This is a genomic window from Microbispora bryophytorum, assembly GCF_006874465.1.
In the GTDB taxonomy this organism is placed as follows: Bacteria; Actinomycetota; Actinomycetes; order Streptosporangiales; family Streptosporangiaceae; genus Microbispora; species Microbispora bryophytorum.
In genome coordinates this window covers 80092-135357 of the sequence record NZ_VIRL01000002.1, presented here as the reverse complement: position 1 = coordinate 135357, position 55266 = coordinate 80092, and the positions used below count along the sequence as shown (strand labels likewise).

Annotated in this window: 61 protein-coding genes (1 of these 61 only partly in view); 35 read left to right on the top strand and 26 right to left on the bottom strand. The window is 70.8% G+C overall.

Annotated elements, in window-relative coordinates; all coding sequences use genetic code 11:
* Together FLX07_RS04870 and FLX07_RS04865 are read right to left on the bottom strand one after the other, a co-directional pair.
* Window positions 1-206, bottom strand: the start of a protein-coding gene (locus FLX07_RS04870; protein ID WP_142568236.1) for an ABC transporter permease. The gene continues 523 nt to the left of window position 1, outside the view; only the first 206 of its 729 coding nucleotides appear in the window; its start codon is at window positions 204-206; its stop codon lies beyond the left edge, outside the window.
* Window positions 203-946, bottom strand: a complete 744-nt coding sequence (locus tag FLX07_RS04865) for an ABC transporter ATP-binding protein (protein WP_142568235.1) — start codon at window positions 944-946, stop codon at window positions 203-205. The genes FLX07_RS04870 and FLX07_RS04865 overlap by 4 nt, the downstream gene beginning before the upstream one ends.
* A gap of 64 nt (window positions 947-1010) precedes the next feature.
* Here FLX07_RS04865 and FLX07_RS04860 point away from each other — a divergent pair, with 64 nt between their 5' ends.
* Window positions 1011-1703 carry a TetR/AcrR family transcriptional regulator gene (locus FLX07_RS04860; protein WP_142568234.1) on the top strand — a complete coding sequence of 231 codons (693 nt, stop codon included), beginning with the start codon at window positions 1011-1013 and terminating at the stop codon, window positions 1701-1703.
* Here the strand turns inward: FLX07_RS04860 and FLX07_RS04855 are convergent.
* On the bottom strand, window positions 1657-2343 hold the full coding sequence (locus FLX07_RS04855; protein WP_223852728.1) for a TetR/AcrR family transcriptional regulator: 687 nt from the start codon (window positions 2341-2343) through the stop codon (window positions 1657-1659). The genes FLX07_RS04860 and FLX07_RS04855 overlap by 47 nt on opposite strands.
* A gap of 127 nt (window positions 2344-2470) precedes the next feature.
* Between FLX07_RS04855 and FLX07_RS04850 the strand changes: the two genes are divergently transcribed.
* From FLX07_RS04850 to rocD, 13 genes are all read left to right on the top strand, one after another.
* Window positions 2471-3493: a DMT family transporter gene (locus FLX07_RS04850; protein WP_142568233.1), complete on the top strand. Its 1023-nt coding sequence runs from the start codon at window positions 2471-2473 to the stop codon at window positions 3491-3493.
* Window positions 3494-3537: 44 nt separating this feature from the next.
* Window positions 3538-4362 (top strand): MBL fold metallo-hydrolase, encoded by an 825-nt coding sequence (locus tag FLX07_RS04845; protein WP_142568232.1) that lies wholly within the window; start codon window positions 3538-3540, stop codon window positions 4360-4362.
* A gap of 32 nt (window positions 4363-4394) precedes the next feature.
* Complete coding sequence (locus FLX07_RS04840; protein ID WP_142568231.1) at window positions 4395-5081, top strand: DsbA family oxidoreductase; 687 nt, start codon at window positions 4395-4397, stop codon at window positions 5079-5081.
* A 544-nt stretch (window positions 5082-5625) separates the two neighbouring features.
* On the top strand, window positions 5626-6840 hold the full coding sequence (locus tag FLX07_RS04835) for an aminotransferase class I/II-fold pyridoxal phosphate-dependent enzyme (RefSeq protein WP_208762083.1): 1215 nt from the start codon (window positions 5626-5628) through the stop codon (window positions 6838-6840).
* Window positions 6830-7336: a DUF6190 family protein gene (locus FLX07_RS04830; RefSeq protein WP_142568230.1), complete on the top strand. Its 507-nt coding sequence runs from the start codon at window positions 6830-6832 to the stop codon at window positions 7334-7336. The genes FLX07_RS04835 and FLX07_RS04830 overlap by 11 nt, the downstream gene beginning before the upstream one ends.
* Window positions 7337-7344: 8 nt before the next feature.
* On the top strand, window positions 7345-8154 hold the full coding sequence (locus FLX07_RS04825; RefSeq protein ID WP_268239469.1) for a dihydrodipicolinate synthase family protein: 810 nt from the start codon (window positions 7345-7347) through the stop codon (window positions 8152-8154).
* Window positions 8155-8159: 5 nt separating this feature from the next.
* On the top strand, window positions 8160-8999 hold the full coding sequence (locus FLX07_RS04820; protein ID WP_142568879.1) for an iron-containing redox enzyme family protein: 840 nt from the start codon (window positions 8160-8162) through the stop codon (window positions 8997-8999).
* The gene (locus FLX07_RS04815; RefSeq protein ID WP_142568228.1) at window positions 8996-9328 is read left to right on the top strand and encodes a Rieske (2Fe-2S) protein; all 333 of its coding nucleotides are present in this window, start codon (window positions 8996-8998) and stop codon (window positions 9326-9328) included. The genes FLX07_RS04820 and FLX07_RS04815 overlap by 4 nt, the downstream gene beginning before the upstream one ends.
* A complete protein-coding gene (locus FLX07_RS04810; RefSeq protein WP_208762081.1) occupies window positions 9325-10776 on the top strand; it encodes a purine-cytosine permease family protein in 1452 nt (483 codons plus the stop codon). The genes FLX07_RS04815 and FLX07_RS04810 overlap by 4 nt, the downstream gene beginning before the upstream one ends.
* Window positions 10773-11486, top strand: coding sequence for a DsbA family oxidoreductase (locus tag FLX07_RS04805; protein WP_142568227.1), 714 nt, complete (start codon window positions 10773-10775; stop codon window positions 11484-11486). The genes FLX07_RS04810 and FLX07_RS04805 overlap by 4 nt, the downstream gene beginning before the upstream one ends.
* Window positions 11487-11660: 174 nt before the next feature.
* Window positions 11661-12110, top strand: coding sequence for an Lrp/AsnC family transcriptional regulator (locus tag FLX07_RS04800; protein WP_142568226.1), 450 nt, complete (start codon window positions 11661-11663; stop codon window positions 12108-12110).
* 107 nt (window positions 12111-12217) lie between these two features.
* Window positions 12218-13072, top strand: a complete 855-nt coding sequence (gene ddaH / locus FLX07_RS04795; RefSeq protein WP_142568225.1) for a dimethylargininase — start codon at window positions 12218-12220, stop codon at window positions 13070-13072.
* Window positions 13069-14274, top strand: a complete 1206-nt coding sequence (gene rocD, locus FLX07_RS04790) for an ornithine--oxo-acid transaminase (protein ID WP_142568224.1) — start codon at window positions 13069-13071, stop codon at window positions 14272-14274. The genes ddaH and rocD overlap by 4 nt, the downstream gene beginning before the upstream one ends.
* Here rocD and FLX07_RS04785 read toward each other — a convergent pair.
* The gene (locus FLX07_RS04785; protein ID WP_142568223.1) at window positions 14243-15826 is read right to left on the bottom strand and encodes an alkaline phosphatase D family protein; all 1584 of its coding nucleotides are present in this window, start codon (window positions 15824-15826) and stop codon (window positions 14243-14245) included. The two genes, rocD and FLX07_RS04785, sit on opposite strands and share 32 nt — an antisense overlap.
* Window positions 15827-16081: 255 nt before the next feature.
* On the opposite strand from FLX07_RS04785, the gene FLX07_RS04780 reads away from it, so the two are divergent.
* Window positions 16082-17404, top strand: coding sequence for a Glu/Leu/Phe/Val family dehydrogenase (locus FLX07_RS04780; RefSeq protein WP_142568222.1), 1323 nt, complete (start codon window positions 16082-16084; stop codon window positions 17402-17404).
* 66 nt (window positions 17405-17470) lie between these two features.
* Here FLX07_RS04780 and FLX07_RS04775 read toward each other — a convergent pair whose 3' ends face one another.
* The 3 genes from FLX07_RS04775 to FLX07_RS04765 are packed head-to-tail and all read right to left on the bottom strand — an operon-like array spanning window position 17471 to window position 19716.
* Window positions 17471-18394: a Gfo/Idh/MocA family protein gene (locus FLX07_RS04775; RefSeq protein ID WP_142568221.1), complete on the bottom strand. Its 924-nt coding sequence runs from the start codon at window positions 18392-18394 to the stop codon at window positions 17471-17473.
* Between the two features lie 34 nt (window positions 18395-18428).
* Complete coding sequence (locus FLX07_RS04770) at window positions 18429-19358, bottom strand: NAD-dependent epimerase/dehydratase family protein (protein ID WP_142568220.1); 930 nt, start codon at window positions 19356-19358, stop codon at window positions 18429-18431.
* A gap of 10 nt (window positions 19359-19368) precedes the next feature.
* On the bottom strand, window positions 19369-19716 hold the full coding sequence (locus tag FLX07_RS04765) for a YrdB family protein (RefSeq protein WP_142568219.1): 348 nt from the start codon (window positions 19714-19716) through the stop codon (window positions 19369-19371).
* Window positions 19717-19828: 112 nt separating this feature from the next.
* Here FLX07_RS04765 and FLX07_RS04760 point away from each other — a divergent pair, with 112 nt between their 5' ends.
* The gene (locus tag FLX07_RS04760) at window positions 19829-20527 is read left to right on the top strand and encodes a TetR/AcrR family transcriptional regulator (RefSeq protein WP_142568218.1); all 699 of its coding nucleotides are present in this window, start codon (window positions 19829-19831) and stop codon (window positions 20525-20527) included.
* Window positions 20528-20941: 414 nt separating this feature from the next.
* The gene (locus FLX07_RS04755) at window positions 20942-22429 is read left to right on the top strand and encodes a SulP family inorganic anion transporter (RefSeq protein ID WP_189104950.1); all 1488 of its coding nucleotides are present in this window, start codon (window positions 20942-20944) and stop codon (window positions 22427-22429) included.
* 235 nt (window positions 22430-22664) lie between these two features.
* Here the strand turns inward: FLX07_RS04755 and leuA are convergent, their stop codons facing one another.
* Complete coding sequence (leuA, locus tag FLX07_RS04750) at window positions 22665-24389, bottom strand: 2-isopropylmalate synthase (protein ID WP_142568216.1); 1725 nt, start codon at window positions 24387-24389, stop codon at window positions 22665-22667.
* Between the two features lie 286 nt (window positions 24390-24675).
* Between leuA and FLX07_RS04745 the strand changes: the two genes are divergently transcribed.
* The 3 genes from FLX07_RS04745 to FLX07_RS04735 all read left to right on the top strand — a co-directional run bounded on the left by FLX07_RS04745 (window position 24676) and on the right by FLX07_RS04735 (window position 27349).
* Complete coding sequence (locus FLX07_RS04745) at window positions 24676-24921, top strand: DUF2630 family protein (RefSeq protein WP_142568215.1); 246 nt, start codon at window positions 24676-24678, stop codon at window positions 24919-24921.
* A gap of 76 nt (window positions 24922-24997) precedes the next feature.
* Window positions 24998-26098, top strand: coding sequence for a GNAT family N-acetyltransferase (locus FLX07_RS04740; RefSeq protein ID WP_142568214.1), 1101 nt, complete (start codon window positions 24998-25000; stop codon window positions 26096-26098).
* 204 nt (window positions 26099-26302) lie between these two features.
* Window positions 26303-27349, top strand: a complete 1047-nt coding sequence (locus tag FLX07_RS04735; protein WP_142568213.1) for an alpha/beta fold hydrolase — start codon at window positions 26303-26305, stop codon at window positions 27347-27349.
* Window positions 27350-27587: 238 nt separating this feature from the next.
* Here FLX07_RS04735 and urtE read toward each other — a convergent pair whose 3' ends face one another.
* Genes urtE through urtA form a run of 5 tightly spaced genes read right to left on the bottom strand, consistent with a single transcriptional unit; the run spans window position 27588 to window position 32192 of the window.
* Window positions 27588-28280 carry an urea ABC transporter ATP-binding subunit UrtE gene (gene urtE, locus FLX07_RS04730; RefSeq protein WP_142568212.1) on the bottom strand — a complete coding sequence of 231 codons (693 nt, stop codon included), beginning with the start codon at window positions 28278-28280 and terminating at the stop codon, window positions 27588-27590.
* On the bottom strand, window positions 28267-29058 hold the full coding sequence (urtD, locus tag FLX07_RS04725) for an urea ABC transporter ATP-binding protein UrtD (protein WP_167748125.1): 792 nt from the start codon (window positions 29056-29058) through the stop codon (window positions 28267-28269). The genes urtE and urtD overlap by 14 nt, the downstream gene beginning before the upstream one ends.
* Complete coding sequence (urtC, locus tag FLX07_RS04720; protein ID WP_142568211.1) at window positions 29055-30107, bottom strand: urea ABC transporter permease subunit UrtC; 1053 nt, start codon at window positions 30105-30107, stop codon at window positions 29055-29057. The genes urtD and urtC overlap by 4 nt, the downstream gene beginning before the upstream one ends.
* Window positions 30104-30958, bottom strand: a complete 855-nt coding sequence (gene urtB / locus FLX07_RS04715; protein ID WP_142568210.1) for an urea ABC transporter permease subunit UrtB — start codon at window positions 30956-30958, stop codon at window positions 30104-30106. The genes urtC and urtB overlap by 4 nt, the downstream gene beginning before the upstream one ends.
* 7 nt (window positions 30959-30965) lie before the next feature.
* The gene (gene urtA, locus FLX07_RS04710) at window positions 30966-32192 is read right to left on the bottom strand and encodes an urea ABC transporter substrate-binding protein (protein ID WP_142568209.1); all 1227 of its coding nucleotides are present in this window, start codon (window positions 32190-32192) and stop codon (window positions 30966-30968) included.
* Window positions 32193-32374: 182 nt separating this feature from the next.
* Between urtA and FLX07_RS04705 the strand changes: the two genes are divergently transcribed.
* The 7 genes from FLX07_RS04705 (at window position 32375) to FLX07_RS04675 (ending at window position 38030) form a co-directional block, all read left to right on the top strand.
* A complete protein-coding gene (locus tag FLX07_RS04705; RefSeq protein WP_142568208.1) occupies window positions 32375-32677 on the top strand; it encodes an urease subunit gamma in 303 nt (100 codons plus the stop codon).
* Between the two features lie 103 nt (window positions 32678-32780).
* Entirely contained in the window at window positions 32781-33125 is a 345-nt protein-coding gene (locus tag FLX07_RS04700) for an urease subunit beta (RefSeq protein ID WP_142568207.1), read from the top strand.
* Window positions 33118-34836 (top strand): urease subunit alpha, encoded by a 1719-nt coding sequence (locus tag FLX07_RS04695; RefSeq protein ID WP_142568206.1) that lies wholly within the window; start codon window positions 33118-33120, stop codon window positions 34834-34836. Before FLX07_RS04700 ends, FLX07_RS04695 begins: the two co-directional genes overlap by 8 nt.
* Before the next feature lies 1 nt (window position 34837).
* Entirely contained in the window at window positions 34838-35887 is a 1050-nt protein-coding gene (locus FLX07_RS04690; protein ID WP_229689612.1) for an urease accessory protein UreF, read from the top strand.
* A 42-nt stretch (window positions 35888-35929) separates the two neighbouring features.
* Window positions 35930-36667, top strand: a complete 738-nt coding sequence (gene ureG / locus FLX07_RS04685) for an urease accessory protein UreG (protein ID WP_142568205.1) — start codon at window positions 35930-35932, stop codon at window positions 36665-36667.
* Window positions 36668-36672: 5 nt separating this feature from the next.
* On the top strand, window positions 36673-37467 hold the full coding sequence (locus FLX07_RS04680) for an urease accessory protein UreD (protein WP_142568204.1): 795 nt from the start codon (window positions 36673-36675) through the stop codon (window positions 37465-37467).
* 80 nt (window positions 37468-37547) lie between these two features.
* Window positions 37548-38030, top strand: a complete 483-nt coding sequence (locus tag FLX07_RS04675; protein ID WP_142568203.1) for a hypothetical protein — start codon at window positions 37548-37550, stop codon at window positions 38028-38030.
* Between the two features lie 6 nt (window positions 38031-38036).
* Here the strand turns inward: FLX07_RS04675 and era are convergent, their stop codons facing one another.
* From era to FLX07_RS04640, 7 genes are all read right to left on the bottom strand, one after another.
* Window positions 38037-38948: a GTPase Era gene (era, locus tag FLX07_RS04670; RefSeq protein ID WP_142568202.1), complete on the bottom strand. Its 912-nt coding sequence runs from the start codon at window positions 38946-38948 to the stop codon at window positions 38037-38039.
* A 1-nt stretch (window position 38949) separates the two neighbouring features.
* Window positions 38950-39285, bottom strand: a complete 336-nt coding sequence (locus tag FLX07_RS04665; protein ID WP_142568201.1) for a cytidine/deoxycytidylate deaminase family protein — start codon at window positions 39283-39285, stop codon at window positions 38950-38952.
* On the bottom strand, window positions 39282-39941 hold the full coding sequence (locus tag FLX07_RS04660) for a hypothetical protein (RefSeq protein ID WP_142568200.1): 660 nt from the start codon (window positions 39939-39941) through the stop codon (window positions 39282-39284). The genes FLX07_RS04665 and FLX07_RS04660 overlap by 4 nt, the downstream gene beginning before the upstream one ends.
* Window positions 39942-40218: 277 nt before the next feature.
* Window positions 40219-41514: a hemolysin family protein gene (locus FLX07_RS04655; RefSeq protein WP_142568199.1), complete on the bottom strand. Its 1296-nt coding sequence runs from the start codon at window positions 41512-41514 to the stop codon at window positions 40219-40221.
* Entirely contained in the window at window positions 41511-41984 is a 474-nt protein-coding gene (gene ybeY / locus FLX07_RS04650) for an rRNA maturation RNase YbeY (RefSeq protein ID WP_142568198.1), read from the bottom strand. Before ybeY ends, FLX07_RS04655 begins: the two co-directional genes overlap by 4 nt.
* A 28-nt stretch (window positions 41985-42012) precedes the next feature.
* Window positions 42013-43035 carry a PhoH family protein gene (locus FLX07_RS04645; RefSeq protein ID WP_142568197.1) on the bottom strand — a complete coding sequence of 341 codons (1023 nt, stop codon included), beginning with the start codon at window positions 43033-43035 and terminating at the stop codon, window positions 42013-42015.
* A gap of 159 nt (window positions 43036-43194) precedes the next feature.
* Window positions 43195-43539: a histidine triad nucleotide-binding protein gene (locus FLX07_RS04640; RefSeq protein WP_229689611.1), complete on the bottom strand. Its 345-nt coding sequence runs from the start codon at window positions 43537-43539 to the stop codon at window positions 43195-43197.
* A gap of 244 nt (window positions 43540-43783) precedes the next feature.
* On the opposite strand from FLX07_RS04640, the gene FLX07_RS04635 reads away from it, so the two are divergent.
* Window positions 43784-44263, top strand: coding sequence for a SigE family RNA polymerase sigma factor (locus FLX07_RS04635; RefSeq protein ID WP_111697223.1), 480 nt, complete (start codon window positions 43784-43786; stop codon window positions 44261-44263).
* Complete coding sequence (locus tag FLX07_RS04630) at window positions 44260-44928, top strand: hypothetical protein (protein WP_142568195.1); 669 nt, start codon at window positions 44260-44262, stop codon at window positions 44926-44928. The genes FLX07_RS04635 and FLX07_RS04630 overlap by 4 nt, the downstream gene beginning before the upstream one ends.
* A gap of 70 nt (window positions 44929-44998) precedes the next feature.
* On the opposite strand, the gene FLX07_RS04625 is transcribed toward FLX07_RS04630, so the two are convergent.
* Genes FLX07_RS04625 through hrcA form a run of 3 tightly spaced genes read right to left on the bottom strand, consistent with a single transcriptional unit; the run spans window position 44999 to window position 47893 of the window.
* A complete protein-coding gene (locus FLX07_RS04625; protein ID WP_142568194.1) occupies window positions 44999-45733 on the bottom strand; it encodes a 16S rRNA (uracil(1498)-N(3))-methyltransferase in 735 nt (244 codons plus the stop codon).
* A gap of 9 nt (window positions 45734-45742) precedes the next feature.
* The gene (gene dnaJ, locus FLX07_RS04620; protein ID WP_142568193.1) at window positions 45743-46879 is read right to left on the bottom strand and encodes a molecular chaperone DnaJ; all 1137 of its coding nucleotides are present in this window, start codon (window positions 46877-46879) and stop codon (window positions 45743-45745) included.
* Window positions 46880-47893, bottom strand: a complete 1014-nt coding sequence (hrcA, locus tag FLX07_RS04615; protein ID WP_142568192.1) for a heat-inducible transcriptional repressor HrcA — start codon at window positions 47891-47893, stop codon at window positions 46880-46882.
* Between the two features lie 155 nt (window positions 47894-48048).
* On the opposite strand from hrcA, the gene FLX07_RS04610 reads away from it, so the two are divergent.
* Window positions 48049-48666, top strand: a complete 618-nt coding sequence (locus FLX07_RS04610; RefSeq protein WP_142568191.1) for a hypothetical protein — start codon at window positions 48049-48051, stop codon at window positions 48664-48666.
* 18 nt (window positions 48667-48684) lie between these two features.
* Window positions 48685-49488: a DUF3097 domain-containing protein gene (locus FLX07_RS04605; protein ID WP_142568190.1), complete on the top strand. Its 804-nt coding sequence runs from the start codon at window positions 48685-48687 to the stop codon at window positions 49486-49488.
* A gap of 163 nt (window positions 49489-49651) precedes the next feature.
* Here the strand turns inward: FLX07_RS04605 and hemW are convergent, their stop codons facing one another.
* Window positions 49652-50872 carry a radical SAM family heme chaperone HemW gene (gene hemW / locus FLX07_RS04600; RefSeq protein ID WP_142568189.1) on the bottom strand — a complete coding sequence of 407 codons (1221 nt, stop codon included), beginning with the start codon at window positions 50870-50872 and terminating at the stop codon, window positions 49652-49654.
* Window positions 50873-51693: 821 nt separating this feature from the next.
* Between hemW and FLX07_RS36300 the strand changes: the two genes are divergently transcribed.
* Both FLX07_RS36300 and FLX07_RS04595 read left to right on the top strand, forming a co-directional pair.
* The gene (locus tag FLX07_RS36300; RefSeq protein ID WP_161628146.1) at window positions 51694-51849 is read left to right on the top strand and encodes a hypothetical protein; all 156 of its coding nucleotides are present in this window, start codon (window positions 51694-51696) and stop codon (window positions 51847-51849) included.
* Window positions 51846-53243: a replication initiator gene (locus FLX07_RS04595; protein WP_189104935.1), complete on the top strand. Its 1398-nt coding sequence runs from the start codon at window positions 51846-51848 to the stop codon at window positions 53241-53243. Before FLX07_RS36300 ends, FLX07_RS04595 begins: the two co-directional genes overlap by 4 nt.
* Window positions 53244-53441: 198 nt before the next feature.
* Here the strand turns inward: FLX07_RS04595 and FLX07_RS04590 are convergent, their stop codons facing one another.
* Entirely contained in the window at window positions 53442-53711 is a 270-nt protein-coding gene (locus FLX07_RS04590) for a GntR family transcriptional regulator (protein ID WP_076437814.1), read from the bottom strand.
* Window positions 53712-53842: 131 nt separating this feature from the next.
* Between FLX07_RS04590 and FLX07_RS04585 the strand changes: the two genes are divergently transcribed.
* Window positions 53843-54184 (top strand): hypothetical protein, encoded by a 342-nt coding sequence (locus tag FLX07_RS04585; protein ID WP_142568188.1) that lies wholly within the window; start codon window positions 53843-53845, stop codon window positions 54182-54184.
* A 124-nt stretch (window positions 54185-54308) separates the two neighbouring features.
* Entirely contained in the window at window positions 54309-54497 is a 189-nt protein-coding gene (locus tag FLX07_RS04580; RefSeq protein WP_142568187.1) for a hypothetical protein, read from the top strand.
* Between the two features lie 276 nt (window positions 54498-54773).
* On the opposite strand, the gene FLX07_RS36295 is transcribed toward FLX07_RS04580, so the two are convergent.
* The coding region (locus tag FLX07_RS36295; protein ID WP_208762080.1) for a HEAT repeat domain-containing protein at window positions 54774-55266 on the bottom strand (493 nt) is incomplete at its 5' end.

Sequence of the window (55266 nt, the reverse complement as noted above, 5' to 3'; positions counted from 1 at the left end):
AAGCCCGACATTCCCGCGCTCGTCAGCCCGAGCTGCACCAGCAGGCCGGGCACGAGGACGGCCCACGAGCCCACGCCGCTCCGGTCGAACAGCGGGCCGAACAACACGAGGTAGAGGAACGGCTGCAGGGCGCTGAAGACCAGGCTGAACCTGTTGCCGAACGCGACGCGCAGATAGTGCCCCGTCAGGGCGGCGAGGGCGGTCACGCGGTGGCCGCCTCGCGCAACTCGCGGCCGGTGACCGCGAGGAAGACGTCGTCGAGCGTGCGCGCGCCGTGCTCGGACTTCAGCTCGTCCGGGGTGCCCTCGGCGACGATCCGGCCGTGATCGATGATCAGGACGCGGTCGCAGAGTGCGTCGGCCTCCTCCAGGTAGTGGGTCGTGAGGAAGACCGTCAGGCCGTCCCGCTCGCGCAGCCGCCGCACGTGCTCCCACAGGTTGGCGCGGCTCTGCGGGTCGAGCCCGGTCGTGGGCTCGTCGAGGAAGAGCAGCTCGGGCCGGTGGAGCAGGCCTATCGCGATGTCCAGCCGGCGCTTCTGGCCGCCCGACATCGTGGCCGTCGTACGCTCCTCGACCTCGGGCAGGTCCAGCTCGGCGAGCAGGGTGGTCACCCGTTCGCGGGCCTGCTCCCTGTTCAGGCCGTACAGACGGGCCTGAAGCACGAGCTCCTCCCCCACCGGAGAGAACGGCGCGAACGCCCCGCCCTGGGCGACGTAGCCGATGCGGCGGCGTACGGCCGTGGGGTCGGCGAACAGGTCGGCGCCGGCGACCGTGGCGGTGCCGGACGTGGGGCGCAGCAGCGTGGTCAGCATGCGCAGCGTGGTGGTCTTGCCCGCGCCGTTCGGTCCGAGGAAGCCGACGATCTCCCCCGCGGAGACGTCGAGATCGATCCCCCGGACGGCCTCGACCGGGCCGAAGGTCTTGGTGAGCCCTCTGGCGTGAATCATGCCGGGTAGAGTAACACCAAATTTGGTGTCACTTAAAGTTTGTGCTCGCCCTTACAATCGAGGCGTGGCAGAGGGCCTGCGGGAGCGGAAGAAGCGGGAGACCCGGCAGCGGATCGCCGACGTGGCGATGGGGCTGTTCCTGCAACGCGGGTTCGACAACGTCACCGTGGCCGAGGTGGCCAGAGCCGCCGACGTGTCGGTCAACACGGTGTTCAACTACTTCCGCACCAAGGAGGACCTGTTCCTCGACCGCGGCGAGGAGAGCGAGGACATGCTGGCCCGGGCCGTGCGCGAGCGCCGCGCGGGCGAGACGGCGGTCGAGGCGGTGCGGCGCGACTTCTTCGAGGCCCTCGACGCCGGCGACTGGCGTTACGGGATGAGCGAGGGCCTGGACCTGTTCACGCAGCGGGTGCGGGAAAGCTTGGCGCTCCAGTCACGGGTGCGCATGCTCGATGTCAACCGGGAGGACCGGCTGGCCCGGACGCTCGCCGAGGAGACCGACGCCGATCCCGACGACCTGACCCCCCGTCTGGTGGCGGCGCAGATCTGCGCCGCCGTCCGCACGCTGACCCGCCACTTCGCCATGCGGCAGACGGCAGGCGAGGACGCGGCGCTGATCAGGGCGGACGTCAGGGAGCACGCCGAGCGCGCCTTCGACCTCCTGGAGCGCGGGGTCGGCGGCTATTGCCCGCGGCCCGAGCCGGGAACGCTCAGCCTCCCGCGAGTCGCCGAGCGCTCCACACCAGCGCCTCGGTGATGCGGGCCTGCGACAGGCCCAAGGTGTGCCGCTGGAACTGGTAGACCTCGGGCGCGAGCGGCGCCAGCGCGGCGTCCGCCATCCCCTCCGGGTCCGGCACCCGCGCCTCGGTCATCAGCATCCGCACGTGCGCGCGCCAGAAGCGGTAGGCGCCGGTGCCGAACCGCGCGCTCCCGATCTCGGCTCCTAGCACGAGGTGCAGGTGACGCTCCAGTAGGTCGATCATGGCGACATAGAACGCGGCCAGCCGGTCGGCCGGGCAGGCCCCCGGGCCGAGCGGCGGCGGGCCGTTCAGGATGTGTCCCTGCACCTGCCGCTCGTGCTCGTCGAGGAGAGCCGTCGCGATCGACGCGGGGTCCGGATAGCGCCGGTAGAGCGTGGCCCGTCCCACCCCCGCCGCCTTGGCGATCTCGTCCATCGTGACGTGCCGCGCGTCCCTCGTCGCGAAGAGCTGTTCGGCCGCCTTCAGCACGCGCATGCGGTTGCGCGCGGCGTCGGCCCGTTCCCGTACCGGCGCCGGGGGACCCGGTTCGAGGTCGAGCACGGGCAGTTCCCGGCCGGCGCCGGCCGGGATGGTCCCCTCCGACGGAACGCGGCCGTTCCTCCGATTCCCGCCGGGATCCATCAACCCGTTGGCCATGAGGCCATGGTAGCCCCCTGCCAGAACTATGTGGACATCGCGTCCACTTTGTCTTACGCTCATCCGGACACCATGTCCGGTTCTGATCCGGCTTCTCGAAATCCGGTTCTCTAGAAGAGGGATCGCGATGCATGCCCTGTTCCTCGCCTCGGCGCTGCTGGTCGGCTGCTTACTAGCAGTGCAAGCCTCGGTGAATCTCCAGCTCAACAAGGCCGTGGGGACGCCGTACGGCGCCTCGACCCTGCAGTTGGGCGTGGCGACGGCCCTGCTGGCCCTCCTCGCGGTCGCCGTCGGCGCGATCGGCGCGGTCCGCTTCATTCCCGGCGTACCCTTCTGGCACCTGCTCGGGGGTCTGGCCAGCCCGCTCTACATCACCAGCGGGATCCTGCTCTTCCCCCGCCTCGGCGCGCTGGCCGCGGCGGGCCTGTTCGTGACCGGCCAGATGTTCGCGTCGCTGGGGCTCGACCTGTTCGGCCTGTTCGGCATCACGCGCAAGCCGCTCAGCGTCGGCATCGCGCTCGGCGCGCTCGCGGTCCTCGCCGGCATCACGGTCATCATCCGGGGACAGCGCCCGGCCCAGTCGCCGCCCGCGGCTGGACCGGCGCCCGGCGGCGCGGCCGGCACGGCCGCCCGTGGGGGGACGGCCACCGTCACCGCCGCGGCGCCTACGGCCGTACGCAGCAGCGGGAGCCTCGGCCAGAGCGGCTGGATCCTGCTGGGCATCGTGGCCGGTGCGGTCCTGCCGGTGCAGGGAGCGGTCAACGCCGAGCTGCGCAAGGACATCCACGAGCCGGTGACCACCGCGATGATCAGCTTCATCGTGGCCACGATCACCATCGCCGTGGTGCTGCTCGTCCTGCTGGCGACGCGCCGCACCCCCCGGCCGCAGCTCGGCGGGCTGCGCACGATGCCCTGGTGGGGCTGGCTCGGCGGCGCCTGCGCCGCGGCGTATGTCACCGCGACCTTCACGCTCATCCCGACGATCGGCGCCGCCACCACCGTGGCGCTGACCGTGACCGGCCAGCAGGTCGCCTCGGCGGTGATCGACAACTACGGCTTCCTGCGACTGCCCCGCCGCCCGCTCAACGCGCCGCGCCTGTCCGGTCTCGCCCTGCTCATCGTCGGCTCGGTGCTGGTCCAGCTCACCTGATTCACCTCACCTGAGTCAGCTCACCGCGGAAAGGACCCCCCTCCATGACCTCCTATCTGCGCAACTCATATGAGGCGACACCCGGCATCACCACGCTGCCGTCGTCCCTCCCGATCAACGGCGCCGGCCTGCTGCCGGTGAACGCCTACCTGATCCGCGGCCCGCAGCCGATCCTCGTCGACACCGGCATGGCGATCGACCGCGGCTACTTCGAGCAGGCCCTGTGGTCCCTGGTCGACCCGGCCGACCTGCGCTGGATCGTGCTCACGCACGACGACAGGGACCACGCGGGCAACCTCAAGGAAGTCCTCATGGCGGCGCCGCAGGCCAAGGTCATCACGAACGGCCTGGCCGTCGCGCGGCTCGGCGAGGAGTGGGACGTGCCCCCGAACCGCGTCCTGCAGGTCAACCCCGGCCGCACGCTCGACCTCGGGGGCAGGATCGTCTCCCTGCTGCGCCCGCCCGCCTACGACTCCCCCTCAACTCTCGCCCTCTACGATCACGCCACCCGTTCGCTGTTCAGCGCGGACAGCTTCGGCGCGATCCTGCCGACACTGGCGGAGGACGCCCAGGACATCCCGGAGAGCGACTACCTCGCCGGGATGGCCCTGTTCACCAGGGCCAACGCCCCCTGGACCGCACTGGCCGACCCGGCCAAGTTCGACATCGTGCTCGACGACCTGCTCCGGCTCGCCCCCCGGCACATCCTCAGCTCGCACGGCGCCACCGTCGTGGAGGGCACCGAGACGCTCGTGAAGACGCTGCGTGAGGTGCCTTCCATGACCCCGTGGCTGCCGGATGAGGACGTGCTGGTGGAGGCCGTGCTCGCCAAGCACGAGGGGGCGACGCTCAGCGCCGGCGCGGCCTGAGCGACACGAGGCACGACACAAGGAGAACGTCGATGACGACGACACTGACCCCGGAACCCGGCACCATCGTTATCTTCTCGGATATCTGGTGCTCCTTCGCGCACATAGCCGTACACCGGCTCCACAGGACCCGGGAGCGGCTGGGCCTGACCGACCGGGTCCGGTTCGACCACCGCGCCTTCCCGCTGGAGCTCCTCAACGACGCGCCCAGTCCCCGGCCGGGGACCGACAGCGAGGTGGGCCGGATGGCCGCGCTGGAGCCCGACGCGGGGTGGCAGCTGTGGCAGGCGAAGGACTGGCTCTACCCGTCCACCACGCTGCCCGCGCTGGAGGCCGTCCAGGCGGCCAAGGAGCAGGGATTCACGGCGTCGGAGCAGCTCGACCTGGCGCTGCGGAAGGCATTCTGGGCCGAGTCCCGGTGCATCAGCCATCGCAAGGTCATCCTGGACGCCGCCGCGTCCACCGGCGTGGTGGACGTGGACGCCTTGGCGGCCGCGCTCGACGACGGCCGGGCCCGCAGGACGCTGTCCGAACAGGCCGCCATCTCGGCGACCGACCGGGTGAACTGCAGCCCGCACCTGTTCCTGCCGGACGGCACCGACCACCCCAACCCCGGAATCGAGGTCGGCTGGGTGGGTTCGTACGGCATCGGCTGGCCCGTCGTCTCCTCAGACGATCCGAGCGTGTACGAGGACATCCTCAAGCGCGCGGCCGCCTGACCGAAGCCCTCTCCCGGGGATACAGAACACCCCTCATCCGAAAACACAGAACACCCCTCTACTGGGGCACAGAGCATCGCGGGGGCACATAGCAGCCTTATTCCCGACGCACAGAACGGTCCTCTCACGGGGACACAGAACGCCGGCGGACCCGGACGGCCCGCCGGCGCAGCACGCGACCGGTATTTTCGTCGGCGCGCGCCGGGACGTCGACGCGCGCCGATTCTTTATGGACGACCCTCATTACCGAGATATTCAACGCGAATTTCCACTACTCACAGTCAGCGTCCGATGACGCCGAACCGAAGCAATTCTGGAAATCCAGAAAGATTGATTTCCCGTCTCACCGTTGACTCCACTGTGAGTGAGAACGTACCTTTCTAACGCAATCGCCCGGCACCCCAGCACGGGCAAAACACGGGAGTGAATCCCCTCCCTGCTTCTCCGTAAGAAGGAGCTCGCGGCGAAGCCGCCGCCTCTGACGCATGTCTTCCCGCACCACTCTTGCGCTACTCCATGTTCCGCACCAGTGAAGGGATCTGTCATGAACAATGTCGGTTCGGAAATCGAAGAGACGCCCCTCAGCGCGTCCGGTACGGCACCGGATGTGGCCGGGTTCGTCGACCTCACCCAGCACGAGATCCAGGCCCTGAAAACTCGATGGAACCTCGCCGACGCCCACACCCACCAGCGTCAGTCGGCCGGCCAGGACAAGATCGTCGCCCGTCTCCCCGACCTGTGGTACGAGTCCGAGGAAAACCAGCAGGCGTATTTCGAGCGCCGATTCATCGACGCCTTCTTCCGCCTGCACAAGCAGCCCACCGCGGCCGCCGCCGGCAAAACCTGGCTGTCGTATTCGGCCAGCGTGTCCACAATGGTCGCCGCCATGTACCTGATGCAGCGGAACATGTCGGTCGGCCTCATCGAGCCGTGCTTCGACAATCTCGTCGATCTGCTCAAGCACATGAAGGTCGAGCTCACCGCACTGCCTGAGGAGTCGCTCGCCGATCCGGCGCGCATTTACTCGAACCTGAGCACGCTGGAAACAGACGCGCTCTATCTGGTCGACCCGAACAACCCGACCGGATTCAGCCTCCTGCAGTACGGGATGGACGGGTTCCGCGAGGTCATCCGCTACTGCAAGGACCACGGCAAGCTGCTGATGCTCGACCTGTGCTTCGCCTCGTTCGCGCTGTGCGACGAGAAGATCGGGCGCATCGACATCTACAAGCTGCTGGAGGAGTCGGGCGTCTCCTACATGGCGCTGGAGGACACCGGCAAGACCTGGCCGGTGCAGGACGCCAAGTGCGCGATGCTCACGGTCAGCGACGACATCAAGGAGGAGGTCTACAACATCCAGACGGCCGTCCTGCTGAACGTCTCGCCGTTCGTCCTCAACTTCCTCACCCAGTACGTCGAGGACTCGATCGAGGACAACTTCGCCTCGGTACGCGACGTGATCACCGACAACCGGGCGATGGCCGTCAAGGCCGTCCAGGGCACCATCCTCGAGTACGTCGAGCCCGTGGTGAACACGAGCGTCGCGTGGTTCCGCATCAAGCCGGAGGACCTCACCGCGAGCGAGTTGCAGGAGCGGCTGCTGCAGGACGAGGTCTACGTGCTGCCCGGCACGTACTTCTACTGGAACGACCCCGCGAAGGGCGAGCGCTACATCCGCGTCGCCCTCGCCCGCCGGCCCGGCACCTTCTCCTGCGCCATGCACCGGATGCGTGAGGTGCTGCTCGGCTATGAGCGGTGAGCCCTTCCTCGACGCCGCCCTGTTCATGGGCATGCACAACCGCGACGACGAGGTCCGGCGGGGGTGCAAGCGCTTCTTCACCGAGCGGCTGTCCGGCGGCCACGTCCTGATGAGCCTGGAGCACGTGGGGCGGTGCGACGACCTGGTCTGGCGGTACCCCCGCCAGGTGCAGGACGAGTACTACCCGTTCATGGACAACCTGCACTCCGACATGGCCATCGACCGCATCGGCTACGACGAGCAGGACCTGCGCCTGGCCCTCGATGCCGGGGTGCTGTCGGGCCTTCCGCTGCACGAGCGGCTGCTCGTGGCGATGGCGATGCGCCGCGACACGGTCGTGGTCACGGCCAGCCCCCGGCTGAGCCTGCGCCCCGACCTGCCGGTCCTGCCGGTGGAGCCCGTGAAGCCGTCCGACGACGAACCGGTGTTCCCGGCGCCGCTCGAACGGCTCTACGAGCGGTCCTTGGCCCTGCGAGTCGACGTCGACGACCTGTGAGGTGACCCGTGTATCCAGCAAAGCACTCGGGGACGATCGTCCCCATGGTCACGCCCCTGACCGAGGCGGGCGAGGTGTCCGAGCAGAGCGTACGGCGGCTCGTCGGGTCTCTCGGGAGCGAGGTCACCGGGCTGATGCCCGCCCTGTCCACCGGCGAGGGGTGGAAGCTGTCGGATCGGCAGTGGCAGGACGTGGTCGCCTACACCGTCCGCCACGCGGACGGGCTGCCCGTCCTGGCCGGCGTGCAGTCGCCGACCACCGAGGAGGTGATCGCCAGGGCGAAGGAGGCCCAGGCCCTCGGCGTCGCGGCCATCGCCGTCACCACCCCCTTCTCGCCGGACCTGGCGCAGGAGGCGATCTACGAGCACTACCGGGCGATCCGGGAGGCCGTGCCGGTCCCGCTGTTCATCTACAACGAGAAGGCCCTGTCGGGCAACCAGATCGAACTGGACACGCTGGTGCGCGTCTGCGCCCTGCCCGGCGTCGTCGGCATCAAGGAGTCCAGCGGGTCGGCCGAGTTCACCAGGAAGCTCGTCGCCGCGGTCCCCGAGATCCCGGTGTTCGAGGGCTGGGAGAACCTCCTGCACGAGGTGACGGGACCCGGCGGCGTCGCCGGCTTCATCGGTCCCCTGGCCAACCTGGAGCCCGGCCTCGCCAACGCCATGCTGGCCCAGCCGTCCACGGAGCGGCAGCGGGAGATCGACGCGACCTGCGAGCGGTACGGCCTGTTCCACGACGACTGGTACCGGCACCTGAAGAAGGAACTGCACCGCCGCGGGGTCATCGACACCGATGCGGTCGTCGAGGAAGCGGGGTGAGCGGGATGTTGGAGGTCCGGCCCGGAGACTCCGTCCAGAAGCGGCTCTACGTCTACAACCGCTCGGTCCTCACCCCCGAGAGGTACGCCGAGCTGTGCGAGATCGAGCGCGACTGGGTGGTGCCTCTCGCCGCCGAGCACGAGGAGCGCGCTCCCCGCTTCGGGTTCCGCATCGAGCTGATCGACGCGCTCCACGACCTGCTGGGCAAGGAGCAGGCCAACCCCTCCGGCGACGAGCGCTTCCTGGCGGAGGAGGCCACCCTCGACCAGTTCAAGACGGTGGTCGCGGAGTTCGCCGTCGACGGCCTGGTGGAGTCGCAGTCCCACATCGGGATCCTGCGGCGCCTGCCGTCGAAGGCGCGCATGGCCGTGCTGCGCGTGCTCATCGACGAGTTCGGCTGCGGCAACGACGACATGGAGCACTCGCGGCTCTACCGCGACCTCGTGACCGAGCTGGGCATGCCCGCCGATCTACAGCACTACGTGGACCGGGCCGGGGAGGCCAGCTTCGCGTACGTCAACCTGTTCCACTGGCTGGCCGATCGGGCGCCGGAGCCGGAGTACTTCCTCGGCGCGTACGCCTACTTCGAGGCCAGCGTGCTGTACGCCTTTAAGCCCTTCGCGGCCGCGGCGAAACGGCTCGGCATCAGCAACGACCGCTATTACACAGAACATCTGTACATCGACAGCTTCCACTCCAAGCAGATGCAGACCGCGATACGGGCGCTGGGCGAGCACCGCGAGGTCGACCTGGCCAAGGTGTGGACCGGCGTCACGCTGACCAGCGCCGTCATCGCGGAGGCGACGGAGGCCGCGGTGGGCAGGGCGAGGAAGGTGCCCGCATGACCCAGGACACGGGCCGGCCCGTCTCGCTGCGCCAGATCGCGCCCGACCTCCTGCTCATCGAGGTGGCGGGCAGGCGGGTGCTGACCCAGGCGGAGTGTCCCCACCGCAAGGGGCGGCTGCGCTACGGCTACCTCAACGGGCGGACGCTGCGGATCACCTGCCCGCTGCACCACTCCACGTTCGACCTGCTCACCGGGCAGCAGGTGGCCGGCCCGCCGTGCGGATCGCTGCGCGTCACGCTACTGCCCGAGGACGCCGCGTCTCCTCGGTCGGCGGCGGAGGCGGCGGCGTACGCCGAGGCCGTCCTGCCCGAGGCGGGTGCTCCGTGACCACCCGCGAGCTGCCCGCCCCGGTCACCGGGCAGAGCACGCGGGTGGAGACGCACGGCGTCGGCCGGATCCCGGACGGCGAGCGGACCGCCTCGCCGCGCGAGTTCCTGTGGATCTGGCACTCGGCCCAGTTCTCCTTCGGCACGGTGGTGCTCGGCTCGGTGCCGGTGAGCTTCGGCCTGAGCTGGACGGCCTCCGTCACCGCGATCCTGGTGGGGCTGCTGATCGGCACGGCGGTGTTCGCACCGCTCGTGCTGTTCGGCAAGCGCACCGGCGCCAACGACGCGGTGTCCAGCGGCGCCCACTTCGGCGTGCGCGGCCGGGTCGTCGCCAACGTCATCACGATCGTGGTCGCGATCGGGTTCTTCTCGATCGCGGTGTGGACGGGCGCGACGGCCATCCTCGCGGCCGCCCAGCGGGTGCTCGGCACCCCGGCCGGCCCGGCCGGGCTGGCCGTCACGATGCCGCTGATGGCACTGGCCGTCGTGGTGGTCGCGGTGTTCGGATACGGCGCGCTGCTGGCGACGTACAAAGTCATGACGGTGATCGGCGGACTGGTGCTGCTGGCGCTGGTCGTGGTGCTGCTGCCCGACTTCGACCCGGCGTACGCGGGCGGGCAGTACGCGCTGGGCGACTTCTGGCGGACCTGGCTGCTGGCCGTGTCCTTCAGCGCCACGCTGCCGGTGTCGTACTCGACGTTCCAGGGCGACTACAGCCGCTACCTGTCGCCCCAGGTCCGCGACCGGACGGCGGTGGTGTACAACGGCGCGGCGATGTACGTGAGCAACGCGATCGCCCTTGTCGGCGGCGCCTACGTCACGACGATGCTGACGGACGGCTCGGCGCCCTGGATCCTCGGGGTGGCCGACGCCGTGCCCCGCTGGTTCGCGGTCGTGGTGATCGCCTTCGGGTTCGCCGGCACGCTGCCGCAGGCGGCACTGTGCCTGTACGCGGCGGGGCTGTCGGCCAACTCCCTCCTGTGGCGGCTCCCCCGCGCCGCCGCGACGTGGCTGATGTGGGCGCTCGGCGTCGCCACCCTCTACGTCGGGGCGATCGTCTTCGACGCCATCGAGTCGATCTCGACGTTCGTGCTGATCCTGCTCGTCCTCGTCTCGCCGTGGACCGCGATCATGCTGGTCGGACTCGCCCTGCGTCGGGGCCGGTACCACCCCGATGACCTGTACGGCTTCGCCCGGCCCGCCGACCGGGGCAGGTACTGGTTCACCGGGGGGTTCAACCTCCGGGCCCTTGGGGCGTTCGCGCCCGCGGTGGTCCTCGGGCTGCTGTTCGTGGACAACACGATCTACACCGGCCCGTTCGCCCGGCTGGCGGGCGGGGTGGACCTGAGCTGCCTGGTGCCGTTCTGCACGGCGGCGCTGCTCTACGCCGTGCTGTGCCGGCTGTTCCCCGAGCGGACGGCCGTACCGACCGGAGGTGATACGAGATGAACAGGGATCCGCGGCTGCCCGACTCGCTCGACACGATCGTGGTCTTCTCCGACCTCAACTGCTCCTTCGCCCACCTGGCCGTCTACCGCCTGCACGAGGCGCGCCGGCGGCTCGGCCTGGAGGGACGGCTGTGGTTCGACCACCGTTGCTTCCCGCTGGAGCTGTTCAACCGGACGGTGAACGAGCGTCCGGGGGTGGACTCGGAGGTGTCGGTGGTCGGCGCGCTCGACCCCGGCGCCGGCTGGCGGCTGTGGCAGGGGCCCGACTGGACCTATCCGGTCACGATGCTGCCGCCCCTGGAGGCCGTGCAGGCGGCGAAGGCGCAGAGCCTGCACGCCTCGGAACAGCTCGACCTGGGGCTGCGCCGGGCCTTCTGGGCCGAGGGCCGGTGCATCTCGCTGCGGCACGAGATCCTCGACGTCGCGGCCTCCACCGGGGTGGTCGACGTCGGGGCGCTGGCCGAGGCGCTCGACGACGGCCGTGCCCGGCGGGCGGTGATGGATCAGTTCGAGACGGCCCGGCACGGCCGGGTCAACTGCAGCCCCCATGTGTTCCTGTACGACGGGACCGACGTCGCGAATCCCGGCGTGCGAGCACGGTGGGTCAACGGCGACTTCGGCGTGGGGTTCCCGGTCATCGACGCCGATGACCCGACCGTCTACACGGATCTGCTGGCCAGGGCGGCCGAGCTGATCTGCGAGGCGGCCTGACCACCCGCCGTCGGCGACAGGGCGCGGGCCAGGCGAGGGGGTCCGCGCCCTGCGCGTGCCCCCGGCACGGGCTCGGGAGCAGCCACGGCGCCAGCCCGGCGCAGGCGCGGGAGCAGGCACGGCGCGGGGCGGGCGTGGGAGCAGGCCGGGTCCCGCGGCTGTATACAGGTCCACGTGAGGTTGGACGAGCTTGACCGCGCCATAATCCGGGCCCTTGTCGAGGACGCCCGGGCGACCTACGCCGAGATAGGCGCTCAGGTGGGGCTGTCGGCTCCGGCCGTGAAGAGGCGGGTCGACCGGCTCGTCGCCAGCGGCGCGATCACCGGATTCAGCGCCAGAGTGGAACCCTCGGCCCTCGGCTGGACCACCGAGGCGTACGTCGAGCTGTACTGCCGGGGCAAGACCTCACCGGCGGAGATCGGCATGGCCGTGTCCCGGCACCCGGAGGTCGTCTCCGCCTGCACGGTGACCGGCGAGGCCGACGCGCTGCTGCACATCCGCGCGACCGACGTACGGCACGTCGAGCGGGTGATCGAGCGCCTGGCGGCCGAACCTTTCGTGGTGCGCACCAAGAGTTCGATCGTGCTGTCGCGGCTGGTTAACGGATCGCTGCAAAACGGGTGAAGGACGCAACCGATCCACACGTGATCGCAACGTGGGCGCATTGGATTGTCGGCTTCCGATTCCTACGCTGAAGTCCCGTTCACCCGGTTTTCCGCTTGGAGTCGACGATGACGCTCGCGCCAGCCACCGAGACCACCGACAGTGGTCGTACGGGAACGGTCCGGCATTTCCTGATGTGCCGGCCCGAGTTCTTCACGGTCTCGTATTCCATCAACCCCTGGATGCATCCCGAGAGGGACACCGACACGACCAGGGCGTTGCGGCAGTGGGACACCCTCCGGCAGGCGTACGAGAGCCTGGGCCACACCGTGAGTTTGATCGACCCGATCGAGGGCCTGCCGGACATGGTGTTCGCCGCGAACGGCGCGCTGGTCGTGGACGGACGGGTCTACGGGGCGAGGTTCGCGCACCCGGAGCGCGCCGCCGAGGGCCCCGCCTACCTGCGGTGGTTCGCCGAACAGGGATACGAGACACTGGATGCGTCCTTCACCAACGAGGGCGAGGGCGACTACCTGACGCTCGACGAGATGATCCTGGCCGGGACGGGCTTCCGCACCGACGTGGCGGCGCACATGGAGGCCCAGGAGTTCCTCGGCCGGCCGGTCGTCACGCTGCGCCTGGTCGACCCGAGGTTCTACCACCTCGACACCGCCCTGTTCCCGCTGGACGGCCACAACGTCGCGTACTATCCGGAGGCGTTCAGCGAAGGCAGCAGGAAGGTGCTGCGGCGGCTGTTCCCCGACGCCGTGATCGCCACGTCCGCGGACGCGGAGGTGCTGGGCCTCAACGCGGTGAGCGACGGCCGCAACGTCGTCGTCAACGCCGAGGCGACCGAGCTGGCCCTGGAACTCAAGCGCCGCGGCTTCGAGGTCGTCCCGGTGGACCTCGGCGAGCTGCGCAAGGCCGGCGGCGGGCCCAAGTGCTGCACCCTCGAGATCCGGCCGAACAGGGAGATTCGATGAACAGCGAGGAACTGATCCGGCTCAGCGAGAGCCGCAGCGCGCACAACTACCACCCGCTGCCCGTCGTGATCAGCTCGGCCGAGGGCGCCTGGGTCACCGACGTGGAGGGCAAGCGGTATCTCGACTGCCTGGCCGGCTACTCCTCGCTGAACTTCGGCCACAGCAACCCGGAGATCCTCACCGCCGCCCGCGAGCAGCTCGACCGGCTGACGCTGACCAGCCGGGCGTTCTACCACGACCGGTTCGCCGAGTTCGTGACCGGCCTTTCCGAGCTGTGCGGCAAGGACATGGTCCTGCCGATGAACACCGGCGCGGAGGCCGTCGAGACCGCGATCAAGGTCGCCCGCAAGTGGGGCTACGAGGTCAAGGGCGTCGCCCCCGGCCAGGCCAACATCGTCGTGATGGAGGACAACTTCCACGGCCGCACCACGACCATCGTGGGCTTCTCCACCGACCCCGAGTCGCGCGACGGCTTCGGTCCCTTCTCCCCCGGCTTCCGGGTCGTCAAGTACGGCTCGGCCGAAGCGGTCAGGGAGGCGATCGACGAGAACACGGTGGCCGTGCTGCTGGAGCCCATCCAGGGCGAGGCCGGCGTGCTGGTCCCGCCGGACGGCTACCTCGCCGCGGTCAGGGAGATCTGCACCGACAACAACGTGCTGATGGTGGCCGACGAGATCCAGTCGGGCCTCGGCCGCACCGGCGAGACGTTCGCCTGCGACCACGAACGCGTCGTCCCCGACCTGTACGTCCTGGGCAAGGCCCTCGGCGGCGGCGTGGTCCCGGTCTCCGCGGTCGTCGCCGACGCCGATGTCATGGGCGTGATCGGGCCCGGCCAGCACGGGTCCACCTTCGGCGGCAACCCGCTGGCGTGCGCCGTCGGCGACGCGGTGATCGGGCTGCTGCGGACCGGCGAGTACCAGGCCAGGGCCCGCGAGCTCGGCGCGTTCCTGCACGCGCGGCTGGCGGACCTCGGCCCCGGTGTGGTGGCCGTGCGCGGGCGCGGGCTGTGGGCGGGCATCGACATCGACCCGTCGCTCGGCACCGGCCGGCAGATCAGCGAGGCGCTCATGCGCCGCGGCGTGCTCGTCAAGGACACGCACGGTTCGACGATCCGCCTCGCGCCGCCCCTCGTCGTCTCGCGGGACGACCTGGACTGGGCGGTGGACCAGCTCAGCGCGGTGCTGCGGGAGGCTCGGGCCTGATCCGCACCGAGTCCTGATCGCCGGTGTCGGTGAACCACGTCACCGCGGCCTCCCCGGGCGCCAGCTCGATGGCGGTCATCATGTTGGGGAACCAGGGTCCCTTGGTGATGCGCCACCGCAACGGCGGCCGGGGAAGGCCCCCGGCCCTGGCCAGCACCCCGCCGAGCACGCCCGCGAGCCCGAACGACGCCACGATGTTGGCGAAGCGCAGCGTGCGGCTCAGCGGATTGCGGATCGGTGAGCAGACGATCTGGTGGACCCGCCCGCCGCCCCGGCGCCGTACGGACGCCATGTAGGAGTAGTGGACGTCGCCCGACAGCAGCAGGACGCTCGCGGGCGGCCTCCCCCGAACGCCCGAGGCGACCTCCAGCACCACCTGCGCGAGCTCCTCGAACGACCGGCGGAAGGCCCCCCAGTGCTCCAGGTCGAGGAACTGCCGCACCCGCTCGCCCCACCGCGCCGCCCTGCGGCCCCAGATGCCGTCGCAGACCGCCTCGTTCCAGCTCTCCACGTGGTGGATCCCGGAGGGCAGCAGGATCGGCAGCGAGGAGCCGACGAGCAGGTGGTCGAAGTCGCCGGTGGCGTGCTTGTCGAACCACTCCCACTCCCCGGGGTCGAGCATCCGCCGGCGTCCCGGCTCCAGCACCCGGGCGCTGCGGCTGTCCAGCACGATCAGCCGGGTGCCGCCCAGGTCCCGGTGGTAGCTCCAGCGCACCGAGTCGGGATCCCGGTCGGCCCGCCGGGCGAAGGTGTCGAGCACCTCGTCGCCCCCGTCGGCCTTCAGCGCGGCGAGCACGGGATCGGCCGCCCGCTCGGCCGGGGGCAGGTTGCCCAGGTGCTGGTAGACGTAGTACGAGCCGAGCGCGGAGACGATGCGCCGCTCCCACCAGGGCACCTCGGCCATCTGCTCGCGCCAGACGTTCGAGGTGTTCCAGTCGTCCCTGACGTCGTGGTCATCGAAGATCATCAGGGTGGGGACCGTGGCCATCAGCCAGCGGACCGCAGGATCGGACCACGCCTGCCGGTACAGCTCGGCGTACTCCTCGAAGTCGACGACCTCCTCGGGGCCCTCGTCCCTGCGTCCGGCGATGAACTCCTTCATGCCCGGCGTGAGCTCGTCGGCGTACACCTGGTCGCCCAGCAGCAGGATCAGGTCGGGCCGCTCGTCCGGCGACTCCATCAGGCGCAGGCCGTAGGCCCGCAGGACGTCCGGGCCGTGCGTGCGCACGTACGGCTCCTCGTGCGGGACGCTGGTGCGGCAGGAGCCGAAGATCAGCCGGTCGAGGCTGGTCAGCGGGCGGATCACGCTCGGCGGCAGGCCCTCTTCCGGCCACACCCGCCGGTCGTCGAGCTCCACCTCGTAGGCCACCGGGCCCTCGATGCCGACGTCGAGCAGGGCGTAGTGGTGGCCGTGCGCGGTGAAGGTGTGCTCCTCCGAGCAGGCGTCACCGGCCCGCACTCGGACGGTGCAGGGTTCGGAGGTCTCCACCCAGACGGTCGCGGCGGACGCGTCCACGTGGCGCAGCAACGGGCCAAGCACAAGTTCCGGCACGAGACTTGTCTACTGCAAAAGGGCGGCAAAGCGCGACTTGTGTCCATCTGTCCCGCGCCGTTCACCGTCCGTGCGCGGGCTGTACGCCGGAACGGCGAAATCCCGCCCGTCGATCTCCGTATTGGCCTATTTCGCGATCACCCGGCGCACGGTTTGATCCAGATGTCGCTCATCCGGTCCGCCTTTCGCACCCGTCAACGACGACGGCGCGCGAGGTCCGGGGGACGACCGGCCTTTCCGAAGGAGAACATCAGAATGACCGTCACGGACTTCCCGACAACGGCGTCGGGGGTTCGGTCTCCGATCCCCGATCAACCTGCCCCCTCACCGGGTGAGCGCGCCCTGGCCGCCGCCCGCTTCCAGCTCACCGAGGCGTCCCGCTTCCTCGGCCTCGACGACGGCCTGCACGACATGCTCGCCACGCCCCGCCGCTCGCTGACGGTGTCCGTGCCCGTGCGGCGCGAGGACGGCCGCCTGGAGGTGGTGCAGGGCCACCGCGTGCAGCACAACCTGTCGCGCGGGCCGGCCAAGGGCGGCATCCGCTTCCATCCCGCCACCGATCTCGCCGAGGTCACCGCCCTCGCCATGTGGATGACGTGGAAGTGCGCCCTCGTCGGCATCCCGTACGGCGGGGCCAAGGGCGGCGTCGCGGTGGACCCGGCCACGCTGACCACCCGCGAACTCGAACGCGTCACCCGGCGCTACGTCAACGAGATCCTGCCGCTCATCGGCCCGGAGAAGGACATCCCCGCGCCCGACGTGGGCACCGACGAGCAGACCATGGCCTGGATCATGGACACCTACAGCGCCAACGCGGGCTACTCCGTGCCCGGCGTGGTGACCGGCAAGCCCACGGCGCTCGGCGGCTCGCTGGGCCGCGCGGGCGCGACCTCGCGCGGGGTGCAGATCGCCGCGCTGCGGGCGCTGGCCCGGACAGACGGGGCCCGCTCCCCCGAGGGCACGGCCGTCGCGGTGCAGGGCTTCGGCAAGGTGGGCGCGCTCGCCGCCCAGTACCTCGCCGACGCCGGCTGCCGCGTCGTGGCCGTCTCCGACGCGGGCGGCGCGGTCGTCCGGCCCTCCGGCCTCGACGTCGCCGCGCTGCGCGCCCACGCCGCCGAGACCGGGTCGGTCCACGGCTACCGCGACGCCGACCCGCTCTCCCACGACGAACTGCTCGAACTCGACGTGGACGTGCTGGTGCCGGCCGCGCTCGAAGGCGTGATCACGGCGGACAACGCGCCGCGCGTACGGGCCCGCCTGGTCGTGGAGGGCGCCAACGGGCCCACCACGCCCGAGGCCGACCTGATCCTGGCCGGCAACGGGGTCACGGTGGTGCCCGACATCCTGGCCAACGCGGGCGGGGTGATCGTGTCCTACCTGGAGTGGGTGCAGAACACCCAGGCGTACTCCTGGAGCGCCGGGGAGGTCGAGGTGAAGCTCCGCGACCTGATGGAGAACGCCTACCGGGCGGTCGCGGACCTGGCCGCGGAGCGTGACCTCACGCTCCGCCAGGCCGCCCACGCGATCGGGGTGGGGCGGGTGGCCGAGGCCCACCGGATGCGGGGCCTCTACCCCTGACGCCCCCCTGTGAGAGAGACGGCGATGACGACCGCCTCCCGGGAATATGCGGCTTCCGGGAGGCGGTCAGGCCGTCGCCGCCGTCTCGGCGGTCTCCGCCGTTTCCGTGGCGGCCAGCACGATCCGCTCGCACAGCTCGTGGGTCGCCAGGGCGTCGTCGGCCGTGAGGATCCGGCCCTCGCGGACCGCGGCGAGGAACTCCCCGCAGGTCTGCTCGATGCCGCGCTGCCGGGTGGCCGGGACCCAGTCGCCCCGCCTCACAAGGGTTTCGTCCCCGCCGAATTCGACCACATCGCCGAGGTTGACGACCCGCCGCTTCCCGCCGCCTCCCATGACCTCGCAGGTCTCCTCGGCCGCGCCGCTGGTGCGGCTCATCACGCCGACGGCGGTGAACCCGTCGCCGCCGAGCGTCAGCACCACGTGTTCGAGCAGGCCGTCCCGCACCCTGGTCCTGATCGCGGTGTCGGTGACCGGCCCGGGGGCGAGGAAGCGCAGCGTGTCGGCCACGTGGATGAAGTCGTCGAAGATCACGGTCCGCGGGTCGGCGGGCAGGCCGCGCCGGTTCTTCTGCATCACGACCACGTCGCGCGGCAGGCCGCGCAGGGCCGCGTACGCGGGGGCGTGCCTGCGGTTGAACCCGACCATCAGCGACCTGTTCCGCTCGCGTGCCAGCCGTACGAGCCCGGCGGAGGCGGCGGCGTCGTAGGCGAGCGGCTTGTCCACGTAGACGTGGACGCCCGCCTCCAGCAGCGTGGTCACGATCGGGACGTGCGCGCTGGTGGCCGCGTGCACGAACGCCGCGTCGATCCCGGCCTCGGCGAGGGCGTCCACGGAGGTGAAGCGCGCGCCGATGCGGTAGGCGTCGCCGAGCCGGTCCAGGGCCGCCCGGTCGCGGGTGCACAGCAGCGGCTCGACGCCCGGCGTCGCCGCCAGCACCGGCAGGTACGCCTTTTCCGCGATGTCTCCCAGGCCGATGATTCCGACTTTCATGCCGGGGAGACTACCGCCGCCACTCCGGCGCCTGTCAGCGCCCCCACCACCACGCCACCGTCTCCTTCGCCCCGTCCTCGACGGGCGTCGGCCCGAACCCGAGGACCGCCTGGGAGGCGGACGAATCGAGCACGTACGGCCGGTCGAACTGATAACGGGTCTCCCCCAGCTCGCGCAGGAACGGCGACGCGAGGCCCCCCGCCTTCAGCACCCAGGCCGGCAGCCGCCGCAGGCGCGGTGCCGGGGCGCCCGCGACCTCGCACACCATCTCGGCGTACTGCCGCATCGTGAAGGGCGGCGCGGTCGGGACGTGCCAGGGCCGGCCCCACGCGCGCTCCTCCTCCGCGGCCGCCGCCAGCGCCCGCACCACATCGGGCAGGTACGTCCAGCTGTGCGGGATGTCGGGGTCGCTCAGAACGGTGCCCGGCTTGCCCGCGAGCAGGGGCTCCAGGAGCCGCGGCCCCACGTACGACTGGCCGGACGACCGCGGCCCGTAGTAGTCCGAGCCGCGCACTTCGGTGACCCGCACCCGGCCGGCCTCGTGGGCGGCCCGCATCTGTTCCCACATCCGCGCCCTGACCATGCCCTTGGTGCCCGCCGCGGCGAGCGGCAGATCCTCGGTCATCGGACCGTCCACCGGGCCGTACCCGTACAGGTTGCCCAGGGTGACCAGGACGGCCCCGGACGACTCGGCGGCGCCCAGCAGCGAGGCCGCGATCGGCGGCCAGTCCACGGGCCACCGGTGGTAGCGCGGGTTGGCGCAGTTGTAGAGCGCGTCGGCCCCTTCGGCGAGCCGCCGCATCGCGGACGCGTCGCCCGCGTCCGCCGCGACCGGTGAGATTCCCGGACGCTTCGGGCCCGAGCCCGAGCGGGTGACGAGGATCACCTCGTGTCCCCGCTCCGCCAGCGACTCGGCCAGCCCTCCGCCGACCTGTCCCGCCCCGACGATCACATGCTTGCCCATGACCTCTCCTTCAGACCTGATCCGTCAGCAGCCGCAGCACGGCGTCCACGACGTACACCACCGCGAACACGACGCCCGCGGTGACGAGCCCGGAGGCCGCCAGCGCGGCCGCCCCCGCCCCGAACCACACGACCTCGAAGGCCGCCCGGGCGAGCCCGTGCAACTGGTGCGGCGCCTTGCCGCCCGCCATGAACAACCCCCAGAGCGTCGCGAACACCGCGGGCGTGCCGAGCCCCACCATGATCCTGACCAGGAGATGCGCCTCCCTGGTGAACCCCCAGTAGGCCAGGGAGATCAGCACACCCAGCTCCAGGAAGAACATCGCTGCGGCGGCCGTTCCCTTGATCACGGTAAGCATCGGCACTCCTTGCGTTCATCGCTCCGTTATGAGAGCGATGCTCTCTCATTGGAGCAGCATTCGTCAAGAGCACTGCTCTCTAATCGCTCAGGTGCTCTGATAACCTGGCCGTATGAACGCGAGCCGTACCGCGCGGGAGCGGGTGAGAGCGGAGCTGATCAGGGAGATCACGGACATCGCCCGGCGGCAGCTGGCGACCGAGGGGGCCGTGGGCCTGTCCCTGCGGGCGGTGGCCCGGGAGATGGGGATGGTCTCCTCGGCGATCTACCGTTATTTCCCCAGTCGCGACGACCTGCTGACAGCGCTGATCATCGACGGATACAACGCCCTCGGGGAGGCCGTCGAGCACGCTGACGCCGCCTGCGCGCGCGACGACTTCGCCGGACGCTGGCTCGCCGTGTGCCGGGCCGTGCGCACGTGGGCCCTGGCCCATCCGCACGAGTACGCCCTGCTGTACGGCTCACCCGTGCCGGGCTACGCCGCCCCGCAGGACACCGTCGCGGCGGCGGTGCGGGACACGGCCGTGTACGGACGGATCGTCGCCGAGGCCCACCGAGCCGGCAGGCTCACCCCTCCCCCGATCTGCCCGCCGCCGCCCGCGATCATGGCGGAGGACGCCGAGGTCGTGCGGTCACTGATCCCGGACGTGCCGGACGACGTGGTCACGCGGGCGATCGTCGCCTGGACGGGCCTGTTCGGGATGGTCAGCTTCGAGCTCTTCGGTCAGTTCAACAACACGATCACCCACCGCGCCGAGCTGTTCGACCACAACATGACCTGCCTGGCCCGCCTCCTGGGCCTGCCCGAGTAGGCGGCCTCCGGCAGCCGGACGTTCGCCGGCGTCGAGGGCCGGTTCGCAGGGTGAGATCTTTCTCACGCCTCCTGCGCGCAAGAGGCTTACCTCACGTAACTGTAAGTTGGACGGATGTGCTCACAGCCTCGACGTGGGCCGCGTCCCCTGGCTCATGGCAGTGCCAGGTCTCCTCACTCACGCTCCTTCCGGGGGATCCGATCGTGCGCGTCCAGCTTGTCCGTCCGTACGCCGGCCTGGACGGCGCCCGGTAGCCCTCCGCGGCACCCGTCGTCGCAACAGGGCGCCGCCACTCCTGCCGCGCGCCACGTCTGATCCCGTCTCAGCGCGCGACGACCCCCTTGCCTTGCCGCACGCCTGTGTGCACCTGACCTTTTGTCCTGGATTGGCACTGTCTTGTCTCTTCACCCCTGGGTGGTCGCCGGCCGTCTCGACCCCCGCGACGCGCTTCGCGCGTTCACCCCCCGGGTCCTGCGCACCGAGCTGCTCTCCGGCCTGGTCGTCGCGCTCGCCCTGATCCCCGAGGCGATCTCGTTCTCGGTCATCGCCGGCGTCGACCCCCGTATCGGCCTGTTCGCGTCGTTCACCATGGCGGTCACGATCGCCGTGGTCGGCGGCCGCCCGGCGATGATCTCGGCCGCCACCGGCGCGATCGCCCTGGTCGTCGCCCCGCTCGCGCGGGAGCACGGGCTGGGCTACCTGATCGCCACCGTCATCCTCGGCGGCCTGTTCCAGGTCGTGCTCGGCGCGCTCGGGGTGGCCCGGCTGATGCGGTTCGTGCCGCGCAGCGTGATGGTCGGCTTCGTCAACGCCCTGGCCGTCCTCATCTTCATGGCCCAGGTGCCCGAGTTGGTCGACGTACCGTGGGCGGTCTATCCGCTGGTCGCCGCCGGCCTGGTGCTGATGGTCCTGTTCCCGAGGATCACCCGGGTGGTTCCCGCGCCGCTGGTGTCCATCGCGATCCTCACCGCCGTCACCCTGGGCGCCGGTCTGGCCGTGCCCACCGTCGGAGACAAGGGCAGCTTGCCGTCCTCGCTCCCCGTCCCCGGTCTGCCCGACGTGCCCTTCACGCTCGGCACGCTCACCCTCATCGCGCCCTACGCGCTCGCCTTCGCGCTGGTCGGCCTGATGGAGTCGCTCATGACCGCCAAGCTGGTCGACGACATCACCGACACCCGCTCCGGCAAGACCCGCGAGTCCATCGGGCAGGGCATCGCCAACATCGTCACCGGACTGTTCGGCGGCATGGGCGGCTGCGCGATGATCGGTCAGACGATGATCAACGTGAAGAACGGCGGCGCCCGCACCCGGCTGTCGACCTTCGCCGCCGGCGTCTTCCTCATGGTGCTCTGCATCGCCTTCGGTCCCTGGGTCTCGAAGATCCCGATGGCCGCTCTCGTCGCGGTGATGGTCCTCGTGTCGTTCGGTACCTTCGACTGGCACTCGATCGCCCCGGCCACGCTGCGGCGCATGCCGTACGGCGAGACCGTCGTCATGGTGACGACGGTCGCCGTCGTCGTCGCCACCCACAACCTGGCGATCGGCGTCGTCGTCGGCAGCATCGCCGCGATGGTGATCTTCGCACGGCGGGTGGCACACCTGGCCAACGTCACCGCCTGCCTCGACCCGGACGGCAAGCAGGTCGTCTACGCCGTCACCGGCGAACTGTTCTTCGCCTCCAGCAACGACCTGGTCTACCAGTTCGACTACAGCGGCGATCCCGGCGACGTCGTCATCGACCTGACCGACGCGCACATCTGGGACGCCTCCTCGGTCGCCGCCCTCGACGCGGTGGAGAACAAGTACGCCGCGCGCGGCAAGAAGGTCACCGTCGTCGGGCTCAACAAGCCCAGCGCCGAACTCCACAAGACCTTGGCCGGGCAGCTCACCGGCGGCCACTGACGCCCTGAGGTCGGCGGAAGGCGTGGCCGTCCCCGCCGGTCCCGGATGGCCTCGCCCACGTCGCCGTCGAGGGGTGGACATGCGAAAGGCGGCAGTCGGGGATCTCCCGGGTGCCGCCTTCCGCATATTCACAACAGCCTTTTGGGCTGGTCTGGGTGGACGCTTGCGCTTTTGTGCAAGGTCACGGGCAGTGAGACCGCAGGTCCTGCGGCACCACCGCGAGATTCAGAGGCTGTCAGGGGCGGGTGGCGCGGTTGACGGCGGAGATGATGGCCTTGAGCGAGGCGCTCGTCGTGTTCGCGTCGATGCCGACGCCCCACAGGACCTGCGTGCCGTCCGGCCCGCCGACCTCGCACTCCACGTACGACGCGGCCTTGGCGTCGGCGCCCGCGCTCATCGCGTGCTCGGTGTAGTCGAGGACCCGCACGGGCACGCCGATGCCCTCCAGCGCGTCGCAGAAGGCGGAGATGGGGCCGTTGCCGACGCCCTCGATCTCCCGGATCTGGCCGTCGACCCGCACGTCGGCGTTGATCGCGTCCTTGTCGTCCACGGCGGAGGTGTGCCGGTGGGCCAGCAGGCCCAGCCGGCCCCAGGGGCTCGCCGGGTTCGGCAGGTACTCGTCGGCGAACCGCTCCCACATCTCGCCGGCCGTGACCTCTCCGCCTTGGGCGTCCGTACGGGCCTGGATGACGCGGGAGAACTCGATCTGCAGGCGGCGCGGCAGGTCGAGCTGGTGGTCGGCCTTCATGATGTAGGCGACGCCGCCCTTGCCCGACTGGCTGTTGACGCGGATCACGGCCTCGTACGTGCGGCCGATGTCCTTGGGGTCGATCGGCAGATACGGCACGGCCCAGGTGTACTCGTCGACCGGCACGCCCGCGGCGGCCGCGTCGCGCTCCAGGTGCTCCAGGCCCTTCTTGATGGCGTCCTGGTGGGAGCCGGAGAAGGCCGTGTAGACCAGCTCGCCGCCCCACGGGTGGCGGGGGTGCACGGGGAGCTGGTTGCAGTGCTCGACCACGCGCCGGATCTCGTCCATGTCCGAGAAGTCGATCTCCGGGTCGATGCCCTGCGAGAAGAGGTTCATCCCCAGCGTGACCAGGCAGACGTTGCCGGTCCGCTCGCCGTTGCCGAACAGGCAGCCCTCGATGCGGTCGGCGCCGGCCATGTAGCCCAGCTCGGCGGCGGCGACGGCGGTGCCGCGGTCGTTGTGCGGGTGCAGGGACAGCACGATCGAGTCCCGGTAGGCCAGGTTGCGGTGCATCCACTCGATCTGGTCGGCGTACACGTTGGGGGTGGCCATCTCGACCGTCGCCGGCAGGTTGAGGATCACCTTGTGGTCGGGGGTGGGCTGCCACACGTCGTTGACAGCGTTGCAGACCTCGACGGCGTACTCCAGCTCGGTGCCGGTGAAGGACTCGGGCGAGTACTGGAAGTAGATCTCCGTGCCCTCCGTCTCGGCCGCCAGCTTCTTGCACAGCTTGGCGCCCTCGACGGCGATCGCCGTGATGCCGTCCCTGTCCTGGCCGAACACGACCCGGCGCTGGAGAGTGGAGGTGGAGTTGTAGAGGTGGACGATCGCCTGTCGGGCGCCGCGCAGCGACTCGAAGGTCCGCTCGATCAGCTCGGGCCGGGCCTGCGTCAGCACCTGGATGACCACGTCGGAGGGGATGCGCTCCTCCTCGATGATCTGGCGGACGAAGTCGTAGTCGGTCTGCGACGCGGCCGGGAAGCCGACCTCGATCTCCTTGTAACCCATCCGGACCAGCAGGTCGAACATCTTCAGCTTGCGGTCGGCGTCCATCGGGTCGATCAGCGCCTGGTTGCCGTCGCGCAGGTCCACGGCGCACCAGCGGGGCGCCTCGGTGATGACCTTGTCGGGCCAGGTGCGGTCGGTCAGCCGTACGGGCTCGAACGGCGTGTAGCGATGGAAGGGCATCGGGCTGGGCTGCTGCTGATTCATGTATCGCTCCTCGTCGGGCGCACGGCGAACCCCGGGTACGACGTTGCCGTCGAATCATTGGGAAGGGGGCGCCGTTGGAAGAAACCAGGGCGGCCGACGCGCATGCCTCTCGCACCGCGACGAGGGAGCCGGCCTCTTACAGGCCCTCGCCGCGGCGGATAAGAAGGAGTCCGCGCAGCATGTCAAGCACCCTAGCAGACGCCTTCGACCGGCCGAGACACCCGATCACATGTCGAGACGGAGCTCCAGGTTAGGGTGACTCGTGACGAAGGGCGAAGGAGGCCAGATGAAGGACGACGACATCCTCAAGCGCATCAACGAGCTGGTGGACGAGGAGCACTCCCTGCGGGAACGGCTCGTCGCGGGCGAGCTGACCTCGCAGGAGGAGCACGGCAGGATCGCCTCGCTGGAGGAGCAGCTCGACCGCTGCTGGGATCTGCTGCGCCAGCGCCGCGCCCGGCGCGACGTGGGCGAGGACCCCGACTTCGCCGCCCCCCGCCCCGTCGACGAGGTAGAGAACTACATGCAATAAAAGCCCTCACCCACCGCCGTTCCACGATGTGAAAATCAGTCGCGCTCCTGACAAGTGGTGCGGAATTCTTGTCGGCATGCAAATAACGCGCGTCGCCCCTGTCGAGAACGACGCCGAGCCGGGGGAAGACGACCCGGACGGCCCGGCGGGGCGCTCCCCTCTGGCCGGTCTGTACGGCATCGCGCGCGCCTGCGACCTTCCGGGTCCGGCGATGTCGTGGCGGCACTTCACGGCGAGCGTCCTGAGCGGGTCCGGCGGCGAGCGGGGCGAGGCGTGGGTGGCGTGCGACGGCGGCCGAACCAGCGGCGGCCAAGGCGAGCGCAGCCAGATCATCGACAGCCAGGTCGCCGGCAACCAGGTCGCCGGCGCTGACCAGGTCGCCGGTGGCCACATCCTTCACTTCCCGCAGGACGACAACACCCACCTCGCCCTGCTCCGGCTGATGACGCATCCGGACCGCAGGCGCGAGGGAATCGGCGGCGCGCTGCTCGACCACGCGATCGGCCGCGCGCGCGACGAGGGCAGGCGCGTCCTGATCGCCGAGGCCGCCGCGGACGGTCCGGGCACGGCGTTCGCCAAGGCCCGCGGATTCTCCCCCGCCTCCACGGAGACCCGGCTGGTGCTCGACCTGCGCACGGCCGACTGGTCCGGCCTCGAACTCCTCCGCGCCCGGGCCGTACGGCACGCCACGTGCTACTCCCTCGAACGGTGGGCCGGGCCGACCCCCGACGACCTGCTCGGTGACATGGCCGGCCTGACGGAGGGCATGAACGACGAGCCGCTGGGCGACCTCGCGATGGAGGACCAGCGGTGGAGCGCCGGCCGCGTGCGCGCCCGCGAGGAGATGCTCGCGCGGGCGGGCCAGCGGACGTACACGATGATCGCCCGGCACACGGCCAGCGGAGAGCCGGCGGGGTTCACCCAGCTCGTGGTGGACGCCGAGCGGCCGGAGGGATGGGCCCGCCAGAGCTCGACCACCGTCCTCGCGCCGCACCGCGGCCGGCGGCTCGGCCTGGTGCTCAAGCTCGCCAACATCACCTGGTTCCGTGCGTGCGAGCCGTCCGCCGAGCGTGTGATCACGTGGATCTCCGTCGCGAACCCCCACATGCGGGCGATCAACGAGGCGATGGGCTTCGAGGTCTTCGACACCTGGCATCAGTGGCAGCTCGACATCTGAGCACGGATACGGCCGCCGTCCGCCTGGTCGGCGGCGGCCGGCGCCTGCGCGCCACGACCGCGTCGGGCGTCCGCCCTTTCACCCGTCATTGATTCGGTGCCGGAATCCGCTGTACGAATAGCGGAGTCAAGGTGATCCAGGACGCGATCGCCGCTCTCGTCCCTCCTACGGGAATCAGCGAAGAGCCGGCGCAGGTGGAGGGTGATGAACCGCTGGACCCGCAGCAGGGGGATCATCGTCAAGGCGTCGGCCGGGCTGGTCGCAGGAGTAATCGCCGCCGCCACCGCGAGCGCCGTCTACCAGACCTACGGAGCCCGGCGTGATCGCCGCCGGTTTCCGCCCCCCGGACGGATGGTCGACGTCGGCGGCCGCCGGATCCACCTGTGGACCGCGGGCACGGGCTCGCCGGCCGTCGTCATCGTCCCCGGGCTGGGCGAGCCGGGTCTGAACTGGGCGGCGCTGTTACCCGAACTGGCCGTGGAGTCGTCGGTCGTCCTGTACGACCGCGCCGGTCTCGGGTGGAGCGACCCGTCCCCGTTGGCGGGAACGGCGCGAGGAGCCGCCCGCGACCTGTGGCGCGCGCTGGACAAGGCGGGGATCGCTCCGCCGTACGTGCTGGTGGGGCATTCGGCCGGGGGGAACATCGCCCGGCTGTTCGCGGCGGAAAGACCCGGCGCCGTGGCAGCGGTCGTCCTCGTCGATTCCAGCCATCCCGAGCAGATCCGCCTGCTGCACCGGACGAGAGCCGCCATCGCCCGGGAAATGCTCCGCTCGCGCCTCACGCCGCTGGGACTTCGGCGCCTGGCCTACGACGCCGGTTGGAGCGACCGCGCCCGCCGCGAAGCCGAGGCCCGGCGCCTGCCGACGACGCTCCTGTCCACCAGGATCGCCTTCGATCTCAGCGACCGGCAACGCCGCGCGGACCTGCGTGAGGCGGCGGCCGCGATCACCGTCAACCCCGTGCAGGTCCGCCGCCGGGCGCCGAGCCTGGGGGCGATTCCGCTCACGGTCGTCTCCGCCGGCCCCGACGAACCACCGGGCAGTGATGAAAAGGCGGTCGCGGAACAGCGCCGCTTCTACTCCGTCTGGTCTCCGCTCCAGGCCGACCTGGTACGGCTGTCCGCGAACGCCGAACACGTCGTCGCGGAGCATGCGGGGCACCACATCCACCGGGACCGGCCGGAGCTGGTCGTCAGGGTGATACTCGACCACGTCCGGCGCGTCCGGGCCGAGGCGGGGCCGGGTGGCTGACCGGCACCGGTGCGCACTCTCAGCCGACGGATCCGTTCCGGCGCCGGTGAGGCGCTCACCGCTCCGGTTCCGCGGGGGCGGAGACGACGGAGGAAGCGGTCGGCCGTGCGCAGTGCCGGGTCCGGACGGCCCCCACCGATCCGGCGGTGCGGAGCCTCCGGCGCGGCCGAAGGCGTTCACACGTGCGATCGCTTCCTCCCTTCCAGGGTAGGCGCCGGGCCGCGACCGGCGACAGGGGTCAGACGGACAACAGCCGGTGGACCTCCTCGTCCTGGAGCTCCTGTGCCGGGCCGGACCTGACGACCCGCCCGGCGTCGAGGATCACGAACCCGTCGGCCAGCCGCAGCGCGAGGTCCAGATACTGCTCCACCAGCAGGATCGCGAGGCCGGTCGCGTGCAGGCGTTCGACGGCCTCCTCGATCTCCAGGATGATCGACGGCTGGATGCCCTCGGTCGGCTCGTCCAGGATCAGCAGCTTCGGCCGGGTGACCAGGGCCCGGGCCATCGCGAGCTGCTGCTGCTGGCCGCCGGACAGGAAGCCCGCCGGCCGTTTGAGCAGCGGCTTGAGCCGGGGGAAGACCTCCAGTGCCTCCTCCAGCGCCGCCCGGTCCCGGTGTGCGGACGCCTCCAGCGTGACCAGGAGGTTGTCCACCACGCTGAGCTGGGGGAACGTGTCGTGTCCCTGCGGCACGTAGCCCATCCCGAGCCGTACGCGCTGGTCCGGGCGCAGCCGGGTGACGTCCCTGCCCTCGAACGTCACCCTCCCGCCGGTCGCCGGGATCACGCCCATGACGGTGTCGAGCAGGGTCGTCTTGCCAACCCCGTTGCGGCCCATCACACAGACGAGGCGACCGGCCGGCACCTCCAGCGAGACGCCGAAGAGCACCCGGGCCCGGCCGTACCCCGACTCCACTCCCTCAACGGACAGCATCCTCGGCACCCTCCCGCGCCCGTCCCAAGTAGATCTCCTGCACGCGCGGGTCGGCCCGCACCTGCTCGACCGAGCCCTCCGTCAGCACCCTGCCCTCGTGCAGCACGGTGACCTGGGAGGCGTAGCGACGCAGGAAGTCCATGTCGTGCTCGACCACGACCACGGTGTGGTCGCGGGCGACCTCCGTGAGCAACTCGCCGGTGCGCTCGCGCTCGCCGGAGGACATGCCGGCGACCGGCTCGTCGAGCAGCAGCAGCCGGGGCCGCTGGACGATCAGCATGCCGATCTCCAGCCATTGCCGCTGCCCGTGGGACAGCACCCCGGCTCTGCTGCCCGCCAGCCCGGCCAGGCCGGTCGTCTCCAGCGCCGCGGTGACCTCCTCCGACACCCCGCGCCTGCGCCGCAGCAGCGACCACAGCGGGCGGCGGAACGACGCGGCCAGGTCGATGTTCTCCAGCACGGTGAGCTCCTCGAAGACCACCGAGGTCTGGAAGGTGCGGCCCACGCCGAGCCGGACGATCTCGTGCTCCCTGCGGCCCACGAGATCGTGCCCCTCGAACCGCACCGAGCCCCCGGTGGGCCTGGTCAGACCCGTGATCACGTCGATGAGAGTGGTCTTCCCCGCGCCGTTCGGCCCGATGAGGAAGCGCAGCTCGCCCCGGCCGACGGTCAGGTCCACGCCGTCGAGCGCCCGGAAGCCGTCGAAGGCGACCTCCAGCCCGCGAATCTCCAGTAACGCGGTCTCCGGCAACGCGGTCTCCGGCAATGCCTCGGTCACGCCCGCGCCTCCCTTCGTCGTACGAGATTGGCGGCCAGGCCCGCGATGCCCTTGGGCGCCAGCGCCATGACGAGCACGAACAGGGCGCCCTGCAGATAGAGCCAGGCGTCCGGAAGCTCCTCGCTGAAGTACGTCCGCGCGTATCCCATGACGACCGCGCCGAGCACCGCGCCGGCCAGCGCGAACCGGCCGCCGACCGCGACCGCGACGACGAGTTCGAGCGAGGGGACGACACCGAGCAGGGCCGGCGAGATGATGCCGACCACCGGCACGAACAGCGCCCCCGCGATGCCGGCCATGCCCGCCGAGACGGCGAAGGTCAGTGTCTTCACGGTGGCCGGGTTGTAGCCGAGGAAGCGCACGCGGTCCTCGCCGTCCCTGACCGCCAGCAGCAGCCGCCCGAACCGGCTGCGGACGAGTTGCCTCGCGCCCAGGTAGAGCGCCCCGAGCACGACCGCGACGAGCAGGTAGAGGCCGCGCTGGGTCTCGTCGGCCGCCACGTCGCGGCCGAAGAAGTCGAAGAAGTTGGTCAGGCCGTTCGTGCCGCCGGTCAGCCCCTGCTGCCCGACCAGCAGGATCACCAGCGCCGCCGCCAGCGCCTGGGTGAGGATCGCGAAGTACGCCCCGCGTACGCGCTGGCGGAACACCAGCGCGCCGAGGAGCAGCGCGACCGCGGCCGGCAGCACAACGACCATGGCCAGCGCGAAGACCGGGTTTCCGAACGGCGTCCACAGCGCCGGCAGCTTCTCCACCCCGCTCCAGACCATGAAGTCGGGCAGGTCCCCGGCGGCGTCGTTGAGCTTGAGATACATGCCCATCGCGTAGCCGCCGAGGCCGAAGAACACCCCCTGCCCGAGCGTGAGCATGCCGCCCTGTCCCCAGGCGAGGCCGATGCCCAGCGCCACGATCGCGTAGCAGAGATACTTGGCCAGCAGGCCCAGGCGGAACGGCTCCAGCAGCAGCGGAGCCGCCACCAGGGCGAGCACCGCCACGGCCGTGAACACCGCGGGGCCCTGCCATCGGCGTACGGACCGCTCCGGCGCCGTCATGACAGCGCCCTCGATCGGACGAAGAACAGCCCCTGCGGCCGGACCTGCAGGAAGCCGATGATCGCCATGAAGACCACCACCTTGGCGAGGCTGGCGTCGCTCCAGAACTCGGCGTAGGAGTTCAGCAGGCCGAGGCCGGCCGCGGCCAGCACCGCGCCGCGAAGCTGGCCCAGGCCGCCCGCGACGACCACGAGGAACGCGTCCACGATGTAGTAGGTCCCGAGCGTCGGGCCGACCGGCCCGATCAGCGTGAGGGCGACCCCCGCGACCCCGGCGAGCCCGGAGCCGATGAAGAACGTCCGCTGGTCGACCCGCCCGGTGTCGATGCCGCTCGTCGCCGCGAGCCTCCTGTTCTGCATCACCGCCCGCATGCGCCGCCCTTGCCCGGTCCTGTTCATGTACGCCCAGATCGCGAGCACCGACGCAGCGGCGAGCGCCATGATGAACAGCCGGTTGTACGGCAGGATCCCGATGCCGCCGCGCAGCCAGGCGGGCGAGGCGACCTGCACGTTGGGCGCCCCGAACAGGTCCCGGGCCAGTTGCTGCAGCAGCAGGCTGACGCCCCAGGTGAGCAGCAGCGTGTCGAGCGGGCGGCCGTAGAAGCGCCGGATCAGCGTGCGTTCCAGGACCAGGCCCATGAGCCCGGCGACCACGAACGCGGCCGGGAGGGCGATCAGGAAGCCCACGCCCTGGAGCAGGTAGGCCGTGTAGGCCCCCGCCATGATGAACTCGCCGTGGGCCATGTTGACCACGCCCATCTGCCCGAACGTGAACGTCAGGCCGAGCGCGATGAGCAGCAGGACCGCTCCGATCGACAGCCCGATCGGCAGCTGGTTGAGCACTCCCTCCATGTCGGCGTCAGACCAGGCCGCCGGCCCAGGAGTACGTCTTGAGGTAGGGATCCGGCTTGATCGGTTCGCCGGAGTTCCAGACCTCCTTGATTTGGCCGTCCGGCTGGACGACCCCGATGCGCGCGGTCTTGTAGACGTGCTGGTTGTCGCCGTCGATGGTGACCTCGCCCTCGGGGCGGTCCAGGGACACGCCGCCGGCGGCCTTCTTGACGGCCTCCACCTCGCTGGTCCCGGCCTTCTTGACGGCCTCGGCCCACAGGTAGACCGCGTTGTATCCGGCCTCCATCGGGTCGGAGGTCACCTTGTCCGCACCGTACTTCGCCTTGAACGCGGCGACGAACTTCTCGTTGGCCGGGGTGTCGGTCGTCTGGTAGTAGTTCCAGGCCACCAGGTGTCCGGCGACATTGTCGACTCCGATGCCCCTGACCTCCTCCTCGGCCACGGACACCGACATGACCGGCATCTGGTCGGCGCTGATCCCGGCGCTCTTGAGCTGCTTGAAGAAGGCGACGTTGCTGTCGCCGTTCAGGGTGTTGAAGACCGCGTCCGGCTTCGCCTCGACGATCTTGTTGACGAGCGTGCTGTACTCGGTGTGCCCGAGCGGGGTGTACTCCTCGCCGAGGACCTCCATCCCGTTGGCCGCGGCGTACGCCTTGATGATTTTGTTCGCGGTTCTCGGGAAGACGTAGTCGCTGCCCACGAGGAACAGCTTCTTCTTGCCCTTCTCCTTCAGATAGTCGAGCCCGGGAACGATCTGCTGGTTGGTCGTCGCGCCCGTGTAGAAGATGTACGGCGAGCTTTCCAGTCCCTCGTACTGGACCGGGTACCAGAGCAGCGCCTTGCGCTTTTCGAAGACGGGGAGCATCGCCTTGCGGCTCGCCGACGTCCAGCCGCCGAAGACGGTGGCGACCTTGTCCTGCGCGATGAGCTTGGTGGCCTTCTCCGCGAACGTCGGCCAGTCGGAGGCGCCGTCCTCCACGACGGGCTCCAGCTTCTTGCCCAGCACGCCGCCGGCCGCGTTGATCTCCTCGATCGCGAGCAGCTCCGCGTCCCTGACCGTGACCTCGCTGATGGCCATCGTGCCGCTGAGTGAGTGAAGGATGCCCACTTTGATGGTGTCAGAGCCGCCGGACGAGGCGGCCGTGTCATTCGTGGAGGATTGCCCGGCACAGGCCGCGAGCGTCACGGCCGCGAGCGTGAACGCCGCTCCGGTGCGCCATAATGAGTTACGCAAATGCCTCTCCCTTGCCGCTACGGTCCCCGCGCCGATCCGTCTGCCGTCAAGGTGAGCGCGCGGTATTTCCCGCCGAAATCCCGGCCGTTAACAACTCATTAGCGAAGGATCACCGCCGTCCGGATACGCGTACGAAATCAGCGGGTAACGCAGGGGAAACGGCGGGTACTTATCGTCCCGCCATGCGGCTCACTCCACACGAATCCGAACGGCTCCTCATCCACGTCGCCGCGGGCGTGGCCCGCGAGCGCAAGGAGCGTGGCCTTCGCCTCAACCATCCGGAGGCGACGGCCCTCATCGCGTCCTTCCTCCTGGAAGGCGCCCGCGACGGCCGCAGCGTCGCCGACCTGATGGACGCCGGCCGCAAGGTCCTGCGGCGCGAGGACGTCATGGAGGGCGTGCCCGAGATGCTGGAGTCCGTGCAGATCGAGGCGACCTTCCCCGACGGCACCAAGCTCGTCACCGTCCACAACCCGATCACATGAGCGAGCGGAGCGAGCGAATCAGTCAGCACAGCGCGATTCGCGAATGGGTCATCTGCGCGCCTCCGGCACGACGAAACCCCGAGCCGCCAGGCGAGGGGGTGGCATGAATACGCCGAGCTTCGAGGGCGTTCCGGGCGAGATCCTGTGCGGCGAAGGCGACGTGCCGCTGAACCCCGGCAGGGAGCGGATCGTCCTGAGAGTCGTCAACACCGCCGACCGGCCCGTGCAGGTCGGGTCGCACTACCACTTCGCCGCCGCCAACCCCGGCCTGGAGTTCGACCGCGAGGCGGCCTGGGGCACCCGCCTCGACATCCCCGCGGGAACCGCGATCAGGTTCGAGCCCGGGGTGGAGCGCGACGTCACGCTGGTCCCGCTCGCGGGGAACCGCGTCGTTCCCGGCCTTCGCCCCGAGTGGGCCGGACCCCTCGACGGGAGGACCGATGTCTAGCCTCGAACGCGCCCGCTACGCCGCGCTGTACGGCCCGACCACCGGCGACCGGGTGCGCCTAGCCGACACCGACCTGTACGTCGAGGTGACCGAGGACCTGTCGATGGGGCCCGCCGGGGCCGGCGACGAGGCCGTGTTCGGCGGCGGCAAGGTCATCCGCGAGTCGATGGGGCAGGCGCGCACCACGAGAGCCGAGGGGGCCGCCGACCTCGTCATCACCGGCGCGGTGATCCTCGATCACTGGGGTGTGGTCAAGGCCGACATCGGCGTGCGCGACGGCCGGATCGCCGCCATCGGCAAGGCCGGCAACCCCGACACCATGGACGGCGTCCACCCGGACCTCGTCATCGGCCCGTCCACCGAGATCCTCGCGGCCAACGGCAAGATCGTCACGGCGGGCGCCGTCGACTCCCACGTCCACCTGATCTGCCCGCAGATCCTCGACGAGGCGCTCGCCTCGGGCGTCACCACGATCGTCGGCGGCGGCACCGGCCCCGCCGAGGGCACGAAGGCCACCACCGTGACCGGCACCTGGTATCTCGGCCGGATGCTGGAGTCGCTGGACGGCTACCCGGTCAACGTGGCCCTGCTCGGCAAGGGCAACACGGTCGGCGAGGAGGGGCTGCTCGAACAGCTCAGGGCCGGGGCGTCGGGCTTCAAACTGCACGAGGACTGGGGCACCACCCCGGCCGCCATCGACGCGTGCCTGCGGGTGTGCGACGCCACAGGGGTGCAGGTCGCCATCCACACCGACACGCTCAACGAGGCGGGGTTCGTGGAGTCGACCCTGCGGGCCATCGGCGGCCGGGCGATCCACGCCTACCACACCGAGGGCGCCGGAGGCGGCCACGCTCCGGACATCATCACGGTGGCCTCCCACGCCAACGTGCTGCCGTCGTCCACCAACCCGACCCGGCCGCACACCGTCAACACCCACCACGAGCACCTGGACATGCTCATGGTGTGCCACCACCTCAACCCCGCCATCCCGGAGGACCTGGCCTTCGCCGAGTCGCGGATCCGGCCGACGACGATGGCGGCCGAGGACGTCCTGCACGACATGGGCGCGATCTCGATGATCGGCTCGGACTCCCAGGCCATGGGCCGGGTCGGCGAGACCATCATCCGCACGTGGCAGACGGCGCACGTGATGAGGCGGCGCCGCGGGGCGCTGCCGGGCGACGGCCCGGCCGACAACCTCCGCGCCCGCCGCTACGTCGCCAAGTACACGATCAACCCCGCGATCGCACACGGCCTGGACGCGGAGATCGGCTCGGTGGAGCCCGGCAAGCTCGCCGACCTCGTCCTGTGGAGCCCGGCCTTCTTCGGGGTCAAGCCGGACCTCGTCGTCAAGGGCGGCGTCATCGCCTACGCGCAGATGGGCGACGCGAACGCGTCGATCCCGACGCCGCAGCCCGTGCTCCCCCGGCCGATGTTCGGCGCCGCCCCCGCCACCGCCGCGGCGACCTCGCTGCACTTCGTCGCGCCGCTCGCGCTGGAGGACGGCCTGGCGGACCGCCTGGCCGTGCGCAGACGGCTGGTCCCCGTGGCCGACGTACGCGCCCGGCGCAAGGACGCCATGCCCCTCAACGACGCCCTGCCGGACATCCGGGTGGACCCCGACACCTTCGCCGTCCACGTGGACGGCGAGCTGATCGAGCCCGCCCCGGCCGAGTCGCTGCCGATGGCGCAGCGCTACTTCCTGTTCTGACGTGAACGGGGACGCGGCGCTGCTGCTGCTTGCCGACTCCCGGCTCCCGGCCGGCGGGCACGCCCACTCGGGCGGCGTGGAGGAGGCCGTGCGACGGGGCGCGGTCACCGGCGCCGGGGACCTGGCGCGGTTCCTGCGCGGCAGACTCGCCACCGCCGGCCTCGTCACCGCCGCCCTCGCCGCCGCCGCGTGCGAACTGGCCGCCTCGGAAACCGCCCCTGTGGCCGGGCCTGGGACCGCCCCTAGGACCGGCCCTGCGACCGGCCCTGCGACCGGGCCTGCGACCGGGCCTGGGACCGCCATGGACGGCGGCGGCCGGGACGGCCAGGACGGCTGGGAACTGGGCGCCGCCCATGACCCCGGGGCACCGCCACCGGGTGACACCGCCGACACCGTCTCGCTGTGGCGGCGGCTGGACGCCGAGGCCGACGCCCGGACCGCCTCGCCCGCCCAGCGGGAAGCCGCCCGCCTACAGGGGCGGCTCCTGCTGCGCACGGCCCGCCGGATGTGGCCCTCGGCCGCCCTCGACACGCTCGCACGGGCCGTGCCGGAGGGACCGCACCATCCCGTCGCGCTCGGCGCGGCGGCGGCCTCGGCGGGCTGCGCTCCCCGCCAGGCCGCGCTGGCCGCCGCGTACACCTCGGTCACCGGCCCGGCCACGGCGGCCGTGCGGCTCCTCGGCCTCGACCCGGTCACCGTGCACCGCCTGCTCGCCGATCTCGCCACCGCGCTCGACGACACGGCCCGCGCCGCCTGCGCGTCGCTCGACGACGCGATCCCGGAGGACGACGAGCCGGAGGAGTGCGGCCATCAGGGACCCCAGCCCGGACGGCCCCCGGCTGGGCACGCGGCCGAGCAGGCGGCGGAGCAGGCGGCCGGGCACGCGGCCGGGCACGCCGTAGAGCACGCGGCCGGGCACGTGGCAGGGCACGCCGCGTGGCAGGCGCGATGGCACGCACGATGGCACGCGCTGCCGGGGCACAGCGCGCCCGCGCTCGACCTCCTGGCGGAGGGACACCTGACCAACCCGATGAAGCTTTTCGTCTCCTGACGCTCCGCACCGGCCACCGCAGAGAAAGAGCAGGTACCCAGCATGGGCGCTTACCACGACGACCTCCACGACGCGGCCGAGCCACACGGGCGGGCGCTCCGCCTCGGCATCGGCGGGCCGGTCGGCAGCGGCAAGACCGCCCTGGTGGCGGCGCTGTGCCGCAGTCTCGGGCCGTCTTTGCGGCTCGCGGTCGTGACCAACGACATCTACACCACCGAGGACGCCGACTTCCTGCGGCGCGCGGGGGTCATCGACCCGGAGCGGATCCTCGCCGTGCAGACCGGCTGCTGCCCGCACACCGCCATCCGCGACGACATCGCGGCCAACCTGGACGCCGTCGAGACGCTGGAGGAGCGGTTCGGGCCGCTCGACCTCGTGATCGTCGAAAGCGGGGGCGACAACCTCACCGCCACGTTCAGCCGGGGCCTGGCCGACCGGCAGATCTTCGTGCTCGACGTGTCGGGCGGCGACAAGGTGCCGCGCAAGGGCGGGCCGGGGGTGACCTCGGCCGACCTGCTCGTCGTCAACAAGACCGACCTCGCGCCGATGGTCGGCGCCGACCTGACCGTGATGTCCCGCGACGCCGCGGCCGTACGGGACGGCAAGCCGGTGCTGTTCACGTCGATCAGGGAGGACAGAGGCGCTCACAGCGTGGCGGAGTGGGCGACGCACATGGTCGACGCCTGGCAGCGCGAGCACGGCGAGCCGCACCACCACGCCGCCCACCACACCGCCCGCAACGCCACCGAGCAGGCCGCCCAGCAGGCTCCGGCGTCCTGACCGGCATGACGACCGTCACCGCGCGTGCGCTGATCAGAACGGAGGCCGCGGGCGGAGGCCGGACCCGGCTGGAGACGCTGCGGTCCGATCCTCCGCTGACGCTGCGGCAGACCGGCCCGCGGCGGGTCCACCTCGTCTCGACGGGCGCCGGCCCGCTGCGCGGCGACCACCTCGAACTCGGCGTGGACGTCGCCCCCGGCACCTCGCTGGAGGTCCGCTCGGTGGGCGCCACGCTGGTGCTGCCGGGTCTCGCCGACGCCCCCTCGGTCATGGTCGTGCGGGCGCGGGTCGGCGCGGGCGCCACTTTGCACTTCTCCCCCGAGCCGACCGTCCTCGCCGCCGGGTGCGCCCACCGCCTCGTCGTACGGCTCTCGCTCGCCGAGGACGCCAATGTCTTCTGGCGGGAGGAGATCGTCTTCGGGCGGCACGGCGAACGGCCGGGACGCGGCCACGCGCGGTTCGACGCGACCGTGGCCGGGCGGCCCCTGCTGCGCCAGGACCTCCTGGTGGGCGAGGAGACGGTGGACGACAGTCCGGCCGTCCACGGGGACGCCCGGTGCGTCGGCTCAACTTTGATCGCGGGACCCGCCTGGGCCCCGCCCGCCGTGACGGACGTCAAGCGCGAGCGGCGGGCCGTGCTGGGCGACGGCTGGGCGGCGCTGCCGCTGGCCGGTCCGGGCGTGCAGGTCTGCGCGCTCGGCGCGGACGCGGTCCAGCTCAGGGTGCGGCTGCGGCACGGCGAGGAGGCCGCGACCGCCTCGGCTCCCGGAGCGCCGCCAACCGGCCCTCACCGGCCCTGACCGGCTCGGACCGGCTCGGACCGGGTTCCGGGGCACGGCAAGGGCTGAAACCGGCCGCCTCGGGCCGTAGCCTGGTGATCGTGTCGGAACCCACGCAGCATCCCGGCAGGCCGCGGCGAGGCACCAGCGCGGCCGGTGTCCTGCGGGCCACCGGCGTGTTCGTCGCGGGGTTCGCGCTGGCCGTGACCGCGCTGCTCCCGTGGGCGGGCCTCACCGCCGAGTTCGGCATCCTCGACGCGTCGCTCACCCACGCCGTGCGCGGCGTGGACGCCGGCGCCGGCTGGTTCGTGCTGGGCGCCGGCATCACCGCGATGCTGCTCGGTGTGCTCGGCGCGGCGCGGAGCTGGCTGTTCACCGGGCTGGCGATCCTGCCCGGCTCGGTGGCCGCCTTCGCACTGGCCATGTTCCTCGCCGACCCGCGCGACCTCGTGGGGCGGCTCGACTTCCAGGTCTCCGGGCTGCTGCGGGTGCATCCGACGATCCAGTACGGCTGGTTCGCCGGCCTGCTGGCCTCGGTCGCGCTGGCCGTCCTGGCCGCCGCCGCGCTGCTGCGCCGCCGGTGACGGCCGTCAGTCGTAGAAGCCGAGACGCCGCAGCTGCTTGGGATCGCGCTGCCACTCCTTGGCGACCTTGACCCGCAGGTCGAGGTAGACCCGGGTGCCGAGCAGCGCCTCGATCTGCTGCCGGGCGCGGGTGCCCACGTCCTTGAGCCTCGCGCCGCCCGGGCCGATCACGATCGCCTTCTGCGAGGGGCGCTCGACGAACATGTGGGCGTACACGTCGAGGAGGTCGTCGCGGCCCTCCCGGGGGTTCATCTCCTCCACGACCACCGCGATCGAGTGGGGCAACTCGTCGCGCACGCCCTCCAGCGCCGCCTCCCGGATGAACTCGGCGACCAGCACCTGCTCCGGCTCGTCGGTCAGCTCCCCGCCGACGTACAGCGGGGGCGACTCCGGCAGCCGCTTGACGAGCACGTCGGCGAGGACGTCCAGCTGCTCGCCGCCCTGCGCGGACACCGGGACGATCTCCGCGAACTCGGCCAGCGCGGACACCGCGAGAAGCTGGTGCGCGACCTGCTCGCGGGTGGCCAGGTCGCACTTGGTGACGACCGCCACCACCGGGGTCTTCTTGACGGCGGTGAGCTTGTCGACGATGAACCGGTCGCCCTTGCCGATCGGCTCGTTGGCCGGGACGCAGAACCCGATCACGTCGACCTCGGTGAGCGTGGACAGCACCAGGCTGTCCAGCCGCTCCCCCAGGAGCGTGCGGGGGCGGTGGAGGCCGGGGGTGTCCACGATCACCAGCTGGGCGTCCGGCCGATGGACGATGCCGCGGATGGCGCGCCGCGTGGTCTGCGGCTTGGACGAGGTGATCGCCACCTTGGTGCCGACCAGGGCGTTCATCAGCGTGGACTTGCCGACGTTGGGCCTGCCGACGAAGCAGGCGAAACCCGCACGGAAACCGCTCGATTCGGCGTCCATGTCAGATGTACCGGCCCTTCAGCGAGCCGTCCGGGGCGGCCAGGAACAGCGTGCCGTTGCCCATGTCCTCGACGACGGCCAGGTCCTGCTCGGCCGGGTCGTCGGCCTCGGAGACGATCGCCGCCGCCTCCAGGCACTTCGCTCCGCTGGACACGGCCATGGCCACGGCCGCCTGGAGGGCGGAGAGCCGGAGCGAGGGCAGCGCCACCGTGGTCGCGGCGTACGTCCGGCCCGTCTCGTCGCGCACCGCGGCGCCCTCGGAGGTGCCGCCGCGCGCCCGCGCCGACCTGGCCAGCGTGATGATCTTGTTGTCCTCGGGGTCCAGCGTCTGTGTCACGCGTCAAGGGTACCGACCTCACGGACGAGCAGCCGTGCCAGTTCGGCCGTCCGGGCCGGGTCGGGCGGGGTCAGGCCCGCGTGCACGAGCGCGATCAGGGCGTGGCCGGAGCGGGCGACGACCACGTGCATGCGGTAGGGGTAGCCGCCGACCCTCCCGGACAGGGACCGTCCCGCCGCGTCCGGTCCGCCGACGCCGGGCAGCGGCGTCCGCGCGGCCGCCAGCCGGTCGTACGGCGTGCCGCCGTCGGCCGTCGCGCAGTGGGAGAGGGCGTCGCGGAGCGCGGCGAGATGCCCGGCCGCCTCTCCGCCGTCGTAGACGGCAACCGCGACCCCGGCGAGCTCACCCGCGTGCGCGCCCTGGTAGGTGGCGGCGGTCGTGCCGCTGAGCCCCTCACTCGGGGGTTTGCCCGCGGCCGCGTCGAACAGCAGGCGGCACGCGCGGGCGCGGGGACGGAACGGCGGACGCCAGGGCGCCCGCGCGTGGCTGAAGAACCCCTCGGGAAGGCCGTCCATCTTGCCGAGCACCGTCCGCGGACGGTTCGCGTCCGCCGCCTTGCCGGCTGCCCGGACGGCGGCGTACGTGACCTCGCCCGTGCCACAGGCACCGGTGACCAGGACCAGGCAGCCCGCGACGGCCGTGTAGACGATGCGCATACCCGCCTCCCCGCTTTGCCGGAGGTTTCCTTCCCCCGACCGCGAGCGGGTAATCACTTTGCGTAATCAATACAGGGCCCTCACCCGAGCCCGAGCCGGGTGAGAGCCCCGCACTGAATACGGATCCCCCACGGGAGGCTCCGGTGCGCCGCGAACCCCCTCCCGACGCGCCGGACTCCCCGACGAGACGCCCCGAACCCCTTCTGAGCGCCTGGGACAACAGTGACCGGGGGCGCTTGCAGCTCGGTTGAAAAACGCTTGCAGTCCCGGCGACGGGTCACTCGTGGTCGGCGCCGGCGGCCACGACCTCGTCGCCCGTCGCGAGCTCCTCGCGGCGCACGACGACCGTGCTGATCCGGTTGCGGCGCCCCGCCAGGTTCTCGGCCGTCAGGCGCAGGCCGCCGACCACCGCCTCGGAACCCGCGATCGGCACCCGGCCCAGGGCGTGCGCCAGCAGGCCGCCGACCGTGTCGACGTCCTCGACCTCGATCTCCGCGTCGAACAGCTCGCCGAGCTCGTCGACCGGCAGCCGCGCGGTCACCCGCACCGCCCCTTCGTCCAGCCATTCGACCCGCGGGGCCTCCTGGTCGTACTCGTCGGCGATCTCGCCGACGATCTCCTCGATGACGTCCTCGATGGTGACGAGGCCGGCGGTCCCGCCGTACTCGTCGATGACGATGGCGAGGTGGATCTGCCGCGCCTGCATCTCACGCAGCAGTTCGTCGATCGGCTTGCTCTCCGGCACGTACGTCGCGGGCCGCATGAGCTCGTCCACCCGCACGCCGCCGTCGCCGGTGTCCTGAATCCGGCGGACGATGTCCTTGAGGTAGGCGATGCCGACCACGTCGTCCTCGTTCTCGCCCGCCACCGGGACGCGGGAGAACCCGCTGCGCAGGGCCAGCGAGAGCGCCTGGTGCAGCGTCTTGCCGCGCTCGATGAAGACCATGTCGGTGCGCGGCACCATGACCTCGCGCACCAGCGTGTCGCCGAGCTCGAAGACCGAGTGGATCATCTCCCGCTCGTCGGGCTCGATGACCCGGCGCTGCTCGGCCAGGTCGACGAGGTCGCGCAGCTCGGCCTCGGAGGTGAACGGACCCTCGCGGAAGCCCTTGCCCGGGGTGAGCGCGTTGCCCAGCAGGATCAGCAGCTCGGGCAGCGGGCCGAAGATCCGGGTCAGGCCGTACACGATGGGCGCGCCCGCCAGTGCCACCGGCTCGGCGTGCTGGCGGCCGAGCGTACGCGGCATGACCCCGACGATGACGTAGCTCACCAGGATCATCACCACGGCCGCCAGGGTGTACGCCTGCCCGCGGTCGCCGAGCCAGTCGATGAACAGCAGCGTGGTGATCACCGTCGCGACGAGCTCACAGCTCAGACGCAGCAGGAGCACCAGGTTGAGATAGCGCGGGGGGTCGGCGACGATCGCCTGCAGCCGCACCGCGCCGCGCCGCCCCTCCTTGACGAACTCCTCCGCGCGCACTCTGGAGATGCGGGTCAGCGCCGTCTCCGCGCTCGCCAGCAGGCCGCCGGCCACGATCAGGAAGACAGCGGAGAGCAGCCAGCCGTCGTTCACGGCTTACGCCGCACCTCCCGCCACGCACTGAGCAGTTCGTCCTGCAGACCGAACATCTCGGCGTGTTCCTCGGGCTCGGCGTGGTCGTAGCCGAGCAGGTGCAGGATGCCGTGGGTGCACAGCAGCTCCAGCTCGTCCTGCGCGCCGTGCCCGGCCTCGGCGGCCTGCTTGGCCGCCACCTGGGGGCACAGCACCACGTCGCCGAGCAGCGCCGGGTCGGGAGACGCGTCCTCGTCCCGGCCGCCGACGTTGGGCCGCAGCTCGTCCATGGGGAAGGCCAGCACGTCGGTCGGGCCCGGCTCCCCCATCCACTGCTCGTGCAGCTCGGCCATCGCCGCCTCGTCGATCACCAGGATCGACAGCTCGGCCAGCGGGTTGATCCCCATCCGGCCGAGGACGTGCCCGGCCAGCTCGACCAGCGCCGATTCGTCGACCTCGACGCCGGACTCGTTGGCCACCTCGATACTCACGGGGTCTCCTCACCCGTCATGGTCGCGCTCACCGCCGGTTGTTCCGCGGCCGCTTGTTGATCACGCGCGGCTCCGAGGCCATCGCGGCGTCGTAACGGCCATATGCGTCGACGATGTCGCTCACCAGCTTGTGCCGAACGACGTCGGCGCTGGTCAGCCTGCTGAAATGGATGTCCTCGATGCCCTCGAGGATGTGCTGGACGACCTTCAGGCCGCTGTCCTGCCCGCCGGGCAGGTCGATCTGGGTCACGTCGCCGGTGACCACGATCTTCGAGTTGAAGCCGAGCCGGGTCAGGAACATCTTCATCTGCTCGGGCGAGGTGTTCTGCGCCTCGTCCAGGATGATGAAGGCGTCGTTGAGCGTCCGGCCGCGCATGTAGGCGAGCGGCGCGACCTCGATCGTCCCGGCCGACATCAGGCGGGGGATCGAATCGGGGTCGAGCATGTCGTGCAGCGCGTCGTACAGCGGCCGCAGGTACGGGTCGATCTTCTCGTAGAGCGTGCCGGGCAGGAAGCCGAGCCGCTCCCCCGCCTCGACGGCGGGGCGGGTGAGGATGATCCGGTTGACCCGCTTGTTCTGCAGGGCCTTCACGGCCTTCGCCATCGCCAGGTACGTCTTGCCGGTGCCGGCGGGACCGATGCCGAAGACGATGGTGTGCTTGTCGATCGCGTCGACGTACCGCTTCTGGTTGACCGTCTTCGGGCGGATGGTGCGGCCCCGCGAGGACAGGATGTCCAGGGACAGCACCTCGGCCGGACGGTCGGTGGCCTGCCGCAGCATGTGAATGCTGCGCTCGACCGCGTCTGGGGACAGCTCGGCACCCGAGCCGACCAACTCCACCAGCTCCTCGAAGAGGCGGACGACGACGCCGCTCTCCTCCGGACTGCCGGTGATAGTGATCTCGTTGCCCCGCACGTGGATGTCAGCGCCGAAGGCGCTCTCGATGACCCGTAGCAGCTCGTCACCCGACCCGAGGAGGCTGACCATCGGCTGCCCCTCTGGGATGACTACCTTGGCCTGGGTCTTGTGGATGTGCTGTGACTCGGACATGGGCGGCCCTTGCGGCCCTGATCGCCTCCCTAGTTCCTTCTCATGGTAGTGCCCTCCCCCCAATCTCCGCCCCGTCGCGTCACCCGGAGCGGCGCCTCGCGGCGCACCACTGCGGACACCGCCCCGTCCGGGCGAATCCTGGGGGCCGGGCACTGCCGCTCAGCCGGGGGGCCAGGTGAGGTCCCGGCCGCCCAGAACGTGCGCGTGGACGTGGAAGACCTCCTGCCCTGCCCCCGCCCCGGTGTTGAACACGATCCGGTAGCCGGTCTCGGCCACGCCCTCCAGCACGGCCACCGCATGGCAGGTCTTGAGGAGGTCGTCGGTCAGGCCGTCGTCGGCCGCCGCCAGCACGGCGGCGTTCTCATGGTGAGCCTTGGGCACGACGAGGACATGGGTGGGGGCCTGCGGGTTGATGTCGCGGAAGGCCAGCGCCCGTCCGGCCTCCAGGACGATGTCCGCCGGAACCTCCTTGGCCACGATCTTGCAGAAGAGGCAGTCGCTCACGCGCGAAAGCCTAGCCGTTGACGGTAATCGATGACTGCAATGATCCCCCCGGCTAGTGTGAGTGTGCGAGACTGCACCAGAAAACCCCCCTAGTGTCGGGCGAGGACACCGCTGGGCCATGCCCCCTAATGATTCGGAAGAACGTAAACCCCCCGGGGATGACGAGCGTCCTATTGATGTGACCACCGAGACCCTCGTGGCCGACAGGTCGTTGGGAACGGTGCCCGTCGGATGGGATGCCGACATGGCCGTGACGGCGCTTTATAGCGCCCACTATCGGTCATTGGTGCGTCTCGCCGTGCTGCTGGTGCGTGATGTCGCCAGCGCGGAAGAGGTCGTTCAGGATGCGTTCGTCGCCCTTCACGGCGCCTGGCGCAGGCTGAGAGACACCGACAAGGCACTGGCCTACCTTCGCCAATCGGTCGTGAACCGCTCGCGTTCCGTGCTGCGGCACCGCGCGGTCGTCGAGAAGTACGCGCCCAAGGGGCTGCCGGACGCGCCGAGCGCGGAGAACGGCGCGATCGGTGAGCTGGAGCGTTCCGCCGTCATCGAGGCACTCCGAGGTTTACCGACCCGCCAGCGCGAGGCGCTGGTGCTGCGATACTACGGCGATCTGTCAGAGGCCGAGATCGCACACGCGATGGGGATCAGCAAGGGCGCGGTGAAGAGTCACACGGCCCGCGGCATGGCCGCACTACGGATGGCACTGGAGCAGTTCTCATGACCTTCCCGCCCGACGACGAGTACGGCGAGTTGCTCCGCCGTGCCCTGCGCGCGGAGGCGGACTCGGTCGTGCCGTCTCCCGAAGGACTCGAAATCATCCGCGGGCGCATCGACCGGCGCGGTCTGCGCGGCCTGCGGAACATGCTGTGGTGGCGCATCGGAGCGGCCGCCGCGGGGGCCGTGCTCGTCGCGGGCACGGTCGTGATGATCGTCCCCAGCCTGCGCGACCAGGTGGCGCAGTCCACGGGCATCGCCCCCGCCGGTGACGAGCGCGAGGACCAGACGGACACCTCGTCGGTGACCCGGCCCCCCAACCTGCCGCCCTCGCGTCCGGTCGTGATCGTGCCCGTCATGCCGAGCCCGTCCCGCGAACGGCCCACTCCGTCGCCGACGCACAGGGTGGGCGTGACCACCAGGCCGTCGCCGTCGCCGTCCGATCCCTGCGTCACGCCCACCCCCCAGCCCGGGGTGATCGAGCCCGACGCGGTCGTCCCGCCGACGTGCTCACCGACGTCGGTGACGCAGCCGCCCGCGGTGACGCCCTCGGCCTCGCGCCGTCCCTCGACGGCTCCGCCCACCAGGTCCGCGCCCCCGGTCACCCCGACGACCACGGCGCCCACGGTGACGGCCACCCCCGAGTCGGCGAGCCCGTCGCCCTCGCCCTGACCCGGCCCGCCGCTCATCCGGGGATACGACCGGCGCCCCGCCCGATCACCGGCGCCGTCTCAACCGGCTCTCACCAGCGCCCGCAGCGGGACAGCAGGACGGCCGCCGCGGCCACGCCCGCCGTCGAGGTGCGCAGCACCGTCGGCCCCAACAGGGCCGGCGTGGCTCCCGCGGCCCGCAACGTGGCGATCTCCTCGTCGGTGACGCCGCCCTCCGGGCCGACGATCACCACGATGTCGCCCGGTTCCTCCGGCAGAGGCAGGCGGCTCAGCGGCTCGGCGGCCTCCTCGTGCAGGACGACCGCGAGCGCCGCCGCCGAGACGAGCGAGCCGACCGCCGTGGTCGTGGCCTGCTCGGTCACCACGGGCAGGTGGAAGCGCCGGGCCTGCTTGGCCGCCTCGCGGGCCGTGCCGCGCCAGCGGGCGAGGGCCTTGGCGGCCCGGTCGCCCTTCCACTGGGTCACACAACGGGAGGCGGCCCAGGGGACGATCACGTCGACCCCCGCCTCGGTCATCATCTCGACCGCGAGCTCGCCCCGGTCGCCCTTGGGCAGGCCCTGGACGACGACCAGCCTGGGCCGGGGCGGCGGGACCTCGAACCGGCGCAGCACCTCCGCGGTCAGCGAGTCCCGGCCGGCCGCCGTGATCGTGCACTCGGCCACCCGCCCCGCGCCGTCGGTCAGGTCGATCCGCTCCCCCGGGCGCAGGCGGCGTACGGCGGCGGCGTGCCGCCCCTCCGGACCGTCGAGGACGATCGTGTCCGCCGCCTGGCCGGCCGCGTCCGACAGGAACACGGGAACACTCATGCGATCAGCTCAGCGGCCGTTGAAGGCGTCCCGCAGGCGGGAGAAGAAGCCCTGCTGCCCCGGGGAGAACTTGCCGGCCGGCCGCTCCTCCCCACGCAGTTTCGACAGCTCGCGCAGTAGTTCCTCCTGCGGCGGGTCAAGCTTGGTCGGCGTTTCGACGTTCACGTGGATCAGCAGGTCGCCCCTGCCGGTCTCGTTGAGCCGCTGAACGCCCTTGCCGTACAGGGGGATGACCTGACCGGCCTGGGTGCCGGGCCGCACGTCGATCTCCTCGGGTCCGTCGAGGGTCTCGACCGTGATCAGGGTGCCGAGCGCGGCTGCGGTCATCGGGATGTGGACCGTGCAGTGCAGATCGTCGCCGCGTCGCTCGAAGATCTCGTGCGGCCGCTCGGCGATCTCCAGGAACAGGTCGCCGGGAGGCCCGCCACCGGGGCCGACCTCGCCCTCGCCGGCGAGCTGGATGTGCGTGCCGTCCTCGACGCCGGCCGGGATCCTGACCTTGATCGTGCGCCGGGTCCTGACCCGTCCCTCGCCCGAGCACTCCATGCAGGGGTGCCGGATGACGCTGCCGAAGCCGCCGCACTGGGGGCAGGGACGGGAGGTCATGACCTGGCCGAGGAACGAACGGGTCACCTGCGAGACCTCGCCGCGCCCGTGGCACATGTCGCAGGTGTCGGGGTGGGTGCCGGCCGCCGCCCCGGAGCCCTGGCAGACCTCGCAGACCACGGCCGTGTCGACCACGATCTCGCGGGTCGTGCCGAAGGCCGCCTCCGACAGGTCGAGCTCGACCCTGATGGTGGCGTTGCGGCCACGGCGGGCACGGGACCTGGGCCCCCGCGTGCCGCCCGCCGAGCCGAAGAAGGCGTCCATGATGTCGCTGAACGGAAAGCCCGCGCCGAAGCCGCCTGCTCCGGCCCCCGCGGCGCCGCCGCCGAACGGATCGGCGCCCATGTCGTACATGCGGCGCTTGCCCGCGTCGGACAGCACTTCGTACGCCTGGTTGATCTCCTTGAACCGCTCCTGGGTCTCCGGATCGGGGTTGACGTCCGGGTGCAGCTCACGAGCGAGACGGCGGTACGCCTTCTTGATCTCTTCCTGGCTGGCGTCGCGCCGTACGCCAAGGGTCGCATAGTAGTCGTTGGACACTTATGACCCCGCCAGGATCTGGCCGACGTAACGCGCCACCGCGCGCACCGCACCCATCGTCACCGGATAGTCCATTCGTGTCGGGCCCAGCACTCCGAGCCGGGCCAGTTCTCTGTCGCCCGCACCGTATCCCGCGGCCACGATAGAGGTGCCACGTAGCCCGCTGTAGGGGTTCTCGGATCCGATGCGGACGGTCAGTCCGGACAGCCCGCCGGTCTCTCCCAGCAGGCGGATGAGGACGACCTGCTCCTCCAGCGCCTCCAGCACGTCCCGCAGGCCGATGCTGAAGTCGGCGGCGGCGAGGTTGGCCGTCCCACCAAAAGCAATCTTCTCCTCGTGCCGCTCGACGAGCGTCTCGAGCAGCACGGACAGGATCGTGACCGCCACGGGCCTGTCCTCGGGAGGCAGGCGTTCGGGAACGTCGGCCACGGTCTCCGGCACCCGGGACAGGCCGCAGCCGTCCAGGCACGCGTTGAGCACGGCGCGCAGGTTCGCGACCCGGTCGTCGGCGATGTCCTCCGGCAGGTCGACCACACGCTGCTCGACCCGCCCGGTGTTGGTGATCAGCACCAGCATGACCCGGCGCTCCGCGAGCGGGACGATCTCCACGTGACGCACCGACGACCTGGTGAGCGAGGGGTACTGGACCACCGCGACCTGCCGGGTGAGCTGCGCGAGCAGCCGCACCGTGCGCATGACGATCTCGTCGAGGTCCACCGCCCCGGCGAGAAAGGTCTCGATGGCCCTGCGTTCCGCGCCCGACAGCGGCTTGATCTGCGACAGCCGGTCGACGAAGAGGCGATATCCCTTGTCGGTCGGCACCCTGCCCGCACTGGTGTGCGGCTGGGTGATGTATCCCTGCTCCTCCAGCGCCGCCATGTCGTTGCGGATCGTCGCCGGGGAGACGCCGAGGTTGTGCCTGTCCACCAGGGCCTTGGATCCCACGGGCTCGTTGGTGGACACGTAGTCCTCGACGATGGCGCGCAGGACGGCGAGTTTGCGGTCGTCGAGCAATCGTCACCTCCCTGTGCCTGGAAACACCGACTCTGGCACTCTGTGTTCCCGAGTGCCAAGTGTACGGCTACCACCCCACGTGGTGCGATAACGCGACGGCACCAGGACAAGCGAGCTGCAAATCGACCACAAGCCGCATGGTCGACTCTTCACCCATGCACGAGAACCAGACCTCCTCGCCGGCCGACGTTACCCTGCGGATGCCGCACCCCTTTGCCTCGCCGTACGCCGGCCCCCTGCCGATCCGGCCCCGGCTGCTGTGGATCCTCCTTTCCTGGGTGCTCTTCGTCGTCCTGCTGGTGGCGGGCGCCGGCGGGTTCACCGGCGGCCTGTTCTCCACGCTCGGCGACGCCGCGCCCACCACGATCTTCTCCGGCGGGCAGTCGGTGACCGTCGCGCTCGACCCGGCGGACAAGCCCGCGATCTACGCGGCCGTCGACCAGCCCACCGACGTCCGCTGTCAGCTCGGCGACGGCGCCGACCCGCGGGTGCGGCTGACCCCGCCGGCCGTCTCTCAGACCCTCACGCTGAACGGGACGACCTGGGAGCTGCTGTTCGAGGCCGGTGTCCCCGAGGCGGGCACCTATCAGCTCTCCTGCGAGGGCGACGAGGTGCGCTTCGGCGTCGGCAAGCAGCTCACCGGCGTGGCCGGCCTGCTGGCGGGCGGCGCCGTCGCGCTGCTGGCGCTGCCCACCGTCGGCTTCCTGGCCGCGCTGATCGTGACCGTCGTCGTGCTCGCGCGCCGCTCCACGGCCCGCCGCCGCCCGGCGTGATTTGCTAGCGTTCCCCGCATGTACGGGCGGGACGTGCTTTCCGGAGACTGGCGGCGGCCACGGCGGGGGCAGATCCCCGAGATCGCGGCCGAGCCCGACCTCGTGGTCGAAGACGCCGAGGGCCGCTTCTGCGGCGCCGTGGTGGCCTGCGACAAGGAGGCCGTGACGCTGGAGGACCGGTTCGGCCGGCGCCGGGTGTTCCCGCTGACGCCCGCAGGATTCCTCCTCGACGGCAAGCCGGTGACGCTGGTGCGCCCCCAGGCCGGTCCGAAGGGGCCGCTGCGCAGCGCCTCGGGGTCGATCGCGGTCGAGGGCCTGCGCGCGCAGGTCGCCAGGGAGAGCCGCATCTACGTCGAAGGCGTCCACGACGCCTCGCTGGTGGAGAAGATCTGGGGCCACGACCTGCGGGTGGAGGGGGTCGTCGTCGAATACCTGGAGGGCGTGGACGACCTCCCGGCCATCGTCGAGGAGTTCGGCCCCGAGCCGGGCAGGCGGCTCGGGGTGCTCGTGGACCACCTGGTGCCCGGCTCGAAGGAGAGCCGCATCGCCGCCCGGGTGTCCGGCGACGACGTGCTCGTCGTCGGGCATCCGTTCGTGGACATCTGGCAGGCGGTCAAGCCCCGGGCGCTGGGCATCGCCGCCTGGCCGGACGTGCCGCGGGGCGTGCCCTGGAAGGAGGGCGTGATCGACGCCCTCGGCTGGCGGATGGACCCCCAGGAGACGTGGCGGCACATCCTGGGCCGGGTCACGACCTACGCCGACCTGGAGCCCGAGCTGCTCGGCCGCGTGGAACAACTGATCGACTTCGTCACGGCTCCATAAGCGTCCGCCTCGCCGTCCTGACCGCGCACTTGGCCGCTGGGCATGGCGGGCACGCCGGCGATCTACCTGGTCAGCCGTCGCCGGTGGGCGGTCGCCGCCCGGAGCGGGAAGAGCTTCCGATATCCCCTCACTGCGACCATTTTCTGACCGTCTTCCGACCGTCCTACGGGGTCAGATCGCGGACGACGGCGTCGGCGAGCAGCCTGCCGCGCAGCGTGAGCACGGCCCGTCCGGCCTTGAACGCCTCCACCTCGAACAGCCCGTCCGCCAGCGCCCGCGCGCAGGCCGTACGGGCCTCGGGGGCGATGTCCGCGAGCGGGAGGCCCGAGACGAGGCGCAGCTCCAGCATGACCCGTTCGACAGCCCTGTCCTCCGCCCGCAGCACCTCGCGGGCGTGCGCGGGCGAGGCCCCGGCGGCCAGGCGGGCGGCGTACGCGACGGGGTGCTTGACGTTCCACCAGCGGGTGCCGCCGACATGGCTGTGCGCCCCCGGCCCGGCCCCCCACCAGTCGCCGCCGGTCCAGTAGAGCAGGTTGTGGCGGCAGCGGGCCTCGTCGCCCGCGGCCCAGTTGGAGATCTCGTACCAGTTCAGGCCCGCGGCCGTCAGCATCTCCTCGGCGATCAGGTAACGGTCGGCCGCCACGTCGTCGTCCGTCATCGGCAGCTCGCCGCGACGGATCCGGGCGGCGAGCCTGGTGCCGTCCTCGACGATGAGGGAATACGCCGAGACGTGGTCGGGCCCGGCGGCCAGCGCGGCCTCCAGCGAGGCACGCCAGTCGTCGTCGCTCTCCCCCGGCGTGCCGTAGATCAGGTCGAGGTTGACGTGCTCGAACCCGGCCGCGTGGGCCTCCCGTACGGCCTCGGCGGGGCGGCCGGGGGTGTGCCGCCGGTCGAGGACGGCGAGGACGTGCTCGCCCGCGCTCTGCATGCCGAAGCTCATGCGGGTGAACCCGCCGGCTCGCAGCTCCTTCAGGTAGGTCGGGTCCACGGACTCGGGGTTGGCCTCGGTCGTCACCTCGGCGTCCGGCCGCAGGCCGAACTCCTCGCCGATGGCGTCGAGGATCCGTACGAGGTCGGCGGCGGGCAGCAGGGTCGGCGTGCCGCCGCCGAAGAAGACGGTCTCCACGGGCGGCGCGGCGTCTCCCAGCACGCGCCTGGCCAGCCGGATCTCCTCGACCGCCGTGGCCGCGTAGTCGCGTTGCGCGGCGCCAGGGCCCAGCTCGGCCGCGGTGTAGGTGTTGAAGTCGCAGTAGCCGCAGCGCGTCGCGCAGAACGGCACGTGGACGTAGAAGCCGAACGGACGGGAGCCGAGCCCGTCGAGGGCCTCGGACGGCAACTCGCCGCTCGGGGGGACGGGGTCGCCGTCGGGAAGCACTGAAGGCACGCTCCCCAGTCTGCCGTCACTCGCGCGCTGCCCTCGACGCCCCGATCACCGACGACGGCGACCACGGGGACCAACCCGATCACGCGATCACCCGATCTACGATCACGGCAGGCTTCCGAGGGTTCCGGCCCTATCTGTGCATGGGCCCCATATCCACCTTTATCACACTCGCCCGAATATCGCATAATTTGTTATTCCGGGTTATTCTAATGCGCCCCCACTCGGCCGCCGCGCAACGCCATGACAAATCGCTTCCCCATCGAGACCAGTCGCCGTGCACGCCCGGGAGCCGAACATCCGGCGATTCTCGCAGCGCCCTGGGCGAGGGTGCCAATCTTTCCTGGGGAAACTCAAGGCTGCAGACATACGCCAGCGAACGCCAATGGACGCCAGTGAACGCCAGCAAACAACGGTGGACAGTCACGAGAAGGGCCATGCGCGGAACGCTGACCTGGCTAAATACGTTCTCCGGGTGGTACATCTGAAAGGGCAAGGGCTCCGTCCGCGACAGGGCGGAAAGACGTTCACAACAGCGAGCTACCGGCCGCGACAGATTCGAGCACAGGGGAACCACCGGGCAAACGACAAAACAGATAAGCCGTTCCGCTGGAGGGACCCGGCCCAGCGGTAGGCCCCCTGGACGTGCTCACCGGTTCACCGTCGCATAAAACACTCCACATATCGCCTCGCTGAAAGCACCACCGCACTACAGACCTGCCTTCGGTCTGCTCTGCGCTGGTGCTTTGTCTTTCCCGGGTTCGCGCGAGGGGGCTTCCTACGAGGAAAGGAGGTCTCCGCTGGTACCCGAGGAACTGGGTCCAATGGCTGCGCTGGCTGAGGAGTGGTGCAAGCGGCAGCTCGAACGCTCGCCCCGGTGGGGCGTCAACAAGTGGCGGCGGCTCGCCGCCATCCACGGTGCCGAGTACGTCGGCGACGCGCACGACACCGCCTCCGACAGTGGGAGGGACGCCGCGTGAGCGAGCTTCCTCCCCTCTCCCCCGATGTTCTGGCCGCCGCCCAACGCGCCGCCATGCCGGACTTCGCCCGGTGGCAGGAGATGGTGCGCGCGACGGGCGGCTGTGCCCAGCCGATCCGGCTACAGGGACGCCGGATCACCTTCGACGCCGGGTTGGAAGTGCTGGACGTCTACTGGACGGCCGACGAGCCGACCGGCTACCTGCTGACCGCGTGCGGCAACCGGCGCGCGTCCCGGTGCCCGGCCTGCTCGGAGGTCTACCGGGACGACACTTACCACCTGATCCTGTCCGGCCTGCGCGGCGGCAAGGGCGTACCCGAGGACGTCAGCGCTCATCCCCGCGTCTTCGCCACGTTCACGGCCCCCTCGTTCGGCGCGGTCCACGCGCGTCGTATGAAGGGAGACAAGGTGTTGCCGTGCCGTCCTCGGCGGGACAACCCGGTGTGCGAGCACGGCAGGCCGGAAGGCTGCGGGGTCCGGCACGGAGACGACGATCCCCGGGTCGGGCAACCGATCTGCGGGGACTGCTACGACTACCGGGGCGCGGTCCTGTGGAACGCCCATGCCGGTGAGCTGTGGCGGCGCTTCACCCAGGCGCTACCGGCGACCTTCGCCCGGCACCTCGGCCTCTCGCGGGCCGCGCTTCGACGGCGACTTCGGCTGTCTTACGCCAAGGTGGCCGAGTATCAGGCGCGGGGCCTGGTCCACTTCCACGCCGTGATCCGCCTCGACGGACCGGACGGGCCGTCCGATCGTCCGCCGTACTGGGCGACCGTGCCCGTGCTCCAGGAGGCGATTCGGGAAACCGCGGCTGCGGTCTCGGTTCCCGTGCCGGACGGTGACCCGTCGTTCGTCGGCCGGTGGGGCACGCAGCTCGACGTGGACCCCATCTACGTCGCGACCTCGCTTGAGGGCATCGCGGATCAGCGGGTGGCGGCCTACATCGCGAAGTACGCGACGAAGGGGGCAGAGTCAGCCGGGACCGTGGACCGGCCTATCCGAGAGGTGTCCGATGTCGTGCGCCTGGACGTGACCGAGCATGCCCGGCGCATGATCTACACCTGCTTCGCCCTGGGGAACGATCCGGCCTACCGGCTGATCCCGTTGCGGCAGTGGGCGCACATGCTCGGCTACCGGGGCCACTTCTCGACCAAGAGCCGCCACTACTCGACCACGCTCGGCGCGCTGCGGCAGGTGCGGGCCGATCACCAGGCCGAGCGGGCTCGGGAACGGCGCGGCCTACCTGATCCTGCCGAGCGGAAGACGGTCGCAGTCGGCCAGTGGCGCTACGCCGGAAGCGGCTACCGCAACGGCGAATACCTGTGGGCCGAGCTGATCCGGCAACGCATCGCCACCGCCCGCCGGATCGCCCGTGAACGGGGAGAGTCGGCCTGACCTTGCCAGATCGTGGGCGAAAGCGGTGCGGCTGGCGCAATGCCGTAGGCACCCGAAGGGCCGCGAAGCGGTTGGGCCGGCGGCGCCACGGCAGAACGCTACTGACCTCGACCCATCGGCTCTACGCTTGGTGCGCCTTCCATCGTCTCGCTGACAACCGATAGAAGGCAGAAGGCCTCCGGATTCGTTCGGGGGCCTTCACTCGTCTTCGGTGTCTCTCCTGGGCGGGCCGCCGGTCTCGGGGTCGGCGACGAAGGTTCCCTTGCCGAGCACGGTGTAGACGTCTCCGGCCTTGAGCAGTTCGTTGATGACGCGGCGTGCGGTGCCCTTGGCGATGCCGAACTCCTCGGCCATGCGGGGTTCACCAGGGATGGGGTGCCCCACCTGGTATTCGCCCGTCCGGATACGCCGTCGTATCTCTTCGAGGACGGCTTCCCATTTGAGCTGGTCAGGCCGGAACTCGATCACGGGCTCAAGAGTAGGAACGAAAGCGTTCCATGTCGTTACCACAGGTACCTAGAGGTACCTAGGAGAAGGGCTAGGTAGGACTAGGAAGGTTGGCGTACGCTCAACCCGTCAGCGAGACAGATGGGAGAACCATGCGCCAGATCACCAACGGCAACCGAACCGCCAACCAACAGGCGGGCATCCTGGCCGCCCTCGGCGACCTCCTCCGCTCCCGAGGCGTCCGTACACGGCTCATCAGCCACATCACCCTGCGGATGACCGGGTTCCCGGTGCAGGAGAAGGCGGGCTCTGAGCTGGACGTCTACGGCTTCGGTGGACAGGTCGCGACGGTCACCATCGATCAGGAGAACAAGCCGCGCCGCTTTCTGATCAAGCTGCCGAAGTCCGGGACCGTGGTTCCGTTGCCCTCGGTCGACCAACCGCAGTCCGCCATCCGGTGGATCGTCGGCTGGGCCAACGGCGGGGCACGGTGAGGCGGCGGGTGCGATGCGGGCCATCGTCGTAGACCCGGACGAATGCCTGAGTCCGCACTGGGAGATGCGCCGAAGAGATCAGGTAGAACTCGTCTGGCATAAGCCGTTCGAGGGGGTCGGGCGCGTGCGAGCGCTCGCCTGGACCTGCGACTGCCGGGCCGTCGTCTACGAACTGCTCCAGGCCGGCGGGCAGGCGTTCATCCGCAAGACCACCCAGGCCGAACCGATACCAGAGGTCGAGGAAACACACCGTTGGCCCATCGAGGAGGCCCGCAGGGTGTGGCATGCCCTGCTGCTCGGCGAGATGCGATAGACGACCCAGCACTCACGCGGTCCCGCCCACTCGGGCGGGGCCGCACTTCTGTCTACGATCCGCGCCACTTCTCCCCGCCCCCGATAGCTGCCGACATCAGTGGCCCGACCGAGGTGTCAATGCCGTCTTCGCGTGTCCGTCCACCAACGACGTACACCGCAGCCCCACACCCAACCCGCACAGACGGCGTTGACACCGACCAAGGGCCACGAACAATCGAGCAGCGGGGGCGGTTGATCCTTCTGCTTAATGAATTGACCGGCCTCGCGCTAGCGGTTATTTCTCTCGACGAGTTAGCCCACCTCTCAACCACCATGACTCCAAACCTAGGTCCGGGAGGCTATCGGGAACAAATTCCGGAGAGAGAGACATTGCATGTGCGCGCATCGCCATCATCCAGTCCCGGTCAACTCCTCCTCGGGCTTCTAGCGCATCCAATGCAGGGCTATCGACCTCAAAACTCAAGATCGTTATGGCTGCTTGCATTCTCACGCTTTCATCCTGATCGGTTGCGGCACGCTCCAGCGCCAGCGCCCGAACCTCCGGATCCAGCGGCCCCGTCCCCAGCACCTCCAGCGCCGCCCGCCTAACGACAGCGTTATCGTCGCCAGCGGCCCGCTCCAACGCCAGCGCCCGAACCTCCGGATCCAGCGGCCCCGTCCCCAGCACCTCCAGCGCCGCCCGACGCACATCCTCATCGTCGTCGCCGACCGCCCGCTCCAACGCCAGCGCCCGAACCTCCGGATCCAGCGGCCCGCCCCCCAGCACC

Excerpts from the sequence above, each read along its gene's own strand:
- FLX07_RS04865 (WP_142568235.1), bottom strand. The coding sequence starts at position 946 with ATGATTCACGCCAGAGGGCTCACCAAGACCTTCGGCCCGGTCGAGGCC.
- FLX07_RS04855 (WP_223852728.1), bottom strand. The coding sequence starts at position 2,343 with ATGGCCAACGGGTTGATGGATCCCGGCGGGAATCGGAGGAACGGCCGC.
- FLX07_RS04850 (WP_142568233.1), top strand. The coding sequence starts at position 2,471 with ATGCATGCCCTGTTCCTCGCCTCGGCGCTGCTGGTCGGCTGCTTACTA.
- FLX07_RS04845 (WP_142568232.1), top strand. The coding sequence starts at position 3,538 with ATGACCTCCTATCTGCGCAACTCATATGAGGCGACACCCGGCATCACC.
- FLX07_RS04840 (WP_142568231.1), top strand. The coding sequence starts at position 4,395 with ATGACGACGACACTGACCCCGGAACCCGGCACCATCGTTATCTTCTCG.
- FLX07_RS04835 (WP_208762083.1), top strand. The coding sequence starts at position 5,626 with ATGAACAATGTCGGTTCGGAAATCGAAGAGACGCCCCTCAGCGCGTCC.
- FLX07_RS04830 (WP_142568230.1), top strand. The coding sequence starts at position 6,830 with ATGAGCGGTGAGCCCTTCCTCGACGCCGCCCTGTTCATGGGCATGCAC.
- FLX07_RS04820 (WP_142568879.1), top strand. The coding sequence starts at position 8,160 with ATGTTGGAGGTCCGGCCCGGAGACTCCGTCCAGAAGCGGCTCTACGTC.
- FLX07_RS04815 (WP_142568228.1), top strand. The coding sequence starts at position 8,996 with ATGACCCAGGACACGGGCCGGCCCGTCTCGCTGCGCCAGATCGCGCCC.
- FLX07_RS04805 (WP_142568227.1), top strand. The coding sequence starts at position 10,773 with ATGAACAGGGATCCGCGGCTGCCCGACTCGCTCGACACGATCGTGGTC.
- ddaH (WP_142568225.1), top strand. The coding sequence starts at position 12,218 with ATGACGCTCGCGCCAGCCACCGAGACCACCGACAGTGGTCGTACGGGA.
- rocD (WP_142568224.1), top strand. The coding sequence starts at position 13,069 with ATGAACAGCGAGGAACTGATCCGGCTCAGCGAGAGCCGCAGCGCGCAC.
- FLX07_RS04780 (WP_142568222.1), top strand. The coding sequence starts at position 16,082 with ATGACCGTCACGGACTTCCCGACAACGGCGTCGGGGGTTCGGTCTCCG.
- FLX07_RS04775 (WP_142568221.1), bottom strand. The coding sequence starts at position 18,394 with ATGAAAGTCGGAATCATCGGCCTGGGAGACATCGCGGAAAAGGCGTAC.
- FLX07_RS04770 (WP_142568220.1), bottom strand. The coding sequence starts at position 19,358 with ATGGGCAAGCATGTGATCGTCGGGGCGGGACAGGTCGGCGGAGGGCTG.
- FLX07_RS04765 (WP_142568219.1), bottom strand. The coding sequence starts at position 19,716 with ATGCTTACCGTGATCAAGGGAACGGCCGCCGCAGCGATGTTCTTCCTG.
- FLX07_RS04760 (WP_142568218.1), top strand. The coding sequence starts at position 19,829 with ATGAACGCGAGCCGTACCGCGCGGGAGCGGGTGAGAGCGGAGCTGATC.
- leuA (WP_142568216.1), bottom strand. The coding sequence starts at position 24,389 with ATGAATCAGCAGCAGCCCAGCCCGATGCCCTTCCATCGCTACACGCCG.
- FLX07_RS04745 (WP_142568215.1), top strand. The coding sequence starts at position 24,676 with ATGAAGGACGACGACATCCTCAAGCGCATCAACGAGCTGGTGGACGAG.
- FLX07_RS04740 (WP_142568214.1), top strand. The coding sequence starts at position 24,998 with ATGCAAATAACGCGCGTCGCCCCTGTCGAGAACGACGCCGAGCCGGGG.
- FLX07_RS04735 (WP_142568213.1), top strand. The coding sequence starts at position 26,303 with ATGAACCGCTGGACCCGCAGCAGGGGGATCATCGTCAAGGCGTCGGCC.
- urtE (WP_142568212.1), bottom strand. The coding sequence starts at position 28,280 with ATGCTGTCCGTTGAGGGAGTGGAGTCGGGGTACGGCCGGGCCCGGGTG.
- urtC (WP_142568211.1), bottom strand. The coding sequence starts at position 30,107 with ATGACGGCGCCGGAGCGGTCCGTACGCCGATGGCAGGGCCCCGCGGTG.
- urtB (WP_142568210.1), bottom strand. The coding sequence starts at position 30,958 with ATGGAGGGAGTGCTCAACCAGCTGCCGATCGGGCTGTCGATCGGAGCG.
- FLX07_RS04705 (WP_142568208.1), top strand. The coding sequence starts at position 32,375 with ATGCGGCTCACTCCACACGAATCCGAACGGCTCCTCATCCACGTCGCC.
- FLX07_RS04700 (WP_142568207.1), top strand. The coding sequence starts at position 32,781 with ATGAATACGCCGAGCTTCGAGGGCGTTCCGGGCGAGATCCTGTGCGGC.
- FLX07_RS04695 (WP_142568206.1), top strand. The coding sequence starts at position 33,118 with ATGTCTAGCCTCGAACGCGCCCGCTACGCCGCGCTGTACGGCCCGACC.
- ureG (WP_142568205.1), top strand. The coding sequence starts at position 35,930 with ATGGGCGCTTACCACGACGACCTCCACGACGCGGCCGAGCCACACGGG.
- FLX07_RS04680 (WP_142568204.1), top strand. The coding sequence starts at position 36,673 with ATGACGACCGTCACCGCGCGTGCGCTGATCAGAACGGAGGCCGCGGGC.
- era (WP_142568202.1), bottom strand. The coding sequence starts at position 38,948 with ATGGACGCCGAATCGAGCGGTTTCCGTGCGGGTTTCGCCTGCTTCGTC.
- FLX07_RS04660 (WP_142568200.1), bottom strand. The coding sequence starts at position 39,941 with ATGCGCATCGTCTACACGGCCGTCGCGGGCTGCCTGGTCCTGGTCACC.
- FLX07_RS04645 (WP_142568197.1), bottom strand. The coding sequence starts at position 43,035 with ATGTCCGAGTCACAGCACATCCACAAGACCCAGGCCAAGGTAGTCATC.
- FLX07_RS04635 (WP_111697223.1), top strand. The coding sequence starts at position 43,784 with ATGGCCGTGACGGCGCTTTATAGCGCCCACTATCGGTCATTGGTGCGT.
- FLX07_RS04630 (WP_142568195.1), top strand. The coding sequence starts at position 44,260 with ATGACCTTCCCGCCCGACGACGAGTACGGCGAGTTGCTCCGCCGTGCC.
- FLX07_RS04625 (WP_142568194.1), bottom strand. The coding sequence starts at position 45,733 with ATGAGTGTTCCCGTGTTCCTGTCGGACGCGGCCGGCCAGGCGGCGGAC.
- FLX07_RS04610 (WP_142568191.1), top strand. The coding sequence starts at position 48,049 with ATGCACGAGAACCAGACCTCCTCGCCGGCCGACGTTACCCTGCGGATG.
- FLX07_RS04605 (WP_142568190.1), top strand. The coding sequence starts at position 48,685 with ATGTACGGGCGGGACGTGCTTTCCGGAGACTGGCGGCGGCCACGGCGG.
- FLX07_RS36300 (WP_161628146.1), top strand. The coding sequence starts at position 51,694 with ATGGCTGCGCTGGCTGAGGAGTGGTGCAAGCGGCAGCTCGAACGCTCG.
- FLX07_RS04585 (WP_142568188.1), top strand. The coding sequence starts at position 53,843 with ATGCGCCAGATCACCAACGGCAACCGAACCGCCAACCAACAGGCGGGC.